Origin of the sequence: Aquimarina algicola (genome assembly GCF_006443095.1) — a bacterium.
Taxonomy (GTDB): Bacteria; Bacteroidota; Bacteroidia; order Flavobacteriales; family Flavobacteriaceae; genus Aquimarina; species Aquimarina algicola.
Map to the genome: position 1 here is coordinate 576714 of NZ_VFWZ01000001.1, position 57671 is coordinate 634384.

Annotated in this window: 51 protein-coding genes (2 of these 51 cut by a window edge); 22 read left to right on the forward strand and 29 right to left on the reverse strand. The window is 32.3% G+C overall.

The annotated features are described in order from the left end of the window. The 12 genes from FHK87_RS02640 to FHK87_RS02695 all read right to left on the reverse strand — a co-directional run. Window positions 1-134: the start of a glycosyltransferase family 4 protein gene (locus tag FHK87_RS02640; protein ID WP_140589432.1), read on the reverse strand. It extends 985 nt beyond the left edge of the window; only the first 134 of its 1119 coding nucleotides appear in the window; it begins with the start codon at window positions 132-134; its stop codon lies off the left edge, out of view. A gap of 4 nt (window positions 135-138) precedes the next feature. Beyond that, window positions 139-1692, reverse strand: coding sequence for a lipopolysaccharide biosynthesis protein (locus tag FHK87_RS02645; protein ID WP_140589434.1), 1554 nt, complete (start codon window positions 1690-1692; stop codon window positions 139-141). Between the two features lie 18 nt (window positions 1693-1710). Continuing rightward, complete coding sequence (locus tag FHK87_RS02650) at window positions 1711-2883, reverse strand: glycoside hydrolase family 88 protein (RefSeq protein ID WP_140589437.1); 1173 nt, start codon at window positions 2881-2883, stop codon at window positions 1711-1713. Window positions 2884-2927: 44 nt separating this feature from the next. Beyond that, entirely contained in the window at window positions 2928-3470 is a 543-nt protein-coding gene (locus tag FHK87_RS02655; RefSeq protein ID WP_226294020.1) for an acyltransferase, read from the reverse strand. A 28-nt stretch (window positions 3471-3498) separates the two neighbouring features. Further along, window positions 3499-4443, reverse strand: a complete 945-nt coding sequence (locus FHK87_RS02660; protein WP_140589442.1) for a beta-1,6-N-acetylglucosaminyltransferase — start codon at window positions 4441-4443, stop codon at window positions 3499-3501. Window positions 4444-4480: 37 nt separating this feature from the next. Continuing rightward, window positions 4481-5671 (reverse strand): polysaccharide pyruvyl transferase family protein, encoded by a 1191-nt coding sequence (locus FHK87_RS02665; protein WP_140589445.1) that lies wholly within the window; start codon window positions 5669-5671, stop codon window positions 4481-4483. Window positions 5672-5700: 29 nt separating this feature from the next. Further along, window positions 5701-6717: a glycosyltransferase family 2 protein gene (locus FHK87_RS02670; protein WP_140589447.1), complete on the reverse strand. Its 1017-nt coding sequence runs from the start codon at window positions 6715-6717 to the stop codon at window positions 5701-5703. Beyond that, complete coding sequence (locus FHK87_RS02675) at window positions 6710-7834, reverse strand: glycosyltransferase (RefSeq protein WP_226294022.1); 1125 nt, start codon at window positions 7832-7834, stop codon at window positions 6710-6712. Before FHK87_RS02675 ends, FHK87_RS02670 begins: the two co-directional genes overlap by 8 nt. Before the next feature lie 23 nt (window positions 7835-7857). Next, window positions 7858-8985 (reverse strand): glycosyltransferase, encoded by a 1128-nt coding sequence (locus FHK87_RS02680; RefSeq protein ID WP_140589452.1) that lies wholly within the window; start codon window positions 8983-8985, stop codon window positions 7858-7860. An 18-nt stretch (window positions 8986-9003) separates the two neighbouring features. Further along, complete coding sequence (locus tag FHK87_RS02685) at window positions 9004-10287, reverse strand: nucleotide sugar dehydrogenase (RefSeq protein WP_140589455.1); 1284 nt, start codon at window positions 10285-10287, stop codon at window positions 9004-9006. A 39-nt stretch (window positions 10288-10326) separates the two neighbouring features. After that, window positions 10327-11322, reverse strand: a complete 996-nt coding sequence (locus FHK87_RS02690; RefSeq protein ID WP_140589457.1) for an SDR family oxidoreductase — start codon at window positions 11320-11322, stop codon at window positions 10327-10329. Between the two features lie 252 nt (window positions 11323-11574). After that, window positions 11575-13581: an alpha-ketoacid dehydrogenase subunit alpha/beta gene (locus FHK87_RS02695; protein ID WP_140589460.1), complete on the reverse strand. Its 2007-nt coding sequence runs from the start codon at window positions 13579-13581 to the stop codon at window positions 11575-11577. A gap of 254 nt (window positions 13582-13835) precedes the next feature. Between FHK87_RS02695 and FHK87_RS02700 the strand changes: the two genes are divergently transcribed. The 6 genes from FHK87_RS02700 (at window position 13836) to FHK87_RS02725 (ending at window position 20293) form a co-directional block, all read left to right on the forward strand. Then, entirely contained in the window at window positions 13836-14786 is a 951-nt protein-coding gene (locus FHK87_RS02700; RefSeq protein WP_140589462.1) for an isopenicillin N synthase family dioxygenase, read from the forward strand. Window positions 14787-14798: 12 nt separating this feature from the next. Further along, window positions 14799-15131 (forward strand): translation initiation factor, encoded by a 333-nt coding sequence (locus FHK87_RS02705; protein ID WP_140589465.1) that lies wholly within the window; start codon window positions 14799-14801, stop codon window positions 15129-15131. Window positions 15132-15208: 77 nt separating this feature from the next. Further along, on the forward strand, window positions 15209-16147 hold the full coding sequence (locus FHK87_RS02710) for a DUF1835 domain-containing protein (RefSeq protein WP_140589467.1): 939 nt from the start codon (window positions 15209-15211) through the stop codon (window positions 16145-16147). A gap of 1 nt (window position 16148) precedes the next feature. Beyond that, complete coding sequence (locus FHK87_RS02715) at window positions 16149-17033, forward strand: nucleoside phosphorylase (RefSeq protein WP_140589468.1); 885 nt, start codon at window positions 16149-16151, stop codon at window positions 17031-17033. A 48-nt stretch (window positions 17034-17081) separates the two neighbouring features. After that, window positions 17082-19166 carry a polyphosphate kinase 1 gene (gene ppk1 / locus FHK87_RS02720; RefSeq protein WP_140589470.1) on the forward strand — a complete coding sequence of 695 codons (2085 nt, stop codon included), beginning with the start codon at window positions 17082-17084 and terminating at the stop codon, window positions 19164-19166. Between the two features lie 275 nt (window positions 19167-19441). Continuing rightward, a complete protein-coding gene (locus FHK87_RS02725; protein WP_140589472.1) occupies window positions 19442-20293 on the forward strand; it encodes a substrate-binding domain-containing protein in 852 nt (283 codons plus the stop codon). A gap of 913 nt (window positions 20294-21206) precedes the next feature. Here the strand turns inward: FHK87_RS02725 and FHK87_RS02730 are convergent. Beyond that, entirely contained in the window at window positions 21207-21872 is a 666-nt protein-coding gene (locus FHK87_RS02730; RefSeq protein WP_140589474.1) for a uracil-DNA glycosylase, read from the reverse strand. Between the two features lie 87 nt (window positions 21873-21959). On the opposite strand from FHK87_RS02730, the gene FHK87_RS02735 reads away from it, so the two are divergent. The 3 genes from FHK87_RS02735 to FHK87_RS02745 all read left to right on the forward strand — a co-directional run bounded on the left by FHK87_RS02735 (window position 21960) and on the right by FHK87_RS02745 (window position 28639). Further along, entirely contained in the window at window positions 21960-24140 is a 2181-nt protein-coding gene (locus tag FHK87_RS02735) for an endonuclease MutS2 (protein WP_140589476.1), read from the forward strand. A gap of 130 nt (window positions 24141-24270) precedes the next feature. Continuing rightward, entirely contained in the window at window positions 24271-26769 is a 2499-nt protein-coding gene (locus tag FHK87_RS02740; protein WP_140589479.1) for a PIG-L family deacetylase, read from the forward strand. A 169-nt stretch (window positions 26770-26938) separates the two neighbouring features. Next, entirely contained in the window at window positions 26939-28639 is a 1701-nt protein-coding gene (locus FHK87_RS02745; protein WP_140589481.1) for a sodium:solute symporter, read from the forward strand. 20 nt (window positions 28640-28659) lie between these two features. Here FHK87_RS02745 and FHK87_RS02750 read toward each other — a convergent pair whose 3' ends face one another. Next, window positions 28660-28923 carry a hypothetical protein gene (locus FHK87_RS02750; protein WP_226294025.1) on the reverse strand — a complete coding sequence of 88 codons (264 nt, stop codon included), beginning with the start codon at window positions 28921-28923 and terminating at the stop codon, window positions 28660-28662. 225 nt (window positions 28924-29148) lie between these two features. Between FHK87_RS02750 and FHK87_RS02755 the strand changes: the two genes are divergently transcribed. Next, on the forward strand, window positions 29149-30123 hold the full coding sequence (locus FHK87_RS02755; protein WP_140589486.1) for a Gfo/Idh/MocA family protein: 975 nt from the start codon (window positions 29149-29151) through the stop codon (window positions 30121-30123). 128 nt (window positions 30124-30251) lie between these two features. On the opposite strand, the gene FHK87_RS02760 is transcribed toward FHK87_RS02755, so the two are convergent. Next, complete coding sequence (locus FHK87_RS02760) at window positions 30252-31094, reverse strand: DUF2911 domain-containing protein (RefSeq protein ID WP_140589488.1); 843 nt, start codon at window positions 31092-31094, stop codon at window positions 30252-30254. Between the two features lie 122 nt (window positions 31095-31216). On the opposite strand from FHK87_RS02760, the gene FHK87_RS02765 reads away from it, so the two are divergent. The 6 genes from FHK87_RS02765 to FHK87_RS02790 all read left to right on the forward strand — a co-directional run bounded on the left by FHK87_RS02765 (window position 31217) and on the right by FHK87_RS02790 (window position 35362). After that, window positions 31217-31876, forward strand: a complete 660-nt coding sequence (locus FHK87_RS02765; RefSeq protein ID WP_140589491.1) for an MIP/aquaporin family protein — start codon at window positions 31217-31219, stop codon at window positions 31874-31876. A 74-nt stretch (window positions 31877-31950) separates the two neighbouring features. Next, window positions 31951-32307 (forward strand): hypothetical protein, encoded by a 357-nt coding sequence (locus FHK87_RS02770; RefSeq protein ID WP_140589493.1) that lies wholly within the window; start codon window positions 31951-31953, stop codon window positions 32305-32307. A gap of 78 nt (window positions 32308-32385) precedes the next feature. Continuing rightward, on the forward strand, window positions 32386-32880 hold the full coding sequence (locus FHK87_RS02775) for an SRPBCC family protein (protein ID WP_140589496.1): 495 nt from the start codon (window positions 32386-32388) through the stop codon (window positions 32878-32880). Window positions 32881-32890: 10 nt separating this feature from the next. Further along, window positions 32891-33589, forward strand: coding sequence for an SDR family NAD(P)-dependent oxidoreductase (locus FHK87_RS02780; RefSeq protein ID WP_140589498.1), 699 nt, complete (start codon window positions 32891-32893; stop codon window positions 33587-33589). Between the two features lie 3 nt (window positions 33590-33592). Continuing rightward, the gene (locus FHK87_RS02785) at window positions 33593-34900 is read left to right on the forward strand and encodes a cryptochrome/photolyase family protein (RefSeq protein ID WP_140589500.1); all 1308 of its coding nucleotides are present in this window, start codon (window positions 33593-33595) and stop codon (window positions 34898-34900) included. Window positions 34901-34993: 93 nt separating this feature from the next. Next, window positions 34994-35362: a SnoaL-like domain-containing protein gene (locus FHK87_RS02790; RefSeq protein ID WP_140589502.1), complete on the forward strand. Its 369-nt coding sequence runs from the start codon at window positions 34994-34996 to the stop codon at window positions 35360-35362. A 59-nt stretch (window positions 35363-35421) separates the two neighbouring features. Here FHK87_RS02790 and FHK87_RS02795 read toward each other — a convergent pair whose 3' ends face one another. Then, window positions 35422-36300 (reverse strand): LysR family transcriptional regulator, encoded by an 879-nt coding sequence (locus FHK87_RS02795; protein ID WP_140589504.1) that lies wholly within the window; start codon window positions 36298-36300, stop codon window positions 35422-35424. Window positions 36301-36405: 105 nt separating this feature from the next. On the opposite strand from FHK87_RS02795, the gene hutH reads away from it, so the two are divergent. The 5 genes from hutH (at window position 36406) to FHK87_RS02820 (ending at window position 43331) form a co-directional block, all read left to right on the forward strand. After that, window positions 36406-37986 (forward strand): histidine ammonia-lyase, encoded by a 1581-nt coding sequence (gene hutH / locus FHK87_RS02800; protein ID WP_140589506.1) that lies wholly within the window; start codon window positions 36406-36408, stop codon window positions 37984-37986. 20 nt (window positions 37987-38006) lie between these two features. Then, a complete protein-coding gene (gene hutI / locus FHK87_RS02805; RefSeq protein ID WP_140589508.1) occupies window positions 38007-39260 on the forward strand; it encodes an imidazolonepropionase in 1254 nt (417 codons plus the stop codon). Further along, window positions 39257-41272: a urocanate hydratase gene (locus FHK87_RS02810; RefSeq protein WP_140589510.1), complete on the forward strand. Its 2016-nt coding sequence runs from the start codon at window positions 39257-39259 to the stop codon at window positions 41270-41272. The genes hutI and FHK87_RS02810 overlap by 4 nt, the downstream gene beginning before the upstream one ends. Beyond that, window positions 41265-42215: a formimidoylglutamase gene (gene hutG / locus FHK87_RS02815; protein ID WP_140589512.1), complete on the forward strand. Its 951-nt coding sequence runs from the start codon at window positions 41265-41267 to the stop codon at window positions 42213-42215. The genes FHK87_RS02810 and hutG overlap by 8 nt, the downstream gene beginning before the upstream one ends. Window positions 42216-42845: 630 nt before the next feature. Continuing rightward, entirely contained in the window at window positions 42846-43331 is a 486-nt protein-coding gene (locus tag FHK87_RS02820) for a hypothetical protein (RefSeq protein WP_140589515.1), read from the forward strand. Window positions 43332-43346: 15 nt separating this feature from the next. Here FHK87_RS02820 and FHK87_RS02825 read toward each other — a convergent pair whose 3' ends face one another. From FHK87_RS02825 to FHK87_RS02865, 9 genes are all read right to left on the reverse strand, one after another. Next, window positions 43347-44324, reverse strand: a complete 978-nt coding sequence (locus FHK87_RS02825) for an NADPH:quinone oxidoreductase family protein (RefSeq protein WP_140589517.1) — start codon at window positions 44322-44324, stop codon at window positions 43347-43349. A 12-nt stretch (window positions 44325-44336) separates the two neighbouring features. Then, a complete protein-coding gene (locus tag FHK87_RS02830) occupies window positions 44337-45344 on the reverse strand; it encodes an NADP-dependent oxidoreductase (RefSeq protein WP_140589520.1) in 1008 nt (335 codons plus the stop codon). A 39-nt stretch (window positions 45345-45383) separates the two neighbouring features. Further along, window positions 45384-46139 carry an SDR family NAD(P)-dependent oxidoreductase gene (locus tag FHK87_RS02835; protein WP_140589522.1) on the reverse strand — a complete coding sequence of 252 codons (756 nt, stop codon included), beginning with the start codon at window positions 46137-46139 and terminating at the stop codon, window positions 45384-45386. Between the two features lie 36 nt (window positions 46140-46175). Beyond that, window positions 46176-46811, reverse strand: a complete 636-nt coding sequence (locus tag FHK87_RS02840) for a transglutaminase-like domain-containing protein (protein WP_140589524.1) — start codon at window positions 46809-46811, stop codon at window positions 46176-46178. Window positions 46812-46863: 52 nt separating this feature from the next. Then, window positions 46864-47916, reverse strand: coding sequence for a phosphotransferase family protein (locus tag FHK87_RS02845; protein WP_140589526.1), 1053 nt, complete (start codon window positions 47914-47916; stop codon window positions 46864-46866). A 27-nt stretch (window positions 47917-47943) separates the two neighbouring features. Beyond that, complete coding sequence (locus tag FHK87_RS02850) at window positions 47944-49161, reverse strand: acyl-CoA dehydrogenase family protein (protein ID WP_140589528.1); 1218 nt, start codon at window positions 49159-49161, stop codon at window positions 47944-47946. Between the two features lie 86 nt (window positions 49162-49247). Continuing rightward, on the reverse strand, window positions 49248-50024 hold the full coding sequence (locus tag FHK87_RS02855; protein ID WP_140589531.1) for an SDR family NAD(P)-dependent oxidoreductase: 777 nt from the start codon (window positions 50022-50024) through the stop codon (window positions 49248-49250). 35 nt (window positions 50025-50059) lie between these two features. Then, entirely contained in the window at window positions 50060-51874 is a 1815-nt protein-coding gene (locus FHK87_RS02860) for an acyl-CoA dehydrogenase (protein ID WP_140589533.1), read from the reverse strand. 263 nt (window positions 51875-52137) lie between these two features. Further along, window positions 52138-52710 carry a Crp/Fnr family transcriptional regulator gene (locus tag FHK87_RS02865; RefSeq protein ID WP_226294027.1) on the reverse strand — a complete coding sequence of 191 codons (573 nt, stop codon included), beginning with the start codon at window positions 52708-52710 and terminating at the stop codon, window positions 52138-52140. Window positions 52711-52962: 252 nt separating this feature from the next. On the opposite strand from FHK87_RS02865, the gene FHK87_RS02870 reads away from it, so the two are divergent. Beyond that, window positions 52963-54849, forward strand: a complete 1887-nt coding sequence (locus tag FHK87_RS02870) for a sensor histidine kinase (protein WP_140589537.1) — start codon at window positions 52963-52965, stop codon at window positions 54847-54849. A 61-nt stretch (window positions 54850-54910) separates the two neighbouring features. On the opposite strand, the gene murA is transcribed toward FHK87_RS02870, so the two are convergent. From murA to FHK87_RS02890, 4 genes are all read right to left on the reverse strand, one after another. Continuing rightward, the gene (gene murA, locus FHK87_RS02875; protein WP_140589540.1) at window positions 54911-56227 is read right to left on the reverse strand and encodes a UDP-N-acetylglucosamine 1-carboxyvinyltransferase; all 1317 of its coding nucleotides are present in this window, start codon (window positions 56225-56227) and stop codon (window positions 54911-54913) included. Between the two features lie 55 nt (window positions 56228-56282). Next, on the reverse strand, window positions 56283-56915 hold the full coding sequence (locus FHK87_RS02880; RefSeq protein WP_140589542.1) for a DUF4290 domain-containing protein: 633 nt from the start codon (window positions 56913-56915) through the stop codon (window positions 56283-56285). A 176-nt stretch (window positions 56916-57091) separates the two neighbouring features. Further along, window positions 57092-57376, reverse strand: a complete 285-nt coding sequence (locus FHK87_RS02885) for a DUF493 family protein (RefSeq protein ID WP_140589544.1) — start codon at window positions 57374-57376, stop codon at window positions 57092-57094. A 67-nt stretch (window positions 57377-57443) separates the two neighbouring features. Next, window positions 57444-57671, reverse strand: partial view of a nucleotidyltransferase family protein gene (locus FHK87_RS02890; RefSeq protein WP_140589546.1) — the end only. 390 nt of this gene lie beyond the right edge of the window; the window shows 228 of its 618 coding nt (coding positions 391-618); its start codon lies off the right edge, out of view; it ends in the stop codon at window positions 57444-57446.

The window sequence follows — 57671 nt, forward strand, 5'->3', positions numbered from 1 at the left end:
TCTCCTTGATTGAGGGTCAAAATATGTACATCATAATTATAATGATCTGCCAGATAGCTTGCTTTTATAGACAAAACCCTCTCTAATCCTCCTGAACCACAAATCTGGTTCGTTATGTATAATATTGTATTCAAGTTCTTATCCTTTTCTAATTTTTTTTGTTATCGACTGATACGAAGCTTTAAACGTTTGTACTACCTTATGAAACTCAGGGGTGTTTTTATAACATAGTACAATGATCGTATTGGGGATAAGAATACACAGAACTGCTTTTATAATTAAATTTATAACTCTTGAAAAATTACAAAACTGTGCGATATAATATGTCGTAATTCCTGCAAATGTAATTATTAAAACATAGATTAAAAACTTTTTGAGATAAACTACAGGTGGAATTTTTAATCCCAGTTTGAAAACAATATAGGGATCATACCAAAAATTAGAAACTAAGCGTGATAGTGCTGTTGCCATAAGAATCCCTAATAATCCATACACATGCCCTAAAGCAAAAGAAAAACCAAGGTTTAATACTGCTGTCAAGATTACTAAATATTTACCTTCATTAAAGTACCCATAGGTAGTTTTGAATGTCCATATTGCATTTTGCATGCCCAACATAAAGAAATTAATCGCCAGCATCACTGAGATCGAAACCGGTAAAGTAAACGATTCTCCAACCCAAACTACAATAAAATCATTCATCAAAACAATGATACAAATACTACAAAATCCATAAATCCAAAAATTGGCAAGATTGACCATATTAAAGATTTCATACTGCTTTTCTTTGCTTTCTATAGCATTTACCTGTGCAATACTGGCCGAAATATTATTGAATACTTGTGCTATAAACGTTGTTAATATTCCTATCAAAAGTGTATAATTGGTCAAATATCCTAGTAACGCTAATCCGGAAAAATAATTTACAATAATATTATCTGTATTATTTACCATCACTCCGCCAATACGTATTAAAAAGGTAGCTTTGGCATTTGAGATAATTTGTTTTTTGATGATCGGATCTATTTTTTCTTTTTTAAATTCCTTCAAAAAAGGGTACATCCTGTCTACTATCAATGATATTGTTAGGTTTCCTAAAAATTGAAATATTAATTGAGCAGATAAGTAGTAGATAAAGTTTTTGGTAACAATTAATACGATTATCTGGGCTATGTTCTGAAGAATATAGAATGCTGCATAATTGATGGTCGTAATAAAATTACGTTGATCAGCATTAAGCAATGCTGTTTTGTAATTAAAGAAATATGTAGAAGCGGTATTAAATAAGAAAAATAGGTACAAAAAAGATAGGTTTTCTACAACATTCTCAGGTTTCTCTTCAATAATCAAGTCTAAAAAAGGAAGCACACAAAGCCCCAAAATAAACACAGCAATACCAATGCTTATATATACTTTTTTGTACAATCGCATTATTGTAGCTATTGCCTGTTTATTCTTTTCTGCCAGAGGCTTATATAATGAGTAGATGAAAGCGGTACCAACTCCCAATTCTGTCAAACTCAACACAGAAAGGATACTACTAAATAGCCCATTGATCCCCAAATATTCTACTGCCAAATAGTTTATAAAAACAGTTCTACTAATAAATCCCACTGCCGCTTGCAGAATTTGTCCAACAAATCCTGCTCCGATATTACGTATTGAATTTACTGTTCTAGAATCGGTATTCATTACCTTAATGTAAACGTATTAATGAGTTGTTAAGTTATCGAAACGAGTAACTAATCGTATGGTAAGCCCTTGTACAAATGGCATAAGATCAAATGTTTGTGCATATAGCCCAATACCTTTTGTATCTCCCTGACAAAAATCAATAATTCCATTTCTACGAGTTGCCTGCATCAAACTTGAAATACATTTTTGGGTAGCTTCCAGATATTTTTCGTCAGAGGTTATCATATAAGCATTTAATAACAACCATCCTCCCAAAGTTGTAATAGAAGAATCGTGCCTCGAAGCATCTACAGCAAGCATCGCAGCAAAACTTCCATTCTCTTTTTGAAATGGCATAAGGTCATTTGCTGTATTCAGAATTAATGATTTTAGATATTCTTTTGCTGTATGATCTTTAGGTAATTCATTATATGTATCTACAATACCCAAAATAAACCACCCTAATCCTCTACCCCAACCATACAAACCTAATGGCATATCTTTTTTGAGGTCATACGCATGTGCCGGAATATATTTATTTGGTAAAAATGCTTTTTCTACATATGCTTTAATTTGGAGTATCGCCAAATCTATATATTCTTCTTTCTGAAATTGTATCCCATATGCAGTCAAAAACGGGCAAATAAAACCGATTGTATCTACAAAACGGATATTAGGAATCCCTTTTCGATAAAAAACCGTACCATCCTCTCCTTTGCTTTCTTCTATTAATTGTATGATTTGATCTAGTGCAGGTTCAATTGTTTTGATCTCTGCATTGGTTTTCAATACTGTATATCCTAATAAACCACTATCTACATATTGTGGATTTTCTTTCCATTTTCCTGTTTGAGCATCAATTTTAGAACTGATAAAGTTTTTGATATTCTGATCAGCGTTTGAAGTTGACAGAGCGCCTAATAATGCTCCTCCTTCTTGCCACGATTGTATCGTTGAACTGCGATAATGTCCTTTTATCATATCCTTAATAACATAGCACTCATTATCAGTAAGTTTTACTGTTGGTGTTTTCTTTAACCATTGTAAATTAATAGTTTGTACTTGTTTCAACCAGATAGCTCTATCTGTCCATCGCCCTATTTTGTATCTTCTGAAAACATTACGCGCAAACAATAGCGTATCTAATCCTAAAGTGATTAGAAGAATAAAGGATATAATAAAAAGAAGCGTGAGTAAAAAGTATATCATATTTAAGTTTTTGTGTTGGTGTTGGTTTTAGTATAGATTCAAATTTACACTACATATCCGGAAGTATCATCAAGTTCTTTGCTCATTTGATTTCTCATATCTTCTGTGATACCATTATGGATTGTCCATTTCTCATCATATTTTTTTGAAGTTTCGAGTAATTCTCTGTGTTTTTGAATATAATCTTCTGTCTTCCCAATAATTTTTGCCGGGTTTCCTCCTGCAATCATGCCATCGGGTACAGATTTAACAACTACGCTACCAGCTGCTATGATTGCATTTCTTCCTATAGTTACGCCAGGCATTATAATAGCTCGAGCCCCTATAAAAGCACCATCTTTAATTTTGATTTTAGCAATTTTGGTATAGTTAAGGTCTTTTTTTGTGCTGGCATCATGCGCCAAAAGATAAACTTGTGGAGCAAAAACAACATCGTTACCAATTTCTATCAACCAGCAATGCGAGTAGTCAAAAGTAACTTCGTGTAGTTGAAGTACATTTGTTCCTACTTTCATTCCCATTTTGATGCAATCTTTGTAAGTAATCCCATTATTGATCCCCAAAATGCGTTTTACTATTCTCTTCATCCAGTTTAGCATATTTCTTCCTATTTATTTATACTAATACTTTGTCATCTAGTAATTGTAATATTTCGTCGTCATATTCGATATCAAATTTTCGTGCAAAAAGCTTGTCATCTTGTTGCATCAATTCGTCAAGGTCATCTTTTGCAAAAGTTACAGGAAGTGTACAATTTTTTCTCTTCCAATTGGTGTACATCAATGACGGTTTACATTTCTCTTCGGGAAAAAGACTATGCACAATACTATGGAAAAAGATTTCACTAACAGATACCGTATCTTTATGATATGGGATGTAATCAGGATGCTTATCTAAAAAAGATAATATTTCTAGAATTGTGCTCATAGGTAACGCCCACCAGAGTTCACCTCCATATGGTTCTATATACTTTGGGAATTTTCTTTTTGTAAAAAGTTTGAGTGCTAATTTCGGTTTTACAGATACTAATTTTGCTACTTTCTTAAGATTGTATAAGGTATAGAAGTCTTTGTGATACACATGCGGAAACTTAGTAATCACCCTATCAGAACCATAAATTTTGAACCCATAAAATTCTAATCTATCCATACCTCTGTATTTTCCCCAGATTCCTTCTTCTGTTGGCATTTCGAACCTATCGATATAATTAATATCCGGATTATTAGTCAAGAAACGTACAATTTCTTTAGAATTTTTAATTGGATAACATTGTCCACTTAATACCATTACAGTTCCTTCTACCTCATTTTGTTTAAGAAAATGCATTACATTAATCATTGCATCTACAACAGAAAAATTACCCCAAGTCACAGAAACTCTAAAACTTTCAGGGATAAAATATATGTTTTTTCTTTCCTTTAGTACTGCTTGATAGGGTTCTATTTCTTTTCGACCATCAACATGAATAAAAAAATTGACTTGCTCTTGATCTAATGCATTTACTAATTTTTCTACCTGTTTTGGGTTTTTGTGTACTAAAAGTAAGTAATTAATAATCATAAAATTATATCATTTGGGGCTCGCCGATATTTTATATTTACTGCAATGTATTAATTTCTTTAGCAGCTTCGATAATCCTGCTCTTATATTCTGGCATCATACTTACTAGATAGGCTCTTACTTTTTCTTCTTTGGCAGCAAAGTTTTTAAATTGTTCAATTAAATCCTCTCGTTCATTTAATGACTGTACAGGAAATACATATCCTTCTTCTGTTCCAAAAAGATCACGAGCAATACCGATGGCTTTAACAGAATATCCAACAACTAAAGTTGGTACACATTGTGAGTATGCTGCTATAGAAGAGTGTGTTCTAGCCGCTATAAAAATATTACATTTAGAAATGATATATTTTAATTGAGAACAATTGAACTTATTGTCTTCTGCAACAAAAATTACTCTATTTGTGTCTTTGAAGTTTTCATATAACTTCTTTAAAGGGATTCTATCATCATTATGATCCCACATCACATGGGGTATCAATGCAATCTGATATTTTGTTTCTGCTATAAGATATTCTATTAATGCTTTATAGTTGTCAAACGCAGCTCCTTCATTCTTTTCATAAGACATAATCATAGGGCTAAGATTAATCCCTATAGTATTGCCTTCTTCAAAGCCTTGTGGTAATTCGACTTCTTCTTTTTCTAAAAGAAATGCAGGGTCAGGGCATAATCGTGCTTTTTCTACTCCTTTTTCTAATAATGCATTATATGTGATCGTCTCTCTTGCAAAAATGAATTCATATTGTTTCAGGTCTTCTACCATTTCATCATCCATAGCGCTAGGTTCTATAGAACATCCCCACAACACCGTTTTTGAACCATTTTTTCTAACATAAGAATTGATATAATATATATCTCCCGGTCTACCATAACAGTAGTTGTCTCCTCCAATAGAGAGAGCCAATGTATTTTTGTCTGCCCTATCAAAAATCTCTCTATGCGCAATTCTATCAAAAACATCTTTATCCCCAAGAACCTTTAGCTTAAACATTCCCGAAATATAATTAGCAGAAAATTTTGAGTCTAATGGTTTAGTTTGAGGAAAAACCTTACATTCTTCATGAACATCAAATTGAATATCCTCATTGGGTCGCATCGAAAATAATATTTTTTCTTTGCTGATATCAGGAATTGCTTTTTCCATAATATCTAATGTGGTTTTTACGATGGCTTCGCACCCATGGTTATAACTTCCTCCATGAGGATACATCATTAGTTTATTCATTTTTAGTTGATTTTATTATTGTTTATTGGTTATTTACTACTTTTTGTCATACCATTGATCAAAATAAATGGTGTGATCAATTTATATTTCATACAAAATATGATCCATCCGGCATATTTTTGTTTGTCAAAATAAAGAAAACTTTTCTTTAATTCTTTATCATTGAGCAAAGATCTAATTTTACTTTTTTTCTCAGAAAACTCTAATTTTATATTATTGCAAATCGCAAATAGCATATTATAATAATAATCAAATAGTCTACTGTATAAAACTTTTAGACTGATCTCATCTGTAAATCCTAAATAGGTAAAGAAATCCAACAAAACATAATGAATACGTTTTGCCAATTCTGTTTTATTCTCATAATTCTTTTTTGATAAAGACTCTGTGTTTTCATGAATGTAATGATATGAGACTTCATTAGTCAACGCTAGCTTCTTTACATGTTTTAAATATTCAAAATTAAAAAGTAAATCTTCTCCATAGGATAATGAGGTATCAAATTTAATATCATGCTCTTCAATAATATTTCTAAAATAAAGTTTATTCACAGGACCAAAGAGCAAAAATTTCTGAATAAGTTCTAAAAATAGGTCTCTATTCGGATTTTCTATATCAAATTCTTTATGGTCGACACTCCATTTATCAAACATATTGCCATTACTATCAAAAGACTCGATGGAGCAAACTGCTAATTGAGCATTTTGCTTTTCTAAAACTGATAGTAATCTTTCTATATAATTTGCTGCTACATAATCATCGCTATCAATAAATTGAATGTACTCTCCTTTAGCTACAGCAAGTCCTGTGTTTCTGGCATTAGAAACTCCTCCATTGGGGATATCGATCACTTTTATACGATCATTATTAGCTTTGTATTCTTTACAAATTGATAAACTAGTATCTTTTGAACCATCATTGACCAGGATAATCTCAATATTATTGTAGGTCTGATCGCAAATAGATTTGATACAACGACTCAAATATTTTTCAGAATTATAAATAGGGACAATAACACTTATTAAGGAGAGTAGTTGTTTATTCATACCACATTTTTTCTATTTCCTGAACCGTTACTTTTATATCAAAGTCTTTGCTTCGTTCTTTACTTTTCTCTGCATAATGAGCTCTTAATGATTGATCGCCAAGAAATTTTTTGAGTCCTTGGTACAAAGCATCTTCGTCATTTTCTGTGATCAAACCATATTCACTATCACCGAGTAATTCTGTCATACCCGAACAATCTGTAGCAACAACAGGTTTACCCAGAATCAATGCTTCAGTAACTACTGTACTAAACCCTTCTGATCGTGAAGAACATACAAAAGCATCTGCCGCATCTAAAAATGAATATGGATTTGATTGAAAACCATATAATGTGATAATTTCTTGTAAATCATGCTGATGAATATATTCTTCCAGTATTTTTCTTTGTGTACCTTCTCCTAAAATCCATAATTCAAAAGCATATTCTTCTTTGAGACGATTCACAATTCTAACCAATCGATCATATCCCTTTTGGTCTTCGAGGCGACCTATAGTGATCAGTCGTATTGGTTTTGTCTTGGCTTCATGTTGTGTTTGCAAAGCTTTTCCTTTAATTTCTTCTTGGTCAACCGGGTTATACTTTACGGTAAGCTTATCTTGTATGTTAAATTTTCGAGAAAATGCATCTTGTACACTTTTAGATACACTCGCAATATGGTCAAACTTTTTATATGCTTCAATTTCCTGCTCAAGACTTTTATACTCTTCACTTGTCCAATGATTTGCTTCTAAATCTATATGTACCCAAGCAATCTTTTTGGAATTAGGATTTGAAGATCCACTAATAATTTTTGTACTATATCCTTCTATATAAGCTACTTCTATATCATATTTTCCTTTTACAAATAGTTTATAAAAAGTTTTTGGAGACAGCGAATGATAAATAGACAATTTCATTTTGTTTATGATCCTCATCCATAAACTACTTAAAAATCCTTTCTCCCCATTATTTTGATCAAAAATATAATGATATTGAATATGTGCGGGATATATATTGGTATCAAAGTGTTCTTTTTTGATACTGTATAAAGTAATTGCGTAACGATCAGGATCTAATTGCCTAAGGAGTGTTTGTAAAATTTTTTCTGCACCTCCTGCATATAGGCTGTTATTCATAAAAAGTATGTTTGTCTTTTTTGTCATAACAATTCTTCTATACTTTTTACAATAGCGTTAATATCAAAATCAACACTTCTTTCTTTACTTTTTTCTGTATAGTGTACTCTTAAAGAGGCATCACTTAAAAACTTCTTTAATCCTATGTATAATGATTCTGTATCGTTTTCTGTGATCAATCCGTACTCATTATCACCTAATAACTCTGTCATACCCGAACAATCAGTTGCCACAACAGGTTTTCCTAAGATTAATGCTTCTGTAACTACTGTGCTAAACCCTTCTGATCGTGAGGAGCAGACAAAAGCATCTGAAGCACTAACAAATTGGTATGGATTTTTCTGAAATCCTTGTAAAGTGACTACATCATGTAAATCATTATCAGAAATATAGTTTTCTAAATCAGATTGTTGAGATCCTCTACCAACAATCCATAATTCAAATACAAAACCATCAGACTTTAGTTTTTTTACTATTTCCAGTAGGCGATCATATCCTTTTTGATCCTCAAGTCGACCCACTGTTACTAATCGAATTCCTTTTTTGGGAAGGATGTTATCAAGCGGTTTTTCTGCTTTAGATAAAATGTCCTCTCTATCAATAGGATTATATTTAACTGATAATTTATTGGTAATCCCGAATCGTTTTGAAAATGCATCCTGTACACTTTTAGCTACGCTAACAATATGATCATAATTTTGATAGACCTCTTTTTCTTCCTGTAGATTTTTGTATTCTGTTTTTGTCCAGTGGTTTGCGTACAAGTCTATATGTACCCAAGCGATTTTCTTAGAGTTAGGATTTGTAGAATTGCCTATAATCTTGGTAGCAAAACCTTCGATATAGGCAATTTCAACATCATATTTTTCTTTAAAGAAGCGAGAGTAAAGCCATTTTGCAGGCATTTTTCGAATCAAATTATATCTAATTCCGTATACTCTTTTTTGTAAAGCATTTAATGTATCTCTGTTAGGTAATATACTTTTATAGGTACAAATAGAATTAAGATAATCATTGTAAACCCCCACATCAACCAAAGAGCATACTGTGATCTCATATTTGGTTGCATCCAAATTTGATACCAGGTCAGTCAATACTTTTTCTGCTCCTCCCCCCGAAAGGCTTTCTATAAAGAATAAGACTTTTTTCACTATTATTTTAAAATCTTCTTATAATCGACCATGTACATTTTCTGTCAATATTCCTTTTACATCATACAATACTCCATTAGATTCTAATAAGGAATTAATATCAACATCTAAAAATTCTTTGTGTGCAACAGTCAATACTACTGCATCATATTTTTCAGTTGGTAATTGGTTTATGGTTTCTAGATTATATTCATGTTTTACCTCTTCAGGACTTGCCCAAGGATCAAATACAGTTACATTTGTCCCAAAATCTTTAAGTTGATTGATGACATCTACGGCTCTTGTATTACGTACATCCGGGCAGTTTTCTTTAAATGTTATTCCTAGTACCAAAACATTAGCTCCTTTGATATGGATATCATGCTTTACCATTAGTTTTATGACCTCAGAAGCCACATATTGTCCCATACTGTCATTCAATCTTCTTCCTGCTAAAATAATTTCTGGATGATATCCAAATTCTTGTGCTCTTTGTGCTAAGTAATAAGGATCAACACCTATACAATGTCCTCCTACTAATCCTGGTTTGAAAGGAAGAAAGTTCCATTTTGTACCTGCAGCTTCTAAAACGTCATTGGTATCAATATCCATTAAGTTGAATATTTTTGCCAATTCATTTACAAAAGCAATATTAATATCTCTTTGTGAGTTTTCTATAACCTTTGCTGCTTCTGCTACTTTTATAGTTGGTGCCAGATGTGTTCCAGCTCCTATAACAGAATTATATAAATCATCTACTTTTTTACCAATCTCGGGAGTAGATCCAGAGGTAACTTTCAATATTTTTTCTACAGTATGCTTTTTGTCTCCTGGATTGATACGCTCCGGAGAATACCCTGCAAAGAAATCTTCATTAAACTTTAATCCGCTGAATTTTTCTAATACTGGGATACATTCTTCTTCTGTTACACCAGGGTAAACTGTTGATTCATAAATTACGATATCTCCTTTTTTTAATACTTTGGCAACTGTCTCACTAGATTTATAAAGTGGAGTAAGATCCGGCCTATTGTTTTTATCTACAGGAGTAGGAACTGTAATTACATAATAATTACAATCTTTTATATCTTCTAAATTTGAAGAACAAAAAAGACCTTTACCTTCTATAGATGGAGAGTCTTTTAAAACAGATTGTAGTAATTCATCCTCTACTTCTAAAGTTGAATCTGTACCCGAAGACAACTCTTCTACTCTACTTTGATTAATATCGAATCCGATAACAGGATATTTTGTAGCAAAAAGCCTCGCTAAAGGTAATCCTACATATCCAAGTCCTACAACAGCAATTTTCATGTCTTGCATACTTATAATATTTGTTTATTTAAGATAATGTGTTTCGTATTATAAATGTTTCCAATACCACTTTACAGCTTCTTTTAGCCCTGACTCCATATCAAATTCTGGAGCATACCCCAATAATTCTTTTGCTTTATCTATAGAAGCCAAAGAATGCGGAACATCTCCCTTGCGCTCAGGACCATATTTTATGTCAACATTACCAATAGTAACATCAAATTCTGATAAATATTTTTTAAGAAGTGTAGTTAATTCGTTAAGAGTTGTTCTTTCTCCATAGGCAGTGTTATAAATTGTGTTGAGAGCGTCTGGATTTTCTGATACCATTGCTCTAAGATTCATTTGTATTACATTATCTATATAAGTAAAATCTCTTGAAAATGACCCATCGCCATTGATTACAGGAGATTCATGTTTCATAAGTTGCATGACGAATTTTGGAATTACAGCTGCATAAGCTCCATCCGGATCTTGTTTACGTCCAAAGACATTAAAATATCTTAACCCGATAGTATCTAAATCATATGTACGCTTAAAATTATCCGCATATAATTCGTTAACATATTTTGTGATGGCGTAAGGTGATAAGGGCTTTCCTATATTATCTTCTATTTTGGGAAGTGTTTTTGAATCACCATAGGTAGAAGAACTTGCCGCATATATAAATCTTTTGACTTTTGCATCACGAGCAGCGATCAACATATTAAGAAAACCACTTACATTCACTTCGTTTGAAGTTATTGGATCATTGATTGACCTTGGTACCGATCCCAATGCTGCTTGATGAAGTATAAAATCTACTCCCTTGCAAGCCTTATGGCAATCTTCTAGATTTCTTATATCTCCTTCTATAAAAGTAAAGTTTGGATGTTCTTCTATTGCAGCAATATTCTTTTTATGCCCAGTAGCAAAGTTATCTAAAGCAATTACAGTACTACCAATGTCTAATAAAGCTTCACATAAGTTAGAACCTATAAAACCAGCAGCACCGGTTACCAATATTGTAGAAGAACCTATATGTTCCAAATGTTTTTTATCCATGTATTATATTTAATCTCCCGATTTCTAAACCCAAAAGATTTAAAATTAGTATAAACTAGGCGCGAAATTAAGATTTACTTAAGGAACATACAACATATGCCAAAGGGGATTTTACCCCTATTTTTCTAAGCTTTTATTTAATATCGTTTAAAAACTTTATTTCATCGACAATCAGCACAATACATGAATAAAAACAAACAAATTAGTATTCAATTTTAAAAAAAAATCATAACATTTTCTTAATATTCTAGATTAATACTCTAATAAATCAAGTAATTCTTTTTCAAATCTACTTTTTGCCAGATATTGATTTTCTAAATTTTGATCAAAAGGAATTGGAGTATCAAGACTTGCTACTCTTTTTATTGGAGCGTCTAAATATTCGAAACAACTTTCAACTATCATGGCTGAAATATCAGAAGCGATACCTCCAAACAAAGAGTCTTCTTGTAAAATGATTACTTTACCTGTTTTCTTAACAGAAGCACATATAGTTTCTACATCAAGAGGTTGAAGTGTTCTTAAATCAATAAGATCTGCCTGAATATCTTCCATTTTTTTTAACACTTCTAACGCCCAATGTACTCCAGCGCCATAGGTAATAATCGAGATATCACTTCCTTCTCTGATTACAGAAGCTTGTCCTAGTGGGAGATTGTAATATCCATCGGGAACTTCTTGTCGAATACTTCTGTATAATGCTTTATGTTCAAAAAACAATACTGGATTTGGGTCTTCTATTGCTGTTATTAAAAGCCCTTTTGCATCCTTAGGAAATGCTGGATATACTACCTTAAGCCCAGGCGTTTTTATAAACCAGGCTTCATTAGTTTGACTATGAAAAGGACCTGCTCCTACACCAGCACCACAAGGCATCCTAATCACTACATTCGCAGACTGCTCCCATCTATAATTTGATTTTGCCAAAAGATTTACAATAGGATTAAAACCTGATGATACAAAATCTGCAAATTGCATTTCTACAACTGCTTTCATCCCATTTATAGACAATCCATATCCTGTAGAAACAATCCCTGACTCACAAATTGGTGTATTACGAACTCTTTCTTTTCCAAAAATATTCACAAACCCTTCTGTAATCTTAAAAACACCCCCATACTCTGCAATATCTTGCCCCATGATCATTAGATCATCATGCTTTTCCATCGCAACTTTAAGCCCATCAGAAATAGCATCTACAAACCTTAGTTCATAAGTTGATAAACTTGGTTTGATTTCTTTGTAATCAAAGTTGGTATACACATCATTCTTTTCTTTGTCAAGATCTACATCAACAGCGGGTTCATTATTTGCTTTATTCCAATGCAAATTAATTTTATTTTTAATTTCTAAAGTTGTAGCAGCATCTTGTTCTTCTGACCATAAATGGTTTTCTATCAAGTATTTTTTATAATTTTCTATAGGATCTTTTGTTTCCCAAAATTTCATTAAATCTTCAGGAACATATTTGGTACCACTAGCCTCTTCATGTCCTCTACGTCTGAAGGTTTTAAACTCTAAAAGTACAGGCCTTGGTTGTTTTCTAATACTTGCAGCAAGTGTAGATACTTTATCATATACCTCTAAAACGTTATTACCTTCAATTATAAAAGATTCTATTCCATATCCTTTACCTCTATCTGCAAGGTTTTCACAATGATATTGTTCATAGGTAGGTGTAGATAATCCATAACCGTTATTCTCTATACAAAAAATCACAGGTAAATTCCAAACAGAAGCAATATTAAGCGCTTCATGAAAATCACCTTCACTCGTTCCTCCTTCTCCGGTAAAAACAGCAGTAACTTTATTATTTTTCTTCAATAGGTTTCCTAAAGCAATTCCGCATGCTACTGCCATCTGAGGTCCCAAATGAGAAATCATACCCACAATATTAAATTCTTGTGTCCCAAAATGAAAAGAACGATCTCGTCCTTTGGTAAAACCATTATTTTTTCCTTGCCATTGACTAAAAAGCCTATACATCTCAATATTTCTAGACGTAAAAACCCCAAGATTTCTATGCATCGGTAAAATAAATTCATCCGGCTCTAAAGCAGCTGTAACACCAACTGCAATAGCTTCTTGACCAATACCGCTAAACCATTTTGATATCTTGCCTTGTCGCAAAAGAACAAGCATTTTTTCTTCAATAAGTCGTGGTTTCAACATTTTTTGATAAAGAGAGACCAAAATATTGGTATCATATTCTTTCCTATCAAAGTATAATTCAGCTTTTTGTTCAGAAATATGCTCCATAAAAGAGGTTTTGAGTTTTAATTTGTGTTTATTAATCATTCTCAACTCATATAATTATCTTATAGTACTAACTAGTTGTTAATTTGAATACAACAATTCTATGAATTATTTAAATTTACTAAGTTTTTACAGCTATACCTTAATAATCTCATAAATTAGTACTTTTTTAAAAAAGTAAACAAAAATCGAAACTGTAATAGCGTTTTTTTAACAAAATACTTCTATTTTAGTTTCCTAAATTTATTTTGATACCAATGAATACTATACCAAGCGTAGATCTTGCAGATTTTATATCAACAGAACCTGCACGCAAACAGAAGTTTGTAGACGAAATAGGAAAAGCATATGAAGAAATCGGATTTGTAGCTCTGAGAAATCATTTTTTGAGTGATGAATTGGTAAAAAATTTGTACAATGATGTTAAATCATTTTTTGCATTACCTCTAGAAACAAAAGAGAAATACGAGATAAAAGGATTGGGAGGTCAACGAGGATATACATCATTTGGAAAAGAACATGCTAAAGGAAAAAAAGAAGGTGATCTTAAAGAATTTTGGCATTTTGGACAAGAACCTGATCCTAATGCAAATCTAATAGAACAGTATCCAGAAAATGTAGCAGTCGAAGAGTTAGAAAGTTTTAATGCTACCGGAATGGAAGCCTACAGAATGTTAGAAAAAACAGGGATCTATGTACTTAGAGCTTTGGCTATATATATAGGATTAGATGAGTATTATTTTGATCATTGGGCAAGTAATGGTAATAGCATTTTACGACCGATACATTATCCCCCAATTGAACAAGAGCCAAAAGGAGCTGTAAGAGCTGGTGCACATGGAGATATTAACCTTATCACTTTACTCATGGGGGCATCAACAGGAGGCTTACAAGTACAGCGCAAAGATGGGGAATGGATAGATGCTATACCAGAAGAAGATGAATTAGTGATCAATGTAGGAGACATGTTAGAAAGACACACTAATAATAAACTTAGATCTACCATACATAGAGTAATAAATCCTCCAAAAGAGCAATGGAGCGAACCTAGATATTCAATCCCATTTTTTATGCACCCCAGAAGTGATATGAAACTTGATTGTTTACAAGAATGTATTACACAAGATAATCCTAAACAATACGATGATATTACTGCTGGTGAGTTTTTGCATCAACGACTTGTAGAAATAGGATTAATAAAAAAGTAATTCAATTTCCAAATGGATTTACAAGATCAATTAAAAAATTTATTTCCTGATCATCGACCTGAAGAGAACGAAGATGTTACCGAAGACAAGCATGATGAATTATGGATGCAGGAAGAACCTTTACTTTGTAAATATGAAAAAAGAAAAGGAAAACCAATCACTATAATAGAAGGATATACAGGAGCTACCAATGATTTTAAACTTTTAGCAAAAGAAATTAAAACGTTATTGAGTGTTGGTGGCAGCTATAAAGATGACAAAATTATAATACAAGGGGATTATAGAGATCAAATAATGAGTTTTCTAAAAGATAAAGGCTTTAAAGTAAAGCGTGTCGGAGGATAATACTTCTCTCTTTTGATTAGAAAATATTCATTAATTATATACTAGATACAGTAAAAGAAACTAAAAATTAGTCAGTTTTGGGAAAACGTACGCTACATATTACAAACGGTGATGTTCTTACTCAACGTTTGGATGAGATGAAATTGATTGATGGCGATGTCCTTATTTGGAGAGAGATGCTATGCGAAGGCCCTACTGAAGTCGAAATAGAATCTGAAAGTGCTTTAAAAAAAAGAAAAGAATTTCTAAAAAGATATTACAGAATTCCTTTTAAAGATTATGAAGCAAAATTTGTTCCGCAACTAAAAAAAATTAAAAACTTATCTGATTATGATGAGGTAATCCTTTGGTTTGAGTATGATTTATTCTGTCATATCAATATGGTTGCTGTAATCAGCCTTTTGATTCGTAATGGTATCAATGACACACCTGTTTTTTTGGTATGTAGCGGAAAGGTAGAGCATGAAAAGAAATTATTTGGTCTATGTGAACTATCTGATGCTTTATTAAAAAAACACTACGAAAATAAAGTTAAGCTTTCTTTGGATGATCTTGAGCTTGCTGCACATATCTGGACTTTATATTGTGAATCCAAACCTCAAAAAATTGCTGGTCAAATCAAAAACAATTCTTCCTTTGAATATTTGTCAATCTGTTTGAGAGCACATTTACAGCGTTTCCCTAATATGCTTACAGGTCTAAATGTATTAGAACATAACATTTTAGAAATGGTAAACAATTATCAAATCAAAAATGTAAAACAACTTATGGGATATGCTCTAGAGTATCAGGGATATTATGGATATGGAGACATGCAAATGAAAAGAGTGATAGCAAGGCTTTTTCAGTTTTTAGAACAGAAAAAAGATCGCCTGCAACTATCAGAAAGAGGATTACTTGCTATGCAACAAAAGAAAAACTTTTACAATACTCAAATACTTGATTGGTATTATGGAGGAGTAAAAAAATACGATTATTTATACAATAACGATTCTCACAAATTATTAAAATTATAATATGGCTATAGCCGAATCTGAATTCATTTTAAATAGTGATGGAAGTATCTACCATCTTAATCTCAAACCAGAACATATTGCTACTACTATTATTACAGTAGGTGATCCAGATAGAGTAGCACAAATAACACAACGATTTGACCATATTGAGCACACTGCTCAAAAACGAGAATTTTGTACACATACAGGAACATACAAATCTCACAGAATTACAGTTATATCTACAGGAATCGGAACCGATAATATTGATATCGTTTTAAATGAATTGGATGCATTAGTAAATATTGATTTTGAAACAAGGGAAATAAAAAATCAAAAAACAGCTTTAAATGTTATTCGTATCGGAACTTCCGGAACGATTCAAAAAGATATTCCTATAGATAGTTTTGTAATGTCAGAAATGGCTATTGGTTTTGATAGTCTTTTACATTTTTATAAAAGCGAACATATTCAACAAAAAGAGTATTCTGACGCGCTAATTGAACATTTAAAATGGAATGAGAGTAAATTTACTCCTTATGCTGTAGCATCCGATGATAATTTGAGTAGACATCTTATGAGTGATTCGGTAAAAAAAGGAATTACCGTTACTAATGTTGGATTTTATGGCCCACAAAGTAGAGTTTTGAGACTTCCGCTAAAAGATAGTGACTTAAATAAAAAAATTGCTTCTTTTGAGTATAATGGTAAAAGGATCACAAATTTAGAAATGGAGACCTCAGGAATATATGGAATGGCAAAATTATTAGGTCACAAAGCAGTTTCTATGAATGCCATTTTAGCTAACAGAGCAACAGGTGAATTTTCAAAAGACCCAAAAAAACTGACTAATCGACTCATTGACTATACCTTAGAAAAAATTGTAGCGTATTTAGACGTTATTTAACCTAGAGTTAAATATAAAGCAAAAAGAATCCTGTATTTTGCAGGTACTATGAGTACAAAAAAATATCCCTATAAGCATCGAGATCTTAATTGGCTAAGTTTTAACGAAAGGGTATTACAGGAAGCAGAAGACTCCAGAAACCCTCTTTATGAAAGATTAAAATTTCTCGCTATTTTTTCTTCTAACCTAGATGAATATTTTAGAGTAAGGCTATCTAGATTAAGGCAAATTAAAAAAATTGATAAAAAAATACGTAAAAAACTTGCTTTAAAACCGAGCAAACTAGTTAAAGAAATTATTCAAATTGTAGAACTCCAACAAGAGAGGTTTGGTACTATAATGAATACAGTACTCATCCCAGAATTAAAACAAAATGGGATACATTTAACCTTTAATGACTCTTTTACCGCCCTAGAAAAAGAGTATGCAAAAAAATATTTTGATTCGACAATAAAGTCACATATTGATATTACTATAATTGATGGAGAACAATCAGAACTTCCTTTCTTGAAGAATAACGATCTGTATTATGTGATAACGTTTCAAGATGTAATAGAAAACATTGGTATTATTAATATTCCTACACGTATTTTAGATCGATTTGTATCTTTTCCATCTAAAGGTAACATACATACAATCACATTTTTAGACGAAATCGTAAAAGAAAATATAGCCACATTATTTCCTAATCACAAAATAGAAGCATGTTATCAGATTAAGGTTTCAAGAGATGCAGAATTATATATTGAAGATGAATTTGATGGCGTGCTGGCCCAGAAAATAAAAGAATCATTGGACCAACGTGGGAGTGGGCAACCTACTCGATTATTGTATGACGCTTCTATGCCTAAACCTATTAAAAAATTAATACGAACTATTTTTAAAGTTGGCAAAATTGATATGGTTCCTGGTGGGAAGCACCATAATTTCAGTGATTTTTTTGGTTTTCCTGATCCAACAAATAACTCCAATCTTCATTATCAAAGTGTTGAACTTGTAAAACATAAAAACTTTGAAAACCATGCTGATTATTTTGAAATAATTGCCAAGCAAGATCAACTGGTTCATTTTCCTTACATGTCTTTTGATTATGTACAAAACTTAATTGATCAAGCTGCTTCAGACCCTACTGTTACTGAGATAAAGATTTCGCTATATCGAGTAGCCAAAGAATCTGATTTAACTTCTGCACTATTAAAAGCGCTTAAAAATGGTAAAAAAGTGATCGTATTTGTAGAAGCAAAAGCAAGATTTGATGAAGAGAATAATTTAAAATGGGGAGAGATTTTCGAGTCTAACGGGGCTTCTGTTTTTTATAGTTATCCAAAAATTAAAGTACATTCAAAAATTTTATTAATCAAGAGAACAGAAAATCGTAAAAACAAACTTTACGGTTACATTGGTACCGGTAATTTTAATGCCAAAACATCAAAGATTTATTGTGATCATGGATTATTAACAGCAAGGCCCGAAATAACTTCTGAACTTGATGAGGTTTTTAATGTATTATCAGGTAGAAGTGTTCATATACAACCAAAACATCTTTTGGTATCTCCTTTTATCACCAGACAAAAATTTGAAAAACTAATTGATATTGAGATTGAAAATGCAAAAAGAGGATTCAAAGCCCAAATTATTTCAAAGCTCAATAGTCTTGAGGATAAACAAATGATCAACAAATTATACGAAGCTAGCCAGGCTGGAGTAAAAATAACCTTGGTTGTTAGAGGTTTTAGTTGTTTGATACCAGGTATAGAAGGGATTAGCGAAAATATAAGAATTACTAGTATACTGGACAGGTATTTAGAACATGGAAGAATATACTATTTTGAAAATAATGGTGATCCTAATGTTTTTATAGGAAGTGCCGACTGGATGACAAGAAATCTTGACAAACGTATCGAGGTTTTAACTCCCATTTTAGATGAGTCATTAAAGAAAGAGCTTATTGATATTCTACAAATCCAAGTAAATGATAATATAAAAGCAAGAATACACGATATTGATGAGTCTAATCATTACCAAATAAAAAAGGATGAAGAAGAGTTCATCCAATCACAGAATGCCATAAGAGAATATTTATTAAACATTCACTCAAAACAAACAACTGTTATTAACCAAACAATATTCTAAAACTTATTAGCGCGTTTAGTAATAAAAGAAAAGCTATAAATACGACAATACCATTCTCTAAGGAATTATTTTTTAGTTTTGCAACTTTAACTAAAACTTTGTCATTTTTAAAAAGATTCTTTTTCATAGCAATATTGTTTTTTTATTATTCTTATTAGTTGTTATTCAAATATATTCCTTACAAAAAGAATATGATTCAAATATAACAATCTAATTTGTTTTAATCGATAAAAAACATAAAAAATCGACAAAAAACACAATTTAAAGTATTATAAATGCAAAATATAAAAATCGGTGGTGTTCCAGAGCATTTTAATTTACCCTGGCATCTAGGCATTGAGTCTAATCAATACGTTGAAAAAAACATCAACTTACAATGGATTGATTACCCGGGTGGTACAGGAGCTATGTGCGAAGCACTAAGAAATAAGGATATCGATATGGCTGTCATCTTAACCGAAGGTATTGTAAAAGATATTACAGACGGCAATCCTTGCAAAATTGTACAAACCTATATACAAACACCATTAATATGGGGGATTCATGTTTCTCAAAACTCCAGATACACAGCATTATCGCAGCTTAAACATACTAAAGCTGCAATTAGTAGGTATGGTTCTGGTTCGCATTTGATGGCTTATGTAAACGCTCAAGATCAGAAGTGGGATACAACAACACTACAATTTGAAGTTGTAAAGAATCTTGATGGTGCTGTAGATACTTTAACACAAGGAACAGCAGACTACTTTATGTGGGAGCATTTTACTACAAAGCCATTGGTAGATAATAATACTTTTAGAAGAGTAGCTGACTGCCCTACTCCATGGCCATGTTTTGTAATTGCCGTAAGAAATGAAATTTTAAACGACTCATCAGAATGTATCCAAACTGTTTTAGAAATCATCAATTCGACTTCTACCAATTTTAAACAAATTCCATCAATTGATAATATACTTGCTGATCGATATAAACAACAACTAGAAGATATACAAAAATGGCTTACATTAACAGAATGGAGTCAATCGCAGCTATCTACCAATATGCTTCTCAAGGTACAAGATCAATTGTACGAATTAGAAATAATCAATAAAAAGCTTACGCCTGAAGCATTTTTACATTCATTTTGAAAAAACATAACCATACTATAAAGCCTCATCTAAGATGAGGCTTTTATAAATTAATGAGTAAAACATTCACTATCACATTGGGCCGCACATATTTGATCTAAGAATACTGGTGGATAAGCACATGCTTCTCTACACCCTTCTAAGCATCCTCCAATTTGATATTTAAAAAATACTGACCCTTTAATACTTTTCAATTTATCTCGTGAAATTTTAAATTTTTTAAGATGATGTAATGACATATTATCGGTTTTAAGATTACACACCTAATATACCAATATTTCCCCACTTCACCTAAGTAAAAACACTGTCTTTTAAATCAGTAGACAGTTTTAAAATTTAAAATAAGCATGATTACTATATTATATAAAAGTAGAAAAATCTTTTTTGTAAAGTATCAATGTATTTTAAATTAAATGCCCCATCTTCTACTTCAAAATCAGATTCTAATACCCCATTTGTAATTAAAAATTATAAAATGGAGGTAGGGTATTTTAATAATAAAACGTTATATATATAAAGAACACAAATAAATTAAGATAATGTTAAGATTTATATGATATATTATATAATTATTTATCAATTATCTAATTCTTAAAGATATAGGGTATATAAAAGTAGACAAAGCAAATATTTTTGTACATTTGCCAAGCCTACCCCAAGTAAAATGAACTAATTATTAGCGCATACGCAACCATTTTAATATGTATGCATCAATAATTATAAATAGACTGTTATGGTAACCTTTTTAATAATATTAGCAAGTTTAGTAGTTTTTAATTTTGTTTTACTCAAGTTTAGTATGCAATCTGTAGACTCTGCTAAAAAGAAATCAAAATCTAAGATTGACTCTTTGTCAAAGAAATCTTCAGATAAGTCGAAAACAAAAGACATTCCTAACGCCGCATAATCGTTTTTACCAATTAATTGTTATTTGATTGGTATCCTTTAGATATGTATTAGCTAAACTAAAGTGCTTATTACCAAACCAATATCCTCTATTCGCGCTTAACGGAGAAGGGTGACCACTGGTTAAAATATGATGCTTATTCTTATTTATTTTAGCACCTTTCTTCTTTGCATATCCACCCCATAATAAAAAAACAACATTCTCTTTTTTGTCAGATACTATTTTTATTACTGCATCTGTAAATTGCTCCCAGCCTTTATTTTGATGTGAACCTGCTTGATGCGCTCTTACTGTTAATGTTGCATTTAATAATAAAACACCTTGTTTTGCCCAACGTTCAAGATTACCACTAGATGGATAAGGAATATTTAAATCATCTTCTATTTCTTTAAATATATTAATCAATGACGGAGGAAAGGTAATACCATCTTTTACAGAAAAACACAACCCGTTTGCCTGATCAGGACCATGATAGGGGTCTTGACCTATGATAACAACTTTTACATCATCAAAACGACAATGGTCAAATGCAGAAAAGATATATTTCCCTTTTGGATAACATGTATGATTTTTATACTCTGCTTTCACAAAATCAATTAACGTTTTAAAATAAGGTTTCTCAAACTCTGTTTCAAGTTGTTCTTTCCAACTGTTTTCTATATTTACACTCATTTAGGTATCAAAAATTATAACAATTATGTACTTTTGTCTGGTTCAAAATTTGATCGAATATAACCCAAAAATCGGGTAAAAAAAAGTATGATTCGCATTTCAAAAAAAACACTAGACGATCTTGAGTTTGATGTTGTTCTTAATCAAATTGCAGAACTTTGCAATACTGATTTAGGAACTTCAAAAGCCTTAGATATAACACCTTTTTCTACAGAAGAAAAATTACTAATTGCGCTGCAGGAAGTAAACGAATATGTTTCTTCATATATGCAAGATGCACGTATTCCTAATCATGGATTTGATAGCATTACTAAAGAAATTCAGTTATTAAAAATTGAAAATACATTTCTCGAAGCGCTTAATCTTAAACGATTAATATCTCTTAATAAAACGGCTAATGATTTATTAATTTTTTTCAGGAAAAATAAAGAAATCTACCCTGTATTATATCAAACATCAACAGATGTTCCTTTTACCACTGACATTATAAATTTGATAGAAGCTGTCATCGACAAGTTTGGTGAGGTCAAAGACAATGCCTCTCCTACTCTATTAAATCTGAGAAAGCAAATTAATATTTTACAAGGTAAATTAAATGGTAGCTTTGGCAAAGATTTATCTCGTTATAATAGTTTTGGATATCTAGATGAGATCAAAGAAAGTGTTGTAGATAATCGAAGAGTTCTTGCCGTAAAAGCTATGTACCGTAGAAAAGTTAAGGGTGCAATTATGGGTAATTCTAAAACAGGAAGTATTGTTTATATAGAACCCGAAGCTACATTACAATTTAGTAGGGAACTTAGCAACCTTTTATATGAAGAACGAGAAGAAATCGTTAAAATCCTAAAAGAATTAACCGACAGGCTTAGACCCTTTACTGAATTATTAGAACAGTATCAGAATTATCTTGGTAACATTGATGTTATTGCAGCCAAATCAAAATACGCGAATCAACTTAATGCAATTTTACCAAAAATAACTACAGATCGTGAATTGAATTTAAAAGATGCTTATCATCCTTTATTATATATTACCAACAAAGAAAAAGGTGAAAAAACATTTCCGCAAAGTATAACACTAGATCAAGAGAATAGAATAATCGTAATTTCTGGTCCAAATGCCGGAGGAAAAAGTATTACCTTAAAAACAATCGGTTTATTACAAGTTATGCTGCAAAGTGGTATGCTTATCCCTGTGCACGAATATAGCAGAATGTGTTTATTCAATGTAATTCTAACCGATATCGGAGACAATCAGTCTATAGAAAATCACCTAAGTACCTACAGTTATCGGTTAAAAAACATGAACTATTTTTTACGCAAATGTAATGATAGAACTTTATTTTTAATTGATGAGTTTGGTACAGGAAGTGATCCAGAACTTGGAGGTGCATTAGCCGAAGCTTTCTTAGAAGTTTTTTATGAACGTGAATCTTATGGAATTATAACAACTCATTATGCTAATCTAAAAATGTTAGCCAATGAACTTCCATATATGAGTAATGCAAACATGTTATTTAATGCCAAAACTCTTGAACCACTCTTCAAACTATATTTGGGAGAAGCAGGAAGTTCGTTTACTTTTGAAGTAGCACAAAAAAATGGGATTCCATATAGCTTAATCAATAAGGCTAAGAAAAAAGTAGAAAGAGGTAAAATAAGATTTGATAAAAGTATCGCCAATCTACAAAAAGAACGTTCAAAACTACAAAAAACAACCTCTTCGCTGAAGAATAAAGAGCAAAAAGCAGAAGAAGAAAAAGAACGACTTGAAAAAACAAATTCTAGAATACAACAAAAACTTGAGAGCTATCAAGAATTATATGATAGCAATCAACGTATGATCTATCTCGGACAAAAAATAGATGAACTCAACGAAAGATATTTTAACAATAAGAAAAAAAGAGAGCTAATCAATGAGTTTATCAAGATTGTAGAAGTAGAAAACTCTAAACGCAAAAAACAATCTGCAAAGCAACGTAATATTGAAAAAGCTAAAGAACAAAAAGTTGTAAAAGAAGTAGCAGAAAAGGTAAAAGTAATTCGAGAAAAGAAGAAAGAAGAAAAAAAGAAAATAGAAAAAGAAGCTCCTCAAAAACCAAAAGTAATTTTAAAGATCGGAGATCGAGTAAGAATGCTCGATGGTAAGTCTGTCGGAACTATTGATACAATAGAAAAAGGCAAAGCTGTTGTAAATTATGGGATATTTACAACCAATGTTGCTATAGATCAACTTGAATTTGTAGAATCCGGTAAGAAAAAGAAATAGGGACTTTGGCTCTGACGTTTACCGTAGACGAACGATTTTACTGCTGTTAAAGAAACCTTAAAGCACAATAATCAGAATTTTATCTTTATATATTTGATAAAATTCAATTAAAAATTGCTTCAACAACATCATGCGAAAATCACTTTTTGTTCTCGGTATATGTATATTATTTTCTTCTATTGCTTTAGCACAAAAACCTCAAAAACTTAACGCTTCAGAAATTCATCAAGCCATAAAAAAGCTTAATTTCTTAGGTTCTGTTTTATACATTGCAGCACATCCTGATGATGAAAATACAAGACTTATTTCATATATGTCCAACCATGTCAAAGCTCGTACAGCTTATTTATCTCTTACCAGAGGTGACGGAGGGCAAAATTTAATTGGCCCGGAAATAAGAGAATTACTTGGAGTAATCAGAACTCAAGAACTATTAGCTGCACGTAGAACAGATGGAGGAGAACAATTATTTACTCGTGCAAACGATTTTGGATATTCAAAACATCCAAATGAAACATTATCAATATGGGATAAAAATGAAATTTTAGGCGATGTCGTTTGGGCAATACGTAAGTTCAGACCGGATATAATTATTAATCGTTTTGACCACAGAACCCCAGGCACAACTCATGGTCATCACACTACCTCTGCAATTTTAAGTACAGAGGCCTTTGATTTGACAGCGGATCAAAAAGTATATCCCGATCAATTACAATACACAACTACATGGCAACCAAAACGACTTTTTTTTAATACTTCCTGGTGGTTTTATGGAAGTCGTGAAAAATTTGCAAAAGCAGATAAAACAAAGCTATTACAATTCGACATTGGCACATACTATTCTGCTCTAGGATTATCCAATACAGAAATAGCCGCATTAAGTAGAAGTCAACATAAATCTCAGGGATTTGGTAGTACAGGAAACAGAGGGCAACAAAATGAATATGTAGAATTAATCAAAGGACAATTACCAAAAGATAAAACCAACATCTTTGAAGGTATCGACACATCCTGGAATAGAATAAAAGGCGGAAAACCAATTGGAGATATTCTGTATAAAGTTGAAAAAGAATATGATTTTGAAAATCCTGCAGCCTCTATCCCAGAATTAGTAAAAGCATACCAACTCATACAACAGCTCGAAGACAAACATTGGAAAACTGTAAAAACTAAAGAAATCAAAGCTATCATTGCAGCAGCTTCAGGGCTTTATCTAGAAGCCGTAGCTAATCAATCCAATGTAGCAACAGGAAGTACAATAGACTTAAAAATAGAAGCGATAAATCGTAGTACAACTAAAATGGTACTACAATCTTTGGCAATAAACAAATTAAATATTAAAGAAAATACTGCTAAAGAAATGTCCAATAATGCCAACAATTCTTTTGAGTTTAATGTAAAAATTCCAGATAATTTAAAACCTACTAATCCATATTGGTTAAATGAAAAAGGTACATTAGGTATTTATAATGTAAAAGATCGAAATTTAATAGGAAAACCAAATACTGATCATGAAATAAAAGCAGAATTTGTAGTCTTAATAAATAATGTTGCTATTCCTTTTATAAGAGAAATTGTGTACAAAACAAATGATCCTGTAAAAGGCGAAGTATATAAACCATTAGAAATTGTTCCTGCTATTTCTGCAAATATCAAGGATAAGGTTATTATTTATGCTAATGAAGATTCAAAACAAATACCTGTTACTATAAAAGCCGGAAAACCTAATCAAAAAGGAAAAATTAGTTTGAATCATCCGGACAATTGGACGGTGACCCCAGAATCTATAGATTTTACTTTAAATCAAAAAGGAGAAGAAAAAAGAGTGGTTTTTACGTTAACACCTCCTACGACCCAAAGTGAAGGGTATATTGTACCAAAAATTGAGATAAACAATAAAATCTATACCAAAGAAGTGGTAACTATAGATTATGATCATATCCCGTATCAAACCGTAGTATTGCCGGCAGAAACAAAAGTTGTACGTTTAGACATACAAAAGAAAGGTCAAAATATTGGTTACATAGAAGGTGCTGGAGATGTCGTACCTGAAAGTTTAATGCAAATTGGATATAAAGTTACAATTATCAATCCTAATACGATTACCACCGAAAATTTAAAAAAATACGACGCTATTGTTGTAGGCATACGAGCATATAATACAGTAGAACAATTAAAATTCAAACAAAAATACTTGCTTGAGTATGTTCAAAATGGAGGGAACTTAGTGATACAATACAACACTAATAGAAGATTGAAAGTTACAGAAGATCTTGGCCCTTTTCCTCTCAAAATATCAAGAGATCGGGTTACTGATGAAAATTCTAAAGTAACACTACTTGCAAAAGACCACGAAGTTTTAAATACTCCAAACAAGATTACAGAAAATGATTTTAAAGGATGGGTACAAGAAAGAGGTTTATATTTTCCAAATGAATGGTCAGAACAATATACACCAATTTTAGAAGCTCATGACAAGGGTGAATCTGAAAAAAAAGGCCCACTTTTAATTGCAAAATTCGGGAAAGGATATTATGTGTATACAGGACTTAGCTTTTTTAGAGAATTTCCTGCCGGTGTATCGGGAGCATATCGTCTTTTTGCCAATATTTTATCTTTAGGTAAATAAGAAGGATATGAAACAAGCAAAAGAAAAAATAATTTGGAAAAAATGGTATTCTCTAATCCTTATTGCAAATGCTATTTATATTGTCTTGTTCTATGTAATATCAAAAATATATTCATAAAATATTCATTAATCATATGAATCATTTTTATATCTAATTCAAAACCTTAAAATGCAAATTATAGATTGGATCGTATTAATCGGTACGTTGATGTTTATCGTTTTATATGGATCATGGAAAACCCGAAAAAGTAAAAATGTAGAAGAATACATTCGTGGTGGTAGCGAGGCCAAATGGTGGACAATAGGACTATCAGTAATGGCAACTCAAGCTAGTGCAATTACATTTTTATCTACTCCCGGACAAGCCTTTCACAGTGGTATGGGCTTTGTTCAATTTTATTTTGGTCTTCCAATAGCAATGGTAGTTATTTGTATGGTTTTTATACCCTTATACCATAAACTTAAGGTATATACCGCATACGAATACCTTGAAACCAGATTTGATCTAAAAACCAGAACGCTTACCGCTATTCTTTTTTTAATACAAAGAGGTTTAGGTGCAGGAATAACCATATTTGCTCCTGCTATTATCTTATCAGCAGTATTAGGATGGGATCTAACTATATTAAACATTGTAATTGGTATTTTAGTGATTATTTATACCGTTTCTGGAGGAACTAAAGCTGTAAGTGTCACTCAAAAACAACAAATGGCTGTTATTTTTACAGGAATGTTTATCGCATTTTTCTTAATCATAAGCTATTTACCTCAAGGAATTACATTTACAAAAGCACTTGACATTGCAGGTGCGAGCGGAAAAATGAAAATTCTCGATTTTTCCTTTGACCTTAGCAACAGATATACAGTATGGACAGGAATTATAGGCGGTACATTCTTGATGCTGTCATACTTTGGTACAGATCAGAGTCAAGTTCAACGTTATCTTTCAGGAAAATCAATAAAAGAAAGTCAACTAGGGTTATTGTTTAACGGTCTGTTAAAAGTTCCCATGCAGTTTTTTATACTTCTGGTAGGGGTTATGGTATTTGTTTTTTATCAATTTAATCCTACACCTATTAATTTTAACCCAGCAGCAAAAGTAGCAGTTCAAAACTCTGAATTTGCCGCAGAGTATACAGATTTAGAAAATCAGCTATCTGAATTACAAAAAACCAAAGAACTTGAAATCGGTAAATACATAAAAAACGCTGACCATGCATCTCAAAATTCAAAAAGTATAAAAAGCAATATCAAAGCCTTAAATGATACTGATCAAAAAATCAGAACTAAAGCTAAAGGTATTATAAAAAAAGTAGATAATACAGTCGAAACTAATGATAAAGATTATGTATTCATACATTTCATCCTCAATAATTTACCACGAGGATTAATTGGATTGTTATTAGCGGTAATTTTATCTGCAGCTATGTCTTCTACTGCATCAGAACTTAATGCATTGGCTTCTACCACAGCAATAGATCTTTACAAAAGAAATGTAAAAACTGAGAAAGATGAAAAACATTATGTAAATGCTTCAAAACTATTTACACTATTATGGGGAGTACTTGCAATTTTTGTAGCTTGTTTCGCCAATCTTTTTGATAATCTCATCCAGTTAGTAAATATAATTGGTTCAATTTTTTATGGTAATGTTCTTGGTATCTTTTTATTAGCCTTTTTTATCAAATATGTTCGTAGTGACGCTACGTTTATTGCGGCTATTATCACTCAGGTTATCGTTATTTTTGGATGGTATTTTGATTGGATGCCATATCTATGGCTTAATCTTTTTGGATGTGTATTAGTAATGACAATTGCTATAGGGGTACAACTCATAAATGAATTGATTTCAGAAAGTAAAAAGATCTAAAATCAATTCATCTTAGGTTCTTAAAAATGAACTACTGCATTAGTAGACAGATACGATAAAAAACCGTTTTGAAAACCATGAAATTCTTTCAAAACACTATTGATTTTTTCTCCCGCTTGTGTTACAGAATTATCATCTTCAAACTTTGAGAGTTTATCAATAGATAGTTTTAATTGTCTTCCTTTGCTGCTTAATTCTGTATATTGTTCATACATTTCAGAAGTGCAAGGTTCACAACGATATGAATTCAATTTTGCTAACATCACAGAAAGTTCATTTTTCATTCGGTTAAGTCGCAAAAATTGTGGTTGTCTATTTTGGGGGACTCTTTTGTAACTGTAAGCTCTCATAAGGATCAGGTGTTAAGATAATCAATCCTTTAATTTACTAAAAAATATAGCGAAATCAAAATTTAAAACACTTATTAGCAGCTATTTAAAAAAAGTATACAACAAATAAATATTTATCAAAAATATTGATGAATTAATAAAAAATCATAATCAAAATACATGAATAATATCATAAAATGGGGAATCATTGGTTGTGGTAAAATCGCTCATAAATTTGCACAAGATCTTTCTAAAGTACCAAATGCAAAACTCTATGCAATAGCGAGTAGAGACTTTGATAAAGCAAAAGAATTTGGAAAGAAATATGATGTAAGCAATTATTATGGTAATTATCAAGACCTTGCCAGGGATCAAGAAGTAATAGTTATTTATATTGCAACTCCTCACCCTTTTCACCACACAAATACAATAATGTGTCTTAATCATAAAAAAGCTGTTTTGTGTGAAAAGCCATTTGCAATGAATATAGATCAAGTCAAAGAAATGATCTCTACTGCAAAAATGAATAATGTTTTTCTTATGGAAGCCTTATGGACATATTTCTTGCCTCACTACCAATATGTGATCGAATTAATCGAAACAAAAAAATATGGAAAAATCAAATCATTAAAAGCCGATTTTGGGTTTGAAGCAATTTTTGACCCTAATAGTAGACTATTCAATAAAAAACTAGGTGGCGGCAGCTTATTAGATATTGGTATATACCCATTATTTTGTGCGTTAAGTTTAATCGGAATCCCTGAAAAAATTGATGCTAAAGCAGTATTAACTTCAACTGGCGTTGATGAAGAATGTATGATACAACTTGAGTATAAAAACAACATCAATGCACATTTATATAGTACTCTAAATAAAAAAACCGATACAGAAGCAATTATAGAGCTCGAAGACGCAAATATTATAATCTGTAATAGGTTTCATGAACCTACTTCTGTAATTATAGAAAGTAATCAACAGTCAAAAAAAATAGAGTTTGATGTCGACACATACGGATACAATTTTGAAGCTATTCATGTACAAGAAATGTTGGCGCAAAACCGAATAGAAAGTACAATCATGACTTTTGAAAAAAGCCTTCAACTTATTTCATTATTAGATGCTGTAAGAGCACAAATTGGTTTGTATTATGACTAAAATATAGTGCCAAAACAAATTGATTTTTGAAACCTATTAGAGTTGTATATTAAAATAAGGGATAAAAACAAAAAAAGCGTTCTGTGACAGAACGCTTTTTATATGATTTGTGTGTGAAAAAGAGTGGTTTATTTGGCTCCCCACTCAGCAAGGGAGTCTTTATTAAGTTTAACGTAGTCAGCATTTCCTGCCTTCTCTGCTAATTCTAACGAAGTTTTTGCTGCTTTTATTGCACCAGCTTTATCTCCATTTTTAGCATAAATCAAAGACTGCTGTCTGTGAACCCAAAAAGCAGGTTCTTTACGAAGAGAGATAGCTTTATCAATATGTTCTTTTGCTTTTGCAAATTCTCCTATTTCTTTATAAAAAGTAGCAGCTTGATAATGGTCATTACTAGATGGACCAGCCATAATTTGTTCTATACTTGCAAGAGTTTGTTTTTTTGCAGGAGTTTCTATAGCAATAACCGCTTGTGTTTTTTCCCATTCAAAAAACATATTAGCACCATCCATTTTAAGATCTGAAAATCCAATTGTAAAAGTCTCTACATTAGATGGTAGCGCTTTCACTTTTGCAGTCGTTTTCAAAGCTATTTTACTATCATCCCATTCTCTTGGTGTTCCCCAGTTATTAGTATCTGCATAAAAAATTACTTCCCAGCTTCCTTTAGAAGGTTTAGTAAAAATTGCATAAGAACCTTTTTTAAGTTCTTTCCCATTAATCTTTATATCATCGCTAAAAGTGACCTGTGTATTTTTATTAGCTCCCGTTCTCCATAATTTACCCTCTGGTACAAGATTACCAAAAATGGTTCTTCCTTTCATACTAGGTCTTGCATATTCTACAGATACATCTGTTAATCCTACTACCTGGCTAATTTTTGAAGTAGGGCTAGGTTGCGGTGCTTTAACCTGAGCATCAACTCCTAAAGAGAATAAAATAGCAGAAAGAAATAAGACAATTTTTTTCATTTGTGTTAAATTTAATTTGTTTGTGAATTATACCGAACTAAATTAAGGAATACCATGGCATTAAAAGTTAACAAAAACTTAAATTAAGGAGTAGTATATTTACAGGATTTTTAAACTCAATAATGAAAAGATATATTTCTGAAACGATTGGTACATTTAGCATGGTATTTTGTGGAACAGGAGCTATGGCTATAGATGAAATAACAAATGGCAGTATTGGTCATATAGGAGTAGCAATTACATGGGGACTCATTGTCATGGCAATGATCTATGCGTATGGAGAAATATCCGGAGCGCATTTTAATCCAGCAGTAACAATTGCATTTGCTTACGCAAAAAAATTTGAATGGAAAGAAGTTCCAAAATATATACTTGCACAATGTGTCGGGGCAATTATCGCTAGTAGTTGTCTTTCTTTTCTTTTTCCAGAAAGTGAATTTTTAGGAGCTACTTTACCGGCTCTGGATAGTTTAAAAGCATTTATACTAGAGGTCCTACTTACTTATTTCTTAATGACAGTAATCATTAATGTATCTACAGGATCAAAAGAGATCGGAGTAATGGCAGGAATAGCCGTAGGAGGCGTGGTATTACTTGAAGCTATGTTTGCCGGTCCTATGACAAAAGCATCTATGAACCCTGCACGTTCTCTCGGTCCGGCCTTACTCACAGGTCATTGGGAACACCAATGGTTATATTTCACAGCTCCTGTTCTTGGGGCTATATTAGCAGTAGCTACTTGTAAACTTATAAAAGATGATAATTGCTGTGATGAATGTTAAAAAATGACTCGTGAAATTATTTTTGTAAGAAAATTTTACTTTTTTAACATATCTTTATCAAAAACTTTTTTTGGATGAATACTAATTATGAGAAGTTTTATGATTTAGAGTTTCATACTTCTTATGTCATTATTACAATACACAAAGGAGTGTTTGTGACATTAGATAAAGCAAATATAATCAGAGAAGATATCAAATCGCATTTTGGAAATAAGAGCTTTATCATGATTACCAATAGAAAATTTGAGCATGAAGTTGCAGAAGAAGTATTTCGACTAGGACAACTTCCTAATATGAAAGGATTGGCAATTGTATCTCAAAGAAAAACAGAACGCGACAAAGCAATGATAGAACAAGGCCTCTATGACAGGTCTTTTGCATATTTCAATACCTTAGAAGAAGCCAAATCTTGGGCTGAAGGATACTTTTAAATAATTTTATATTGTTTAACAATAAATGTTTTTAGTTAAACAAAAATGATCATACCTTTACTATAAACTAAGTAAAGTATGAAGATTTATACCCTTAAGGCTAAACAAAACTTACCGATCTCACTAGATGAGGCTTGGAATTTCTTATCCGATCCAAAAAACTTAAAAACAATTACTCCAGATTATATGGGTTTTCAGATTATTTCTGGAGCAGATCGCAAAATGTATTCAGGACAAATCATTCAATATATAGTAACACCAATTGCAGGAATCAAAACAAAATGGGTTACCGAAATCACTCATACCCAAGACAAAGAATATTTTGTTGATGAGCAGAGGTTTGGCCCCTATGCTTTATGGCATCACAAACATTTTATTAAAGAAATTCCTGGAGGAGTAGAAATGGAAGATATCATTGACTATAAAGTCCCTTTTGGAATATTAGGGCAATTAGTACACCCCTTTTTGGTAAAACCAAAGTTAAAAGAGATTTTTGCATATCGTGAGCAAAAGCTAATCGAACTCTTTGGGACATTTACAAAAGAACATAAAAACCAAATCGAATTCATTTAAAAATAAAATAATGAAAAAAAATATCTTATTAATTGGAGGTAGTCATGGCATTGGATTTGAAATTGCCTTAAAATTATATCAAGAACATAATATTTATATCGCTTCAAGAACGTCAGAAAATTTAGGGAATTTAGAAGTAACCCATATATCATACGATGCTTCTAAAGACGAAATTGATACCGCTGCCCTGCCCGATCAAATAGATGGATTTGTGTATTGCCCTGGTAGTATCAATTTAAAACCATTCAAAATGCTTACTCCAAAGGCTTTTGAAGAAGACATGCAAATCAATTTTATGTTCTTAGTAAAGATAATACACGATTTACTCCCAAAACTCAAAAACTCAGATCAAGCAAGCCTTGTGTTTTTTAGTACTGTTGCAGTCAAAGTTGGTATGCCATTCCATACTAGTATTGCTGCTGCAAAAGGAGCTATAGAAGGATTTGCAAAAGCATTGGCGGCAGAGTATGCACCACAGTTTAGAGTAAATGTCATTGCTCCTTCATTAACTGATACCCCATTAGCCAAAAGGTTATTAGGAAATGACAAAAAGAAAGAGTTGATGAACAATCGACACCCTATGAAACGTGTAGGGCAAGCCGAAGATATTGCAAATATTGCTAAGTTTTTGCTCAGTGATGATAGCAGTTGGATTACTGGACAAGTGATAGGGGTTGATGGTGGAATGTCTACTTTAAACGTGAATTAAAATATGACAGAGAAAATCTCTATTTTCTGGTTCAGACGAGATCTAAGATTAGATGACAACATAGGTCTATTCAAAGCTTTACAAAGTAAAAGACCTGTTTTACCGATATTCATTTTTGACAAAAACATCTTAGATAAACTTCCAAAAAACGATGCTAGAGTAACATTTTTGTATCATACACTTCAAAAAATGAATCATGAGCTTTTAAAAGAGTATAAAAGTTCATTAGCAACTTATTATGGTAATCCGGAACATATTTTTATAAAAATTTTATCAGATTATAATGTTGAAGCCGTATATACTAATCATGATTATGAACCATACGCAAAAGAACGTGATCAAAGGATAAATGAAATACTCAAAACCAATAATGTAAAATTTATTACATACAAAGATCAAGTCATATTTGAAAAAGATGAAATCATAAAAGCAAATGGCGATCCCTATGTCGTATATACTCCTTACAAAAACAAATGGAAAGAAACTTTTGAGGCGTCAAAACTAAAAATTTTCGATTCTAGGTCTCTTCTTAAAAATCTAGTTAAACAAGGAGAACTTTCTAATGTTACTTTAGAAGAAATGGGATTTCAAGTTTCTTCTATACAAATCCCTGATTATAACGTCTCCAAAGGTCTCATTCAAAATTACGAGGCAACTAGAAACTTTCCTTCCAAAGATCAGGGAACTTCAAGAATAGGACCTCATTTACGTTTTGGTACTGTTGGCATAAGAACTATTGTAAAAAAAGCAATTGCAGAAGAAAATGAAGTGTTTTGGTCAGAGCTAATCTGGCGTGAATTTTTTATGCAAATCTTATGGCATTTCCCACATACGCGCAATAGTGCTTTCAAATCTAAATATGATAGGATTCAATGGCGAAACAATGAGGATGATTTTGAAAAATGGAAAAAAGGAGAAACAGGATACCCTCTTGTAGATGCAGGTATGAGACAGCTCAACCAAACAGGATATATGCATAATCGAGTACGAATGCTAGTTGCAAGTTTTTTGTGTAAACACCTTTTGATCGATTGGAGATGGGGAGAAGCTTATTTTGCAGAAAAACTTTTGGATTATGATATGTCTGCCAATGTAGGTAATTGGCAATGGGCATCGGGTTCTGGAGTAGATGCTGCACCATATTTTAGAATATTCAATCCAACTACACAGATTACCAAATTTGATAAACAACTTGCATACATTAATACTTGGGTCGAAGACCTTAATGAATTTACGTATCCTAAACCCATGGTTGATCATAAAATGGCTCGTGAACGATGTTTAACGGTTTATAAAGAAGCTTTAGGGTAATTCACAATAATTACAATTTGTAAGTACATACATTGAAGTTTTTTTGTAATTTCAAAGACTTTCTTTTACGTAAAAAATTTTAAACTTCACATTATGGACACAAAACAAGTAGCAAACCGTTTAGTCGAACTTTGCAGATTAGGAGAAAATCTACAAGCTATAAACGAATTGTATGATCAAGACGTTGTAAGCAAAGAAATATCAGGGTATCTAAACGAAATGGTATCTGGAAAGGATAGTGTAATCAAAAAAAATCAAGAATGGTTTACTACCGTAGAAGAGTTTCATGGTAGTGAAATATCTGACCCAATAATAGCCGAAAACCATTTCACACTATCTATGAAAATGGATTGTACTTTTAAAGGTCAAGGACGTATGCAAGTAGAAGAACTTTGTGTCTATAAAGTAGATAATGGAAAAATAAAAGAAGAGCAATTTTTCTATAGCATGCCTCCTCAATAAAAAACAAAATTATTATTTTAAAGAGAGGTGATATTGTAATAATATCACCCCTATATATATTACAAAAATTGCATAATACGATGCAATGCAGGGTTTCTATTATCTTCTTTCCAAATTACAGACAACACTGCTCTTTGAGGAATTTTTGGGATTTCTAGAAACTTTACTCCCAAATTAAAGCCATGTTGCAAAGATGTAGGCACAATAGCGACTCCTAATCCACTTTCTACAAGTTTGTAGATGGTTTGAGCATGAACCGATTTATGCGAAACTTTTGGTGTAAAGCCTTTATCTTCACAAATACTTACGATTTTGTCATAATACAATGAACTATAATTTGACGAGAATAGAATAAAGTGTTCGTTTTCTACTTGTTTTATAGAAGTAAAAGTATCTTTAGTGAGTAAATGATTATCAGGCAATACCAAAGAGAATGTATCAGTATGTATAACTTTCATTTGTATTCCTTTAGGAACTCTCGATAATCTTACAAATCCAAGGTCAAGCTGATCTTTTTCTATCGCCTCTACCTGATCATAATTAGACATTTCTTCTAGACTAAACTTTATATTTGGATACGTTGAATTCACATTTATCAAAATTTCAGGAATAACAGTTTGTATTGCAGATCCCAAAAAACCAACTCGTATTTCTCCATTACTACCTTCATTGATCAATCTTGTATGCTTAATGGTAAAATCAATATGGTTAAAAATAAAAGCCAACTCCTTCTTAAGATAATGTCCTGCTGCTGTTAATGATACAGAACGATTATTTCGAACAAATAAATCCGCTCCAATAATTTCTTCCATTTGTTTGATCTGCCTACTTAATCCCGGTTGAGAAATAAACAATCGATCTGCTGCTTTTCTAAAGTGTAATTCTTCTGCTACAGCCAAAAAATAAGTAAAATGTCTAAGCTCTAATTGATAACCCACAGTTATTGAATGATGATATAATTAGTATTTCTAATTATCAAAAATACATATTAAATTAGTGAAATCAAGATCATTTCAAGTATATCGTATTTTAAAAAAAGGGCAATGCCAGAGAAAACACATTATTTTTATTACGGAGAAGACTATTTAACAGCAGGAATAGCGATAAAGATAGCTCAAGGAAAGATCCTAGGCACACTCTCTGAACTTACCAGAGAAAAAATTAAAAAGAGTCAACAGGTTGTAGAGAATATTGTAGAAAAAGGAGAACCAGTGTATGGTATTAATACAGGGTTTGGTCCTCTTTGTACAACAAAAATATCAAAAGAAGAAACAGAGATTCTTCAAAGCAACATATTGCAAAGTCATAGTGTAGGCGTGGGTGATCCTATTGATACCGAAATTGCCAAAATTATGATGATTCTCAAAGTTCAATCGTTATCCAAAGGGTATTCAGGTATTTCAGAACAAACCTTAGAGAGAATTTTATGGCATATCGAAAATGATGCTATTCCCATTGTTCCTTCGCAAGGTTCTGTAGGAGCCTCGGGAGACCTTGCTCCCCTATCTCACCTGTTCTTACCGTTAATTGGTTTAGGAAAAGTAGAATACCAAGGAAAAGTCATTTCTACATCAGAATTATTTACAATTACTAGTTTACAAGCCGTTAATTTAAAACCCAAAGAAGGACTGGCTTTAATAAATGGTACTCAATTTATTGCGGCTCATGCTATACAAGTGGTCTCAAAACTACACAACTGTCTTTCTCATGCAGATATTATCGGAGCAATGATGATAGAAGGACTTCAAGGTTCTATTAAACCCTTTTACAAAGAATTACATAACTTAAGACCATACAAGGGAAATATTCATGTTGCTTCTAGAGTTAAGTCATTACTCAAAGGTTCTGAAATTATGGAAGATCATATCGATTGCGATCGTGTACAAGATCCTTATTCACTTCGTTGTATTCCTCAAGTACATGGCGCATCTAGAAATGCCTGGCTGCACTTAAAAGAATTATTAGAAGTAGAATTGAATTCTGTAACCGATAATCCTATTATTATAGATGAGGAACTTACGATTAGTGGAGGTAGCTTTCATGGGCAACCTTTGGCAATGGCTATAGATTATGTATGTCTGGCAGCTTCTGAAATTGGCAACATTTCTGATCGCAGAATTTATCTGGCATTAGAAGGCAATGCTCCTGGGGTACCAAAATTACTTATGGAAGATACCGGGATTAACTCTGGGTATATGATCTTGCAATATACAACCGCTGCATTGGCTAGCGAAAATAAAGGATTGTGTTTCCCGTCTAGTGCCGATAGCATCCCAACCTCTCTAGGACAAGAAGATCATGTGAGCATGGGATCTATAGGAGGCCGAAAGGCATTAAAAGTTGTAGAAAATCTCGAAAAGATATTAGCAATAGAATTATTAACCGCAGCACAAGCATTTGAATATCGAAGACCATTAAAATCAGGAATCATTCTTGATGAAATTCATAAAAAACTGAGGACTATCGTACCATTTGCAGAAAAAGACAGAGTATTTGCAGATGATATAGAAAAAGGAATCAAAATGATAAAACAAGGTGTTATCACTGACATCGCATATCAAATCTCTCAACAACAACAATTATCACTAGACACAAAATTCTCTGAAGAATTTGAACTTTTCTAAAACATTCACAACATTGATATATGGAAACATACACATTAATAGGGCCTTTTTCGCAGTTAGTTTCTATGAAAAATACTCCTCTGAAAGGAGCAATAAAAGATGATGATCTTTTGAGTATACAAAATGCCGGAATTGTCATACAAAATCATCGTATTAAGGCTATTGATGATTTTTCAAAACTAAAACAAAGCTTTACAACTTCAGATACAAAACAAATCATTCTTGATAAAAATTATGTTTGTGTACCTGGATTTATAGATGCTCATACTCATATCTGTTTTGCAGGTTCGAGAGCGCAAGATTATGCCATGAGAAATTCTGGAAAATCGTATCTGGAGATTGCCGAAGCTGGTGGCGGTATTTGGGACACGGTAACAAAAACCAGAGAAGCTACAAAAGATGAGCTTCGCAAAGGAATAATAAAAAGAGCCTCTTTGCATGCAAAAAGAGGAATAACAACCATAGAAGTAAAAAGTGGATATGGCCTTTCAATCGAAGAAGAATTAAAAATGTTATATGCAATAAAAGAAGCTAATACTGAAACTGTTTCTGATCTTGTTGCGACCTGTCTTGCAGGACACATGCTTCCTAAAGATTTTGACGGTAATCATAAAGCATATTTAGAATATATTAGTGATTCATTATTTCCGATTCTGAAAGCCGAACAATTATCTAATAGAATTGACGCTTTTATAGAAAAAGGAGCCTTTACTCCCCAGGATATCTATCCATATTTTGAAAAAGCAAAAGCTATAGGATTTGATATTACTGTGCATGCAGATCAATTCAGTACAGGAGGAAGCGAAGTTGCGGTAAAAATGGATGCTATAAGTGCAGATCATCTCGAGGCCAGTACCGAAGAAGAAATCAAAATATTAGCAAATAGTAATGTAATTGCGATTGCATTACCCGGAGCTTCTATAGGATTAGGATGTGATTTTACACCCGCACGAAAAATTCTGGACAACAATGGGGCTTTAGCCATAGCCAGCGATTGGAATCCCGGTTCTGCTCCAATGGGAGATTTATTAACACAGGCTTGTATTCTTGGTACGTTTCAAAAGTTGAGTAATGCCGAAGTATTAGCAGGAATAACACACAGAGCAGCATCTGCATTACACCTAGATGATAGAGGAATATTAGAAGTAGGTATGTTAGCTGATTTCAATTTATTTGAAACTGCAGATTGGAATGAAATATTATATCAACAAGGACAATTACGACCAGCTCAAGTTTGGAAAAACGGACAAAAAATACACCAACAAGGATCATGAGGACTTTTAAAGAACAAATAATAGCAGGAATACCAGATCAACTGCCTTCAAAACCTATTTTGGACAAAAATATCAGTAGAGCTCCAAAAAGAAAGCAAATATTATCGGTAGCAGAAAAAAAATTAGCATTACAGAATGCACTACGATATTTTCCTGAAGAGTGGCACAAAGAACTAGCCGACGAGTTTTTAGAAGAATTAGAAACTTATGGAAGAATCTATATGTATCGATTTATGCCAACATATAAGATGTATGCAAGACCAATATCAGATTATCCTGCAAAAAACCAAAAAACTGCTGCAATTATGCTCATGATTCAAAACAATCTCGATCATGCAATAGCGCAACACCCTTACGAATTAATAACTTATGGTGGTAATGGCGCAGTATTTCAAAATTGGGCGCAATATGTGTTGACAATGCAATACCTAGCGACAATGACCGAAAAACAAACTTTGCATATGTATTCTGGTCATCCTATGGGATTATTTCCATCTTCAAAAGATGCACCTAGAGTTATTGTTACAAATGGCATGATGATTCCAAATTATTCAAAGCCGGATGATTGGGAAAAATATAATGCTCTTGGGGTAACACAATATGGTCAAATGACTGCAGGTAGTTATATGTATATTGGTCCACAAGGCATAGTACATGGCACTACAATTACAGTGATGAATGCTTTTAGAAAAACCTTATCCTCAAAGGATACTCCAAAAGGTAAAATATTCCTAACCTCTGGATTAGGAGGCATGAGCGGTGCACAACCCAAGGCAGGTAATATTGCTGGATGTATTACTATTTGTGCAGAAGTAAACCCAAAAGCTGCACAAAAAAGATACGAACAAGGATGGATAGACGAAATTATCAATAATCTTGATGATCTAGTGATTCGTATACAAAAAGCAGTCGCCCAAAAAGAAACAGTTTCGATTGCCTATCAAGGCAATGTTGTAGAAGTATGGGAACGATTCGACATCGAAAATATTTTTATCCAACTAGGTTCTGATCAAACATCTTTGCATAATCCATGGTCAGGTGGATATTATCCGGTGGGATTATCCTATGAAGAAGCCAACAAAATGATCAGTGACAACCCAAAGTCATTTAAAAAAATAGTTAAAGAATCACTACGAAGACATGCAAGCGCGATTCGAAAACACACAGATAAAGGCACTTATTTTTTTGATTATGGTAATGCTTTTTTATTAGAATCATCTAGAGCAGGTGCTGATATTTTTACAGAAAATGGTATTGATTTTATATATCCGTCATACGTACAAGATATCCTCGGACCTATGTGCTTTGACTACGGTTTTGGTCCATTTAGATGGGTTTGTACTTCTGGCAAAGAAGAAGATTTAGATATCACTGATCAAATCGCGTCTGAGGTATTAAAGACAATAAAAAAAGACGCTCCAGAAGAAATTCAACAGCAAATGCAAGATAATATCACTTGGATTGAAGAAGCCAAACAAAACAAACTTGTTGTTGGTTCAAAAGCAAGAATTCTATATGCTGATGCAGAAGGTAGAATAAAAATTGCGAAGGCTTTTAATGAAGCAATCAAAAATAAAAAAATAACTGCTCCAGTTGTATTAGGAAGAGATCATCATGATGTAAGCGGGACAGATTCTCCTTATCGCGAAACCAGTAATATCTACGACGGGAGCAAATATACTGCCGATATGGCGATTCATAACGTAATTGGTGACAGTTTTAGAGGAGCGACATGGGTATCTATCCACAATGGTGGAGGCGTTGGATGGGGTGAAGTGATCAATGGAGGATTTGGATTACTATTAGATGGTTCTCAAAAAGCAGATGAGCAATTAGAACAAATGCTTTTTTACGATGTAAATAACGGTATTTCCAGAAGAAGTTGGGCAAGAAACAAAGAAGCTATATTTGCCATAAAAAGAGAAATGGAGAGAACCCCAAATCTCAAAGTAACACTTCCTAATTTTGTTGAAAATTCTTTACTGAATAAAATCTTTGATCAAAATGAATAATTATCAAAAACCTGATAAAGATATTTGGTCAGGACGTTCTTCTGAACAACAACTCTATTTGCACGAAAAAATTAATTGTATCGATCTTAAAAATGAAATTTTACCCAAAAAAGTAAAAAATTCGTTTGCAATATTAGGATATGCATGTGATACAGGAGTGAAAAGAAATAATGGAAGAATTGGGGCAAAAAAAGGTCCTGAAAACATCCGAAAAATGTTAGCTCCTCTGTCTAATCATTTTAACAGTACTACACAAATAGTTGATGTAGGAAATATTGTCTGTCATGATGATCATTTAGAAAAAACACAACTAGAAACATCAGAATATATTTCTTATCTTATAGAAAACACATATTTTCCGATTGTGCTAGGTGGAGGCCATGACCTTGCTTATGCGCATTACAATGGGTTATCAAAACAATATACAGACAAAACTATTGGTATCATTAATCTAGATGCCCATTTTGATCTAAGACAATTGACAGGAAAAGGAAATTCAGGAACGCCATTCTATCAAATTGCCAAAGAAAATGACTCATTTTATTATTGTTGTTTAGGGATCCAAAAAGCATCAAACAATAAAATATTATTTGAAACCGCTAAAGATTTAAAGGTAACTTATCTTGAGAATACTCAATTTAATATTGAAAATAGAGACATTGTTTTTTCTACACTTGATCAATTTATCTCATCTGTAGACCATATTTATCTTACAATCGATCTCGATGGTTTTTCTTCTGCTTATGCACCTGGTGTTAGTGCCCCTTCTCCATTAGGTTTTTCTTTGGATATCGTACTAGAAACATTAGAATTTATATGTAATTCTAATAAATTAATTAGTCTTGATCTAGTAGAATTAAACCCTATATATGATATTGATAATGTAACAGCTCGATTGGCAGCTCGATTAATCTATTCAATCATAGAAAAAATTACTTCTTGAATCTAGAATTCATAAAAAGAATTAAAAAATAGGTTTGTAATATCTTTCTAAAATATGAATTAGGAAATGCTTTAAAGCAAACATTAATCCATGATAAAAAAATACCCTTCATATCAATTGAAGGGTTTTTTATTGGGCAAAATAAAACTTTAGGTATTTAAAAATGCTTAAATATTCTTGTAAAGTGGAGCATTACAAATTTAAAAAAGAAAGCATCTTCATTTTTGTTACTTACGAATCGCATAGCTTGAGGCTTCTGGAAGTTCTCTCAAAAAATTAAAAACACTTTTAAAATTCAATCCGAAAGTTGAGTATAGATAATCCATGATTGTGTGATTTAGAATTAATATGTAGCTAATATAGTAATTTATTAACAATTTTACAAATATTTGTTTAGTATTTGTTAATAACTTTATGAAATACTTATAAATACGATAAAATACACAAAAAATCACATAATAAATTATATTTTATCAGTTTATACTTAATTTAATTGTTAATATAATATGAAGAATTAATGATTTGAAAAGGAAAGGAATATCAAATCTGTACTATTTGTTAGTAAGTAGTGTGATAATAAGATAAGATGATATTTTTGTATTGAAAATTAGCAGCGAATAGTATACAGATATGAAAACAGCAACTGTAAAAGAATTAAAAGAAGAACTAGAAGACAAATCTCATCAAGAACTTATTACATTATGTCTCAGGTTATCAAAATTTAAAAAAGAAAATAAAGAATTACTTACCTATTTATTATTTGACTCAGAAAACGAAGAAAATTATATCAATACCATAAAACTCGAAGTAGAACAAAACTTTAGCGCTGTCAATACTACTTCATATTATTATATAAAAAAGAGTGTCAGAAAGATTTTACGATTAATTAAAAAGTATATCAGGTATTCTACAAATAAAGAAACAGAAGTAGAATTGCTTTTGTTTTTTTGTAAACAAATGACATTGCTAAAACCTGATATCAAAAAAAGTAAGGTTTTGACGAATATATATAATAGAGAATTGATTTCTATTAAAAAGAAAATTACTCTTTTACATGAAGATTTACAGTATGATTACAATTTAGAGTTAGAAGAAATGCTTACTAAAGTTGATTGATTTTTTTATAATAACCTAAGAGCATTTTATCACAATTTTACCTTTTACATTTCTGTTCATCACTTCTTCAAGAGCTATCGGCACTTGATGTAATTCATATATTTTGTGTATATGAGGTGTTAGTTTACCTTCTTCGTACCAATGAAGTAGTTCATTTATGTTTTGTAAATTTTCTTTAGGAGATATCGAAGCAAAATTTCCCCAAAAAACTCCAATAATCGCACAACCTTTTAATAACGGGATATTCATTGGTATTTTAGGGATATTTCCTGCTGCAAATCCAACAATAAGATATCTTCCTTGCCATGCTATACTTCGAAGTGCCATTTCTGTATATTTTCCTCCTACAGGATCATAAATAACATCAACTCCTTTACCCAAAGTAAGTTCTTTTACTGTAGATTTAAGATCTTGTGAAGTATAATTAATCACCTCATCCGCTCCATATTGTCTACAAAGACTTAATTTTTCATTTGAAGATGCCGCTGCAATAACTTTGGCTCCCATTAATTTTGCTAATTCTACCGCAGCAAGACCTACTCCTCCTGAAGCCCCCAAAACTAGTACAGTTTCACCTTTTTGTAGCTTTGCTCTATTTTTTAAGGCATGATAGGATGTTCCATAAGCAATCATAAGAGAGGCTGCTACAGTAAAGTCCATAGCTTTAGGCTTTTTTATACAGGCTTTGGCAGAAACAACGACTTCTTCTGCATAACCGCCATACATTACAAATCCAAAGACCTCATCTCCCGGATGTAAGTGAGTAACTCCCTCTCCTACTTCTTTGATGATACCTGCAATATCGCTTCCCGGAGTAAATGGCAACTCTGGTTTCAATTGATATAGTCCTTGAATAATCAAAGTATCTGGAAAATTAACCCCACAAGCTTTAACCGTAATGACTACTTCTCCTTTACCGGGTTTTGGGCTACTTACTTCTTCCAGAGTTAAACTTGATGGTGGTCCAAATTGTTTGCAATGTATGGCTTTCATGACAAGAACTTTTTAGGATTCTTCTATTACTTTTAATACTAATTTGCCCATTTTCTCTCCAGAAAATAATCGTAAGAATGTTTCATGAAAGTTTTCGATCCCTTCATAGATATCTTCTTTACTTTTTAATTGACCTGTTGCGATCCATCCTCCCATTTCTTTAGCTGCTTTTCCATAATCTTTTGCATAATCCATCACTAGAATTCCTTGCATGGTTGCACGATTCAATAATAATGAGAGATAATTTGAAGGACCTTTTATAGCTTTTTTATTATTGTATTGAGAAATCGCACCACAAATTACAATACGAGCATTTAATCTAATTCTAGCTAAAGCTTCATCCAACATTTCTCCTCCTACATTATCAAAATAAACGTCTATCCCTTTAGGACACTCACGCTGTAAAGCTTCTTTTAAATTTTCTGATTTGTAATCGATCGCACTATCAAACCCTAGTTCTTCTACAATGTATTTACATTTCTTTTCTCCTCCGGCAATTCCTATTACTTTACAGCCTTTAATTTTTGCAATCTGTCCTACAACACTACCTACAGCACCTGCAGCACCAGAAATAAGCACCGTATCACCTTCTTTTATTTTTCCAGCATCTAGAATACCAAAATATGCTGTCATCCCCGGCATTCCTAATGTACTTATATATAACGGTAAGGGTGCCAAATTTGGATCGACCACTCTCCAATCACTGGCACCTGTAGTTACGTACTGTTGTACTCCTCCCCAACCGGCAACAATATCCCCTTCTTTGTATATAGGGTGATGATTAGATTTAATTACTTTTCCTATTGATCCTGCCCTCATGACATCTCCTAATTGTACAGGTTCTATATAAGATTTTGTTTCATTGATCCACCCACGCATTGCAGGGTCTAGAGAAACATAATGTTGTTGAATTAATACTTCTCCTTCTTTTGGTTCGGGTATAGGGTTATTTTGTAACTCCCACGTATCTTCCTCAGGAAGCCCCTCTGGACGTTTCTTTAAAATAAGTTGCTTATTCATTGTGTGTATATTTTAAATTGATTTTTGTATTTACGTTTTTTAAAGAGAAGTGCCTCCATCTAATGTGATGGTTTGGCCTGTTATAAATTTAGTAGTATCTGACGCTATCCAAACTACTGCCTCTGCAATTTCATCAGGATAACCATATCTTTTCATCGGTATTACACTTTTAAGGCGTTGATCCATCTCAGAGTGTGTTGCAAGTAATTTATCTAGTAAAGGTGACTCTGTATAACCGGGACAAATTGCATTGACTCTAATATTTTTGGTCGCATATTCTAATGCTGCAGATTTAGTCATACCCACCACAGCAAATTTACTCGCACTATATGAAATATTATTTCTTGACGCTTTTAAACCGGCGAGAGAAGCTATGTTTACAATATTACCTTCTCCTTGTAAAAGCATTTGCTTAAGAGCTAATTGCATTCCATAAAAAACTCCAGTTTGATTTACAGCAATAACATTATGCCAATCTTCAAGGGTGTAATCTGCTGTTCGAACCACATTTTTAGGACCAACCCCTGCATTATTGACCATGATATCTAAGCGCCCATACACAGAAACTGTTTTAGAAATTAAATTTTCTATATCTTCATATTTAGTGACATCTGCAAGAATTAATGTAGCCTCTCCCTGATTGGCTTTAATTTCATTAATAGTATTTCGTGCTTTTTCTGCATTATAATCAGAAACTATAACCTTAGCGTTATGTTTTGCAAAATGTTTTGCTATTGCTGCTCCTATACCTGATCCTGCACCTGTAACAATTACTACTTTATCTTTGACTTGCATAGTATATTATTTTTATAAAATTATATAAGAACTTATTTATAATTTAATCTCTGTAAAACCACTGTATTTTTCTACAATTTCAGGATAATGTTCTTTCATATTATTAAAAATAAATCCAAGTGGAACATCATCAAAATGACCATAATCCTCGAGATATTCCATAAAAACACTTCCTTCTTTATTAAATTCCTGAAACATAGAATCTTGTTCTCCATCAAATTCTAAAGGCTCTACATTACATTTCTCACACAATTCTTTATTGAATGCCGGAGAAGCTTTAAGCCATTTATCATTTAAAAAGATATTAACCATACCGTGAGGGGTCAGCTCATTTGTTCCGAATTTTTCGATTAATCGTTCTACACCAATATGATTTTTTACTTTAGCTAGATGTATTCTTGCCGGAATTCCTAATCCTCTTAAACAAGCTATTAATAAAATAGATTTGTCTATACAGTGCCCACTATTTTTCTCTGCAATTACACTTGCTTTATAGCCTTCTTTGGTCAAATGAATAAGATATGGATCATATCTCCACAGATCCCTGATTTTTAAGTACAATTGCTTAGCCTTTTCTTTTTGGGTTAGTGTGCTTTCTTTTAAGTCTTTTATTATATTTTGAATACTTTCAGTATTGTAATCAAAATAATAAGTTTCTTCTAAATATTTCATATCTCTAGTATCTTGTATTCCTTTGGCTATCAAAAAGTGATATTATTTCTTATTAATCGATTTTTTTTGTTTGTATGGCTTGGTAGGCTAAATTACAAAGTAACTCTGCTGCTTTATTCAGTTTTGAAAATCTAGGATCGGTTGTGAGTCCTTTATGATAACGATAGTAGATTTGCTGTGCAATAACTGCTATCTTAAACAAGCCAAAGGCGTAATAGAAAATCAAATTTTGTATTTCTCTTCCACTCTTCCGGGTATATAATTCTACGATCTCACTCCTACTCGGGTTTCCTTTAAAACTTGTTGGTGATGGAATCCCTTGTTGTACAAAAGCATGATCTGTACTCATTGTCCAGTATCCTAAAGATGTCCCCAAATCCATTAAAGGATCTCCTAAAGTTGCCATTTCCCAATCTAATACTGCCGTTACTTCTTGCCATGTATTGTCTTTAAAAACGATATTATCATATTTAAAATCATTATGAATCAAACTATGGTTATATGTTACAGGTTGGTTCTCTTCCATCCATTTCATTACTTTTTTTGACGCAGGAATATCTTCTGTAGCGGCTTTGAGATATTGTTTGCTCCAATTTACTACCTGACGTTGCACATAACCCTCTGGTTTTCCCAAATTTTCTAGTCCTGCTTCACGGTAATCTATGGCGTGTAAGGTCACAAAAGTATCTAGCCATGTATTTGCTATGGTTTTAAAATCATTTTCATTAAGGTTTCTTTGTTTTGCTTCTTGTATTGTGAGAATAATCCCGTCTACTTTTTCCATGATGTAAAATGGACAACCTAGTATTGTATCATCTTCTGTAAACGTATACATTTTTGGCACTTGAGAAAAAGAATTGTAAATCTTTGATTGTACATTAAATTCTCTGCTCATATCGTGCCCACGCTTTATTGCTCCAAAAGGAGGGCGCCGTAACACATATTCTTTATTTTCGAGCTGCAAAAGGTAGGTAAGGTTAGAATATCCATGTGTAAATTGTGTGACTTGCCATTCGCTTTTGGAATCAGTAATTAATCCTTTATCAAATAAGAATTTTTTTAAAGCCTCTTCCCTTAATTCTTCACCTTTTCTAACGGTTTGCATAATGTTCTAATTAATTATATATCTTATTTATTGCTGAGAATACTTATTGATAATGCTTTTTCCTAATTGATACATATGTACCTCATCAGGGCCATCTGCTAACCTGAGTATTCTTGCAGCTGCAAAAAAATGAGCCAGTGGTATATCAGAACCTACACCTTTTCCTCCAAAAATCTGAATAGCCCTATCAATAACTTTTAATGCCATATTTGGAGCTACAATCTTTATCATAGCAATCACATCTTTTGCCACTTTATTACCTTGTTTATCCATTTTGTCTGCTGCAGAAAGGGTTAATAACCTTGCTTGTTGTATTTCACATTGTGATAGTGCTATTTCTTGTCGAATACTACTAAAATCTTTAAAAGACTTTCCAAAAGCTACACGTTCTGAGGCTCGTCGCGCCATCAATTCTAATGATCGCTGTGCCATACCAATTAAACGCATACAATGATGAATACGACCTGGTCCTAATCGACCTTGTGCAATCTCAAATCCCCTACCTTCTCCTAGTATTAAATTTTCTTTTGGAACCTCTACATTATCCAACACAATTTCTGCGTGTCCTTCGGGAGAATCAAAAAAACCAAAAACAGACAAAGGCCTTATTATTTTTACTCCTGGAGTATCCATAGGAACTAATATCATGCTTTGCTGTTGATGTCTAGCTGCATCAGGATTTGTTTTGCCCATTATTATGGCAATTTTGCAATGAGGGTCCATACCTCCCGATGACCACCATTTTCTACCGTTGATTACATAGTTATCGCCTTTTTTGACTATCGATGTTTCTATATTTGTTGCATCAGAAGAAGCTACTTGTGGCTCTGTCATCAAAAAAGCTGATCGAATGTCTCCCTCTAATAAAGGGGTTAACCATTGTTTTTTTTGCTCATCAGAACCATATTTTGCCAATACTTCCATATTACCGGTATCGGGAGCATTACAATTAAACACCTCTGAAGCCCATAGTGTTCTACCCATAATTTCTGCTAGAGGAGCATATTCAAGGTTTGTTAACCCTGGACTTATCGACCCATAACTTTTTGGTAAAAAGAGGTTCCACAAGCCTTTTTTTTTAGCTTTTTCTTTTAAATCACTCATCCCGGGCCAACGTTGCCAACGATGTTGAGGATCATAATTGAATCGATTCACTTCTTCTTCTATTGGCAATATGTTCTTTTCAAAAAATATATTGAGTTGCTCTTGAAGCGCAATTACTTTTTCTGAATATTCAAAATTCATTATTTCTATCTATTGAAAGTCATTAGTTCATAAAAAATGGTCTTGTCGTATCATGATATCTTTTGACAGTTTTTAATCTCGTCTGATTATCCTGCAATCATATAGCCTCCGTCTGCGTTGTAAACACTACCTGTGATATATGCGCCAGCATCAGAAGCAAGTAAACATGCAATACCAGCCATTTCATCCGGCATTCCCATTCTGGATGTTGGTAACGTATTCTCTAATTTTTGTAATAGTTTTGGGTTTTGCCATAAAGCAGCACTAAATTTTGTTTTAATTAAACCCGGACACACTACATTAGCTCTTATACCATATTGCCCCCATTCTTTTGCCTGATTTTTTGTTAGCATCACCAACGCTGCTTTACTAGTACTATATAAGCCTAATCCGGCTCCGGGATGCAATGCTTCTACAGAAGCTATATTAATAATACTTCCTCCTTTTCTATCTTTCATAGAAGGCAATACCAAATTAGATAACATCCAGGGTGCTTTTACATTAATATCCATGATTTTATCAAAAACGGTTTCTTCTGCATTTTCAATAGGTCCGTATACAGGGTTAATCGCAGCATTATTGACCAAAATATCTATCCCGCCAAAGTGATTAATCGTTTTGTCTACCAAATTTTTACGCTCCTCTGCGTTTCCAATATGACATGCAATGCCAATTGCTGTTAATCCTTCTTTCTTAAACTCACTTACAACTGCATCTACACTGTCTTGGTTTCTACTGCTTATTACTACGTTTGCTCCTTGTTCTGCCAGTCCTTTAGCTATTGATTTTCCTATTCCTTTGCTTGATCCGGTTATAATAGCTGTTCTATCTTTGAGATCAAAAGATGATTGTATTTGATTCATTGTTATAATTAGAATATGTGTTTTAATGAAATAGATTATGAATTGAAGATTGTTTCATCTTCTGTGATCGTCAAAACTTCTTCATTCATGAGTATTTCTGCGAGTCCGTTAGTCTTTGGCAGTTCATATTTATAATAAAATTTCATGGTATGAATTTTACTTTCATAGAAGTCTTCAGAATATTTCTTTTGGTTTGTTAACAATGCATTTTTGGCATCACAAGCGATATCTAACCAAATCCAAGAAATTGTTATCGTGCTCAAAAACTCCATAAAAGGTGTAGCATCAGATAAAAATCGTTCATAATCTCCTTTTTGAGCAAAACTTAATAAGTGATGAATTACTTTTTGCGCTAATTCTAATTTTTGACCAAGTTTGAGCGCATAATGTTTTAAACTTTCAAATTTTGAAGCTTGATCTATCGTCTGTATCATTTCTTTGGTAAGTAATTCTAAAGCCTTTCCATTTTTCATGATTAGTTTTCTACCCAATAAATCTTGAGATTGTATCCCTGTAGTTCCTTCATAAATAGGGTAAATACGAATGTCTCTATAATATTGTTGAAGTATGTAATCTGAACAAAATCCATATCCTCCTAATACTTGTAGACCATTTGAGATAGATTGCACACCCATTTCTGAAGGATATGTTTTTACCATGGGGATTATCAATTCTAATAACAGTGCATATTTTTCTTTCTCTTCTTTACTTTGAAGGGTTTCTTTAAGATCATAATATTTTGAAGCCAAAAGTACTAGGCTTAAGGAACCTTCTGCAACTGCTTTTTGTAACAATAGCATTCTACGTACATCCGGATGATGTATAATCAATGTTTGATCTTGTTCAACTTCTTTTTTACCTGTTTTGGTTAGTTTTCTCCCTTGTGGTCGTTCTTTTGCATATTGCAAAGAGGCTTGATACGCAGCCGTGGTAATTGCAGCTGCTCCTCTCCCTACAGCTATACGAGCACCATTCATCATCATAAACATATAGTTTAACCCTTGATTTTCTTCTCCAACAAGCCAACCATAACAATCGTCTTGATCGCCAAATCCTAAATGTGTAGTACAGTATCCTCGTTGACCCATTTTTTGAAAATCTGCTACCGTAGTTACATCATTAGGCATTAACTGTCCTTTTTCATCCAGTCTCTTTTTGGGGACTATAAATAGTGAAATCCCTTTTGTACCTTTAGGAGCTCCTTCTATACGGGCTAATACTAGATGCACTACATTTTCTACATGTTGGTGATCTCCACCAGATATAAATATTTTTTGACCAGAAATTTTATAATACCCTTCTTCTATAGGTATGGCTTTGGTAATCACATCAGAAAGTGAGCTCCCCGCTTGTGGCTCTGTCAAACACATGGTACCTCCCCACTGTCCGGATAACATATTGGGCACATAAATATCATTGAGTTTTTTATTTGCAAAATGTACAATTAATTCTGCTGCTCCCATTGTTAAACCAATGTATCCAGGTAAATTATTATTTGCTGCTTCTTGAATAAAAAAAGCAGCGCTATATGCCATCATAGGCAATTGCAAGCCTCCTTGTTCATAATCAAATGTAGCAGAGATCAAGCCCATCTCCCCTCCTTTACGCATCATTATACCGACTTGATCATGAGTAATGACTTCTCCATCTTTATGATATGCCGGATACTCGTCCATTTCTTTAAAATAAGGAAACAGCTCTCTATCACTAAATTCTTTTACAGAATCTAAAAACATATTTATTGATTCTTCATCATGGTCTTTAAAACGATCTTGTTGTATCACATCTTTTAATCCATGAACATCGTATAAAAGGTATTTAAGTGTATCTACATCAACATATTCTGCCATTGTGTGAAGTTTTAGAGTTTATTACATATAAAGATTACGTAATAAATTTCGTGAATATTTGATGATTTCTCATTAAACTAGTTTAATAAGTGGTATTTTTTAGGTTTAATTAACTTTTACAATAAAAATTATATGCTAAGCATTGATATAATAACAATCAGACAAAAACCTATCAATTAAAGATTAAAGCTATAGGAAACATTTATGTTTATGGTTCAACTAAAAATGTGTTGAATAAGTTATGATTAAAAGCAAGTAAAAGATTATACTTGACTCAAGCGTTTTCTAATCTTTGAAAGCCCTACAGGGGTGAGCCCTAAGTAAGACGCTATTAAATACTGAGGTACTCTCTGAAATAGATCCGGACGCTTTTCTAATAATTGTAAATATCTTTCTTGGTTAGAGAGACTACGTAATTCATTGATTCGTCTAAAATTATTTACAAATGCTCTTTGCATTGAAAGTCTTCCAAATCGTTCAAATTCATGAGAATAGTCAAAAATCTTTTGTTGATCTTCTTTTGATATAGCATATACTTTTAGATCTTCTAAAACTTCTAAATACGCATTTGAAGGGATTTCTTCTATATATGCATATAAATCAGTAAAAAAATATCCTTCGGTAAAGAGTTCCATCACCTGAGTTTTGCCATCTTCTATCGTGTAGTATGAAACACAGCCATTACTTATAAAATAAAAGGTATCGATATACTCATTTGGTTTTAAAAGAAAAGTTCCTTTTTTAAAGGATTCTTCCTTAAAAAACTGTAATCCAAAATCAATATCAACATTATTTATACTTATAAATGATAATATAGTATCTTTTAAGTCATTCAAAATCCAAACGCATTTAATACGAAAAAACAAAATATTTAAGACTCTTCAAAACTATTAATCAATTCTAATATAATACGTATCTTTAAGTAATGTACGTATCAAATTTCGAGTTTTTTTCTTGATATTCAATCATTTTTATACTTCAAAATTGTTAAAACTTAACAATTGTTTGTAGCTTTAAAGAACCTAAAAATGCTTAACCAACATTAAAAAATAAAAAAACTACAAAGTATTGAACTAATATTACGTTTTATGGAAGCCTTAAACTTATATCAAATATTGATTTTGTTATTTCAAGGGGCTGTTGTAGCATTTTTTATGCTTCTATTGTTCAGATTACGAAAAACTATGGGGCTAGGTATACTTTTTGCCTCGTTAGGTTTATTTCAATTTATACAAGTCTTTTTGGCGAGTACTATATATTTTAAAATATCAGACCAAATCTTAGTATCTCCAGGATCGTCCGTTCTTTTTTCGGCTTCTCTTTTTGCTGTGTTATTACTTTATATAAAAGAAGATGCGAGTACAGCACGAAAATTGATTTATGCCTTGGTAATGGCAAATATCGTCTTATGTTTTTTGTTATTATCATTTAGAATCAATATAGAAGGAGCCTATAGCTATAATCCTTTTGATATTTCTACAGAGTTTTTTTATACTAATGTTTTTGTATTATTTGTTGGAACTGCTATACTCTATCTGGATTCTATATTAATTATATATCTATTTGAATTTATCTCAAAATATATTTCTTCGCTATTTTTTAGAATAGTTTTAACGATGAGCATCATACTCAGTTTTGATGCTTTTTTCTTTTCAGTAGGTTCTTTTTGGTTTTTTGATAACCCCAAGCAAATTTTAATTTCAGGGCTTATTTCTAAAAATCTTATGGTGTTGTTCTACAGTATTATTTTTACGATTTATCTAAAGTTTTTTGAAAAGGAAACGTATGAACCAAATTATTTAACTTTTAAGGATATCTTTCATAACCTTACTTATAAACAAAAATTTGAAGTCGCTGAAAAAGCAATTCAACTTACTGAAAACAGATATCATACTCTTACAAATCTTGTTCCTGTAGGTATATTTATTACTTCACAGGATGGGAAAGCTACTTATGTAAACCCTCAATGGTGTGAAATTTCGGGAATACCAGAAAAAGAAGCTCTTGGAGATGGCTGGTTGAATGCTGTACATCCTGAAGATAGAATAGCGTTGCAACATAAATGGTGTGAAGCTACCGAAAAAAGAGAAGCGTCAGATTCTGAATATCGTTTTTTAAAATCTGATGGCTCCGTTATATGGGTATTAGGTAGATCTATACCCGAACAAAATGAGAAAAAACAAATTATTGGATACGTAGGAACAGTTACAGATATTACAGACATTAAATTATATGAGATTGAACTAAACCGATTAAAAGAGAAAGCCGAAGAAAGTGACCGGTTAAAATCTGCGTTCCTAGCCAATATGAGTCATGAAATACGAACACCCATGAATGGTATCATGGGACTTGCTGAACTTCTTAAAGAACCTAAACTTAGCGGAGATGAACAACAATTATACCTTGATCTCATCAGAGAAAGTGGTGCACGTATGCTTAACATTATAAGAGATATTATTGATATCTCAAGAATAGAAGCCAATCAAGTAAAGATAAAAACTAGTGAAGTCAACATAAATGAGGAGACCGAATATCTTTTTAATTTTTTTAAGCCTGAAACTGATAAAAAAGGAATTGAATTGTCTCTATCCAATGGATTATCAGGAGAAGATGCAACTATAGTAACAGATAAAGAAAAGTTTACTGCTATTCTTACAAACCTTGTTAAGAACGCAATTAAATACACAAATCACGGCAGTATTTCATTTGGATATACAAAAAAAGATCACCTGCTAACTTTTTATGTACAAGATACTGGTATGGGTATTCCCGAAAACAGGCAGAAAGCAATTTTTGACCGTTTTGTTCAGGCAGATCTTATAGATGAATATGCTTTAGAAGGGGCAGGTATAGGATTATCTATTGCAAAGGCATACGTAGAAATGCTAGACGGAAACATTTGGGTAGAAAGTAAAAAAGATAAAGGATCTACATTTTACTTTTCTTTCGCATATATAACCGCAGTAACTTCTTAAGAAATCATTACAATGTTACTACTCTAAAAAATAAACCGATTAACTATTAACTCTACTTATATTAGGCGTTAACTCTTACTATTTTTGCTCCAATAGCTTTTAGGCGTTCATCAATATCTTCATATCCTCGGTCTATTTGTTCTATGTTATGAATTGTTGATGTTCCTTTGGCACTCAATGCTGCAATCAACAATGAAATTCCTGCTCTAATATCAGGAGACACCATGGTTGTTGCTTTTAGAGTAGATTTAAAATCGTGTCCTATAATAGTTGCTCTATGCGGATCACAAAGTATAATTTTTGCTCCCATATCGATCAATTTATCTACAAAAAACAATCGACTTTCAAACATTTTTTGATGTACCATGACTTCGCCTCTTGCCTGAGTTGCTACTACCAGCACTATACTTAATAAATCTGGTGTAAAACCTGGCCAAGGAGCATCTGCAATAGTCATAAAAGAACCATCGATATAACTTTCTATTTGATATCCGTTATCATGAGCAGGTATATGAATATCATCTCCTACTTTATTTAGAGTAATTCCGAGTTTTCTAAACGTATTAGGAATAATCCCCAGATTATCCCAACTTACATTCTTTATTGTGATTTCACTTCTTGTCATGGCTGCAAGCCCTATCCATGATCCGATCTCAATCATGTCTGGTAATATCCTATGCTCACATCCTTTAAGGCTTTCAACTCCATCAATAGTCAATAGATTGGATCCAACACCAGTAATTTTTGCTCCCATCGCATTGAGCATTCTACATAATTGTTGAAGATATGGTTCACAAGCAGCATTATAAATGGTAGTCTTTCCTTTTGCTAGAACGGCAGCCATTACAATATTGGCAGTTCCTGTCACTGAAGCCTCATCAAGAAGCATATAAGTACCTATTAATCCTTCTGGTGCTTCTACTCCATAAAATCGTTCTTCTTTATTATATCTAAATTTGGCTCCCAGATTGATAAAACCCTCAAAATGAGTATCAAGACGTCTTCTTCCTATTTTATCTCCTCCAGGTCTTGGAATATAACCTTTACCAAATCTTGCGAGTAATGGTCCTACAATCATAATAGACCCTCTAAGACCGCTTCCTTCTTTCTTAAATTGTTCACTTTCTAAATATTCCAGATTGAGATCATCACTCTGAAAAGAATAAGTTCCCTTTCCTAGTTTTTGTATTTTAACTCCTAGATTTCTCAGAATCTCAATCAATTTATTAACATCTCTAATATCAGGAATATTAGAAATTGTAACTTGATCTGGAGTTAATAAAACTGCGCAAAGAATCTGTAAGGCCTCATTTTTTGCTCCCTGAGGAGTTATTTCGCCTTTGAGTTGGTGTCCTCCTTCTATTCGAAAAGTACCCATCTAGTGTATAAGTATTAAAGGTTGAAAGTCTATGTTTTATTGGGAATGCTAGAATCTAGTATCGTTTTTTACCACGATTTCTATAATTCTTCTTATTGGTAGTTTTTTTCTTTTTACCCTTCATAAGATCGCTGGCATCGATAAGATCTTCATTGCTATTTTTCAAATTAATTTTTCCATTACTTAATTCAAAAAGGTGGTCAAAAATAACATCATCTTCTACAGTATCTTTATTCCAATTCAAATAACATTTCTTCATATGATTTGCTATTGTGAATGTCAATGCCGTTTTAAGCTCTCCTTCCTCCCAATTATTTGCTACATCTATCATACGTTTGATATTATTACCATAGAATCTATATTTTGGAAAATTCTGAGGGTAATTCAACGGTTCGGGACGTTCTTCTAATTTTTCTTGAGTTAGAATTGGGAAAGGAGCATCTACATCGAGTTTAAAATTACTCATAATGAAAAGCTGATCCCATAACTTGTGTTGAAACTCTGGAACATCACGTAAATGCGGCTGCAAATTTCCCATTACGGCAATAATAGATTTTGCTACTTTATTACGCTCTTCTCTATCTTCAATCTCAACCGTATGATTAATCATTTTCTGTAAATGACGTCCATACTCAGGTATGATTAACTTTTCTCTTTCTGTATTATATTCTAAATTATCAATATTCATAAAGTTATAGGTAAATAAGGTATTTATGCTTTTTTTACGTATTAAAACAAAAAATACTTAGGGATGCAAAATAATAAAATTTAATAAGTAGTTGTGTTCAAAAAAATAAAAGTTTAGTAATAAATACTATTTATCAATCATTCAACACCTATTCGTAAGAAATATTATATAAAATATTACAGAGAAATAACTCCTTCAACTTTTTGTGCTACCTCTTTATATTTAAGAATCACCTGATCAGGGTTTTTCATTCTTACATTAATAGAAACACTTGTATACTTTCCGTTTTTAGATTGTTTGGTGCTAATTACAGCCCCCATATTATCAAATATAGCTTCTATTTGCTCTATTTTTTTTGCTTCTGTAGGAACAATAAATTTATACAAATAGGCAGTTGGCCAAAGTGCAGTATCTGCTAATTGTGTTTTTAATTTTTTATAAAACTCTTCAGAATCTTTCATGTATTCTTTAGGATCAAAATTTGAGCCAAAGATAAAGCTTATGATTTACAAATGATATAAAAGTTGGCTACCATTTTTCAGAAAAAAAATCTGATTTCAATAAAGCGTTGTACTGTTCTTGTGTATCTATATCAATTCCTCTATCATTTGCAGAAACAGATACCACATCATTGTGTTGTCTTATTAAATGTCTTGCTCCAAAATCCGACTGTAATTTTAATAATTCATCAAAATATTGGGAAGGTAGTATTGCCGGTACTCCTAATTTATTTTTTAATTTGGTAGCAATTATTTT

Coding starts and splice junctions, on each gene's coding strand:
- FHK87_RS02745 (WP_140589481.1), top strand. CDS start 26,939: ATGCAAATTATAGATTGGATCGTATTAATCGGTACGTTGATGTTTATC.
- FHK87_RS02725 (WP_140589472.1), top strand. CDS start 19,442: ATGCAAAATATAAAAATCGGTGGTGTTCCAGAGCATTTTAATTTACCC.
- FHK87_RS02830 (WP_140589520.1), bottom strand. CDS start 45,344: ATGAATAAGCAACTTATTTTAAAGAAACGTCCAGAGGGGCTTCCTGAG.
- FHK87_RS02770 (WP_140589493.1), top strand. CDS start 31,951: ATGAATACTAATTATGAGAAGTTTTATGATTTAGAGTTTCATACTTCT.
- FHK87_RS02735 (WP_140589476.1), top strand. CDS start 21,960: ATGATTCGCATTTCAAAAAAAACACTAGACGATCTTGAGTTTGATGTT.
- FHK87_RS02760 (WP_140589488.1), bottom strand. CDS start 31,094: ATGAAAAAAATTGTCTTATTTCTTTCTGCTATTTTATTCTCTTTAGGA.
- FHK87_RS02700 (WP_140589462.1), top strand. CDS start 13,836: ATGAATACTATACCAAGCGTAGATCTTGCAGATTTTATATCAACAGAA.
- FHK87_RS02645 (WP_140589434.1), bottom strand. CDS start 1,692: ATGAATACCGATTCTAGAACAGTAAATTCAATACGTAATATCGGAGCA.
- FHK87_RS02850 (WP_140589528.1), bottom strand. CDS start 49,161: ATGAATTTTGAATATTCAGAAAAAGTAATTGCGCTTCAAGAGCAACTC.
- FHK87_RS02690 (WP_140589457.1), bottom strand. CDS start 11,322: ATGGATAAAAAACATTTGGAACATATAGGTTCTTCTACAATATTGGTA.
- FHK87_RS02665 (WP_140589445.1), bottom strand. CDS start 5,671: ATGAATAAACTAATGATGTATCCTCATGGAGGAAGTTATAACCATGGG.
- FHK87_RS02885 (WP_140589544.1), bottom strand. CDS start 57,376: ATGAAAGATTCTGAAGAGTTTTATAAAAAATTAAAAACACAATTAGCA.
- FHK87_RS02765 (WP_140589491.1), top strand. CDS start 31,217: ATGAAAAGATATATTTCTGAAACGATTGGTACATTTAGCATGGTATTT.
- FHK87_RS02855 (WP_140589531.1), bottom strand. CDS start 50,024: ATGAATCAAATACAATCATCTTTTGATCTCAAAGATAGAACAGCTATT.
- FHK87_RS02670 (WP_140589447.1), bottom strand. CDS start 6,717: ATGAATAAACAACTACTCTCCTTAATAAGTGTTATTGTCCCTATTTAT.
- FHK87_RS02785 (WP_140589500.1), top strand. CDS start 33,593: ATGACAGAGAAAATCTCTATTTTCTGGTTCAGACGAGATCTAAGATTA.
- hutH (WP_140589506.1), top strand. CDS start 36,406: ATGCCAGAGAAAACACATTATTTTTATTACGGAGAAGACTATTTAACA.
- ppk1 (WP_140589470.1), top strand. CDS start 17,082: ATGAGTACAAAAAAATATCCCTATAAGCATCGAGATCTTAATTGGCTA.
- FHK87_RS02695 (WP_140589460.1), bottom strand. CDS start 13,581: ATGGAGCATATTTCTGAACAAAAAGCTGAATTATACTTTGATAGGAAA.
- FHK87_RS02840 (WP_140589524.1), bottom strand. CDS start 46,811: ATGAAATATTTAGAAGAAACTTATTATTTTGATTACAATACTGAAAGT.
- FHK87_RS02860 (WP_140589533.1), bottom strand. CDS start 51,874: ATGGCAGAATATGTTGATGTAGATACACTTAAATACCTTTTATACGAT.
- FHK87_RS02780 (WP_140589498.1), top strand. CDS start 32,891: ATGAAAAAAAATATCTTATTAATTGGAGGTAGTCATGGCATTGGATTT.
- FHK87_RS02820 (WP_140589515.1), top strand. CDS start 42,846: ATGAAAACAGCAACTGTAAAAGAATTAAAAGAAGAACTAGAAGACAAA.
- FHK87_RS02650 (WP_140589437.1), bottom strand. CDS start 2,883: ATGATATACTTTTTACTCACGCTTCTTTTTATTATATCCTTTATTCTT.
- FHK87_RS02810 (WP_140589510.1), top strand. CDS start 39,257: ATGAGGACTTTTAAAGAACAAATAATAGCAGGAATACCAGATCAACTG.
- FHK87_RS02705 (WP_140589465.1), top strand. CDS start 14,799: ATGGATTTACAAGATCAATTAAAAAATTTATTTCCTGATCATCGACCT.
- hutG (WP_140589512.1), top strand. CDS start 41,265: ATGAATAATTATCAAAAACCTGATAAAGATATTTGGTCAGGACGTTCT.
- FHK87_RS02715 (WP_140589468.1), top strand. CDS start 16,149: ATGGCTATAGCCGAATCTGAATTCATTTTAAATAGTGATGGAAGTATC.
- murA (WP_140589540.1), bottom strand. CDS start 56,227: ATGGGTACTTTTCGAATAGAAGGAGGACACCAACTCAAAGGCGAAATA.
- hutI (WP_140589508.1), top strand. CDS start 38,007: ATGGAAACATACACATTAATAGGGCCTTTTTCGCAGTTAGTTTCTATG.
- FHK87_RS02755 (WP_140589486.1), top strand. CDS start 29,149: ATGAATAATATCATAAAATGGGGAATCATTGGTTGTGGTAAAATCGCT.
- FHK87_RS02740 (WP_140589479.1), top strand. CDS start 24,271: ATGCGAAAATCACTTTTTGTTCTCGGTATATGTATATTATTTTCTTCT.
- FHK87_RS02845 (WP_140589526.1), bottom strand. CDS start 47,916: ATGCAAACCGTTAGAAAAGGTGAAGAATTAAGGGAAGAGGCTTTAAAA.
- FHK87_RS02775 (WP_140589496.1), top strand. CDS start 32,386: ATGAAGATTTATACCCTTAAGGCTAAACAAAACTTACCGATCTCACTA.
- FHK87_RS02750 (WP_226294025.1), bottom strand. CDS start 28,923: ATGAAAAATGAACTTTCTGTGATGTTAGCAAAATTGAATTCATATCGT.
- FHK87_RS02655 (WP_226294020.1), bottom strand. CDS start 3,470: ATGAAGAGAATAGTAAAACGCATTTTGGGGATCAATAATGGGATTACT.
- FHK87_RS02675 (WP_226294022.1), bottom strand. CDS start 7,834: ATGAATAACAGCCTATATGCAGGAGGTGCAGAAAAAATTTTACAAACA.
- FHK87_RS02790 (WP_140589502.1), top strand. CDS start 34,994: ATGGACACAAAACAAGTAGCAAACCGTTTAGTCGAACTTTGCAGATTA.
- FHK87_RS02870 (WP_140589537.1), top strand. CDS start 52,963: ATGGAAGCCTTAAACTTATATCAAATATTGATTTTGTTATTTCAAGGG.
- FHK87_RS02660 (WP_140589442.1), bottom strand. CDS start 4,443: ATGATTATTAATTACTTACTTTTAGTACACAAAAACCCAAAACAGGTA.
- FHK87_RS02730 (WP_140589474.1), bottom strand. CDS start 21,872: ATGAGTGTAAATATAGAAAACAGTTGGAAAGAACAACTTGAAACAGAG.
- FHK87_RS02685 (WP_140589455.1), bottom strand. CDS start 10,287: ATGCAAGACATGAAAATTGCTGTTGTAGGACTTGGATATGTAGGATTA.
- FHK87_RS02835 (WP_140589522.1), bottom strand. CDS start 46,139: ATGCAAGTCAAAGATAAAGTAGTAATTGTTACAGGTGCAGGATCAGGT.
- FHK87_RS02880 (WP_140589542.1), bottom strand. CDS start 56,915: ATGAATATTGATAATTTAGAATATAATACAGAAAGAGAAAAGTTAATC.
- FHK87_RS02825 (WP_140589517.1), bottom strand. CDS start 44,324: ATGAAAGCCATACATTGCAAACAATTTGGACCACCATCAAGTTTAACT.